The following is a 57671-nucleotide window of genomic DNA, read 5'->3' on the forward strand; positions in this document are numbered from 1 at the left end:
GCAATGCGTTGAGGCTGAAGCGGGTGAAGATTGAGTAATATAGTCGCGTAATATAAAGCAAAGGTCGTCTGAAACCCCTTCCCTCTTTCAGACGACCTTTCTTTTCTAATATGCGGTTTCCAAACACTTTTTGCGGTACAATACCGCCCTTAAATTTTTCCTTATTTCAAAGCACAGACCGCCATGTCCAAAAAAACCAAGCAAGAATTAGAGAACAACAAACTCAACAAACGCCTGCGCCACGCCGTCGGCGACGCGATTAACGATTTCAACATGATTGAACCGGGCGACAAAATCATGGTCTGCCTCTCCGGTGGCAAAGACAGCTACGCCCTATTAGACATCCTGCGCCAGCTCCAAGCCAGCGCGCCGATTGATTTCGAACTGGTTGCCGTCAATCTTGACCAAAAACAGCCGGGCTTCCCCGAAGAAGTGCTGCCGACCTATCTCGAAAGCATAGGCGTACCGTACAAAATCGTCGAAGAGGACACCTACTCCACCGTTAAACGCGTATTGGACGAAGGCAAAACGACTTGTTCGCTGTGCAGCCGCCTGCGCCGCGGCATCCTCTACCGCACCGCAAAAGAATTGGGCTGCACCAAAATCGCCTTGGGACACCACCGCGACGACATCCTCGCCACCATGTTTTTAAATATGTTTTACGGCGGCAAACTCAAAGCCATGCCGCCCAAATTGGTGAGCGACAACGGCGAACACATCGTCATCCGCCCGCTGGCGTATGTGAAAGAAAAAGATTTGATCAAATATGCCGAACTGAAGCAATTCCCAATCATCCCTTGCAACCTCTGCGGCTCGCAGCCCAACCTGCAACGCCAAGTCATCGGCGATATGCTGCGCGATTGGGACAAACGCTTCCCCGGCCGTATTGAATCCATGTTCTCCGCCCTGCAAAACGTCGTACCCTCCCATCTTGCCGACCCCGAGCTTTTCGACTTCGTCGGTTTGGAACGCGGTCAAACCTTGAAACACGGCGGCGATTTGGCGTTTGACAGCGAAAAAATGCCCGAACGCTACTCCGATGGCAGCGAAGAAGACGAAAGCGAAATCAAAATCACCCCGTCCAAACCCGAACGCAAAATCATCAACATTCTGGCAAACAAGCCGAAAACTTGCGGCGCATAAAACAAAAATCCGGATGCCTTGTCCGGATTTTTTATTTCTTTGCACAAACCTGCCTTGAATCATCAGGACGTGCAACCATAATACGGTAAGTCGCATAATACGGTAAGTCGTCTGAAAACTGGGATTTTACGGGAAAGACGATACAAACCGTTCTATTTTAATCCGCCGCAAAACAAGCTCAGCGTGCTTCGCATACCCTTTTCCCTTCCATCAAAAAAGGACTGTTATGACTGCCATTTTCATCCTGCTCGGTTTAATCGCCATCTGTGTCGGACTGCTCGGCACGGTTTATCCCGCTATTCCCGGATTGGGATTGATGTTCGGCGGCGCATGGCTGCTTGCCTATGCCGGCGATTACCAGATTTACGGTACAAACACCTTAATTTTTCTTGCCGTTGTCGCTGCCATCGGCACGGCGATGGATTATGTCGCAGGCGCATTAGGGGCAAAATATACAGGAGCCACTAAAACAGCAGTTTGGGGGGCACTGATTGGCGGTATTGTCGGCGCGTTTTTCTCCATTCCCGGGCTGTTGTTCGGTCCGCTCATCGGCGCGGGTACCGGGGAATTCTTGGCGCGCCGCGATATGTGGCAGGCGGGCAAAGTCGGGCTGGGGACGTTTATCGGCTTCATCATCGGTACGGTCGCCAAAATCGGTTGCGCCTTGACGATTGTAATGACCCTGCTTGTTATATGGGCGGCAAGCTGGTTTTAACCTGATCATTGTAAAGGTCGTCTGAAAACCTTTTTTCAGACGACCTTTTGATTTTTTACCTGATCGGAAAGTTATCCCTTACCGCAACAAGCTTTGTATTTTTTACCGCTCCCGCAGGGACAAGAATCGTTTCGCCCGATTTTTTCGCCTTCGCGACGTACGGTTTGCGGTTTGTTGATAATTGCCTGCCAATACCAGTAAATATCGAGCAGGACGTGCGGCAGGTCGGATTCGAGCTGTGAGAGTTCTTTTTCAGTCAGGTGCAAAATGATTTCACCGTTTTGCTCTTCATCATAAATGCCGCCCAAAGCCATGATCGGATAGAACAGGTCTTCAAACTCCTCCTGATCGACCGCTTCAAACCAATCGGTCGGCACGACATCCAAGGCATACAGATAGGCGTTACACCAAGTGTACACGTCGGGATTGCCCGCTGCATCTTCGTAAAGCCACAAATCGGGCAACATTTTACTGCCGAGCTTGATACGCAAATCAGCCGCCAGCGCCATCACCAAACGCTCGATTTCGGTACGCTCTTTCGCGTCAAACAATGATTCTTCACCCAACACTTCAGGCAGCCAATCGTTCGGATTCAAGGCATCGGGACCACTCAACAAAGCCATCATAAATGCCTGTACCTCATCGCAGCGCATGGTGTTGTGTTGTTCCGATTTGGCATCGAGCAGCTGCATCAGGCGCACGCGGGATGCTTCGTCAAATGCTTGTAATTGCATGGTTTTTCCTTATTTTTAATGATATATCCGTTATCCGAAAGGTCCTTGGATTCGGATTTCAAGTGCAACACTAGGGTACCAGTGGTTGGAACAGATTTAAGAATAAAACACTTGGCGTTTCGTAGCCAAGTGTTTTTCTCGGCCGGTGGTTCAACTCATCTTGAACCCTGCGTATCTCCCGATCGCTGATGTTTCGGAAATCGGTTTGTTTGGGGAAATATTGCCGGATGAGTCCATTGGTGTTCTCATTCAGCCCTTTCTCCCAAGAATGGTAAGGGCGGCAAAAATAGGTTTCCGCCTTCAATGCTTTGGCTATTTTGGTGTGTTGGTAGAACTCTTTGCCGTTATCCATGGTAATGGTGTGGACTCTGGCTTTATATGCCTTTAATACCCTAATGGCCGCCCGGGCAGTGTCTTCGGCTTTTAAGTTCTTCAATTTGCAGATGATGGTGTAGCGGGTAGTGCGTTCGACCAAGGTCAATAACGCGCTTTTCTGATTTTTGCCGACGATGGTGTCGGCCTCCCAATCGCCGATGCGGGTTTTCTGGTCGACGATAGCAGGTCGGTTCTCTATGCCGACGCGGTCGGGCACTTTGCCTCTGGTCCATGTGCTGCCGTAGCGTTTGCGGTAGGGTTTGCTGCATATTCTGAGGTGTTGCCACAAAGTGCCGCCGTTGCTTTTGTCTTGGCGAAGGTAGCGGTAAATGGTGCTGTGATGGAGTGTGATCCCGTGGTGTTTATGCAGGTAGGCACATACTTGTTCGGGACTGAGTTTGCGGCGGATAAGGGTGTCGATGTGTTGAACCAGCTGCGAATCGAGCTTATAGGGTTTTCGCCGGTGCTGTTTGGTCAGCCGGCTTTGCTTCTGTGCTTTTTCGGCGCTGTATTGCTGTCCTTGGATGCAGTGCCGCTTGATTTCTCGGCTGATGGTGCTTTTGTGGCGGTTGAGCTGTTTGGCGATTTCGGCGATGGTGCAGTGGCGGGACAGGTATTGGATATGGTATCGTTCGTCTTGGGTCAGTTGTGTGTAGCTCATGGCAATCTTTCTTGCAGGAAAGGCCGTATGCTACCGCATACTGGCCTTTTTCTGTTATGGAAAGTTGCACTTCAAATGCGAATCCGCCGTCGTCTGAAAACCATTTTCAGACGACCTTTTCATCAATCCTGCCTATTTCGAACTGCTGCCGAACAAGCCTTTGAACCACAATACGATATCATCCCACATCCGTCTGAACCAGCTGCCTTCTTCAACGGAATGGAGGGCGACGACGTTTTTCTCGGTAATGACTTTGCCGTCTTTGACGATTTTGAGTTTGCCCAAGGTTTGACCTTTGCGTATCGGGGCGATAACGGGCTGGACGGTTTCTAAAATCGGTTTGATGTTTTGTCCGGCATCGTGGGGAATCGTGATGTACACGTCTTCGAGGAAGCCGACGTTCACCGATTTGCTGCTGCCTTTATAAACTTTGACCTTGGAAATGATTTCGCCGCCGTTGTAGAGCTTGGGCGTGTCGAATGCCTGCAATGCCCAGTTGAGCAATTTGCCGCTTTCGGACGCGCGGGCTTCGGTGGAATCGGTACCGACAACGATGGAAACGATGCGTCTGCCGTTGCGTTTGCTGGAAGCGGCAAGGTTGTAGCCTGCGCTTTCGGTGTGTCCCGTCTTCAGACCGTCCACATTGGAATCGCGGTAGAGCAGGAGGTTGCGGTTTGGCTGTTCGACATTGTTGTATTTGAAGGATTTAATCGAAAATACGGGATAGTATTTCGGATAATCGTGTATCAGCGCGGCGGAGAGGATGGCTAAATCGCCGACAGTGGAAACGTGGCCTTCGGCAGCCAATCCGGTCGGATTTTTAAAGTGGGTTTTGGTCATGCCCAAACGCTTGGCTTCGTCGTTCATTTGTTGGACGAACGCATCCACCGAGCCGCCTCCCATGGCTTCGGCAAGCGTGGTGGCAGCATCGTTGCCGGATTGGACAATCATGCCTTTAATCAAATCGCTGACGCTGGCGGGGACTTTGGGACTGAGGAACATCCGCGAGCCTTCGATTTTCCAGCCTGCATCGGACACGGTCAGCATTTGGTCGGCGCGCAATGTGCCGTTTTCCAAAGCCTTGAACGCGAGGTAGGCGGTCATCATTTTGGTCAGCGAAGCGGGTTCGATTTGGGTGTCGATATTGCCGGAGGCAAGCACTTGATGGCTTTGCAAATCGGTAACGATGTAGGCGGCAGCGGCAATGGCAGGCGGCGCATCGGGGCTGTTGATGCTGGGCATCATGGCTTCGGGTTGGGATGCGGCGGCGGGTGCAGGCTCGGAAGCGGCAACAGCAGGGGCTGCGTTGTTTTTAGCCGCTTGCGGCGCGGCTTGCGCGGCGGCAATCATCATTGCCGCGATCAATACGGATAATGTTTTTTTCATCGGGATGTGGTGCGGAAACAGAAATAAAAACAACCGCGTCGTGCGGTTTGGCACAAAAGGCAGTCATTATACCGCCGCAACTTCGCTTTGCTAAGATTTTTCTTGATTTCAGACGACCTCGAGGGTATGGTTTTACCTTTCCGCCGTTTTGTTGGCAAAGTTTGACGCGGGCGGCGGACACTCCTTTTGAAAATAATCCTCCGGCACACAAAACCATGAACAACCGCCCCTCTTATTCCGATTACCTCATCCGCATCCTGACCGCCTCCGTTTACGACGTTGCCGTCGAAACGCCGCTCGAACCTGCAATCGGGCTGTCACGTCGTCTGAACAACAACGTCCTGCTCAAACGCGAAGACCTGCAACCCGTGTTTTCCTTCAAAATCCGCGGAGCGTACAACAAAATGGCGAAGCTGCCCAAAGAAGCGCTCGCCTGTGGCGTCATCGCCGCCAGCGCGGGTAACCACGCACAAGGCGTCGCACTTTCGGCACAACGTTTAGGCTGCCGCGCCGTCATCGTCATGCCCGAAACCACGCCCAAAATCAAAATCGACGCCGTCAAAAGCCGCGGCGGCGAAGTCGTCCTCAAAGGCGTTTCCTACAACGATGCCTATGATTACGCGATGGAGTTGGCAGAAAAAGAAAAACTGACCTACATCGCCCCGTTTGACGACCCCGACGTGATTGCCGGACAAGGCACGGTCGGCATGGAAATCGTGCGCCAGCGTCCCGACGACATCCACGCCATCTTCGTCCCCATCGGCGGCGGCGGACTGGCAGCGGGCGTTGCCGCATTCGTCAAACAAGTCCGCCCCAGCATCAAAGTCATCGGCGTGCAAACAAACGACTCCTGCTGCATGAAGCAATCCGTCGAAGCCGGAAAAGTCGTCAGCCTCAAAGACGTCGGCCTCTTCTCCGACGGTACCGCCGTCAAAGTCGTCGGCGAAGAAACCTTCCGCCTCTGCCGCGACCTCTTGGACGACATCATCACCGTCGATACCGACGCCATCTGCGGCGCCATCAAAGACATCTTCGACGACACCCGCAGCATCACCGAACCCGCAGGCGCGCTCGCCCTTGCCGGCTTGAAAACCTATGCCGCACGCAACCGCATCCAAAACCAAACCCTCATCGCCGTAACCAGCGGCGCCAACATGAATTTCCACCGCCTGCGCCACGTTTCCGAACGCAGCGAATTGGGTGAAGGCAACGAAGGCATTTTCGCCGTTACCATCCCCGAAGAACGCGGCAGCTTCCTCAAATTCGTCAACCTGCTCGGCAGCCGCAACATCACCGAGTTCAACTACCGCTACGGCGATGACCAAAAAGCCCACATCTTCGTCGGCCTGCAAACCGCAGGTTCCCAAGACCTCGCCGTCATCAGCCGCCAGCTGACCGAAGCCGGGCTGCCCAATGTCGACCTGACCGACGACGAAATCTCCAAAATCCACATCCGCTACATGGTCGGCGGACGCACAACAAAAGTCGCCCACGAACGCTTAATCAGCTTCGAGTTCCCCGAACGCCCCGGCGCACTCGCCCGCTTCCTCAACCACATGCAGGGCGGCTGGAACATTACCCTCTTCCACTACCGCAACCACGGCGCCGACTACGGCCGCATCCTCGTCGGCATCGACGTCCCGCCCGGCGACAATCAAGCCTTCGAAAACTTCCTCGAAAGCCTCGGTTACAGCTATCAGGACGAAACCCAAAACGCCGCATACCGCCTGTTCCTTGCTTGATTGGAAGATAGAATAAAGGTCGTCTGAAACCCTGTTTGATGGTTTCAGACGACCTTTCATCTTTCGGACAACCGATACCAATCCGTATCAACTGTCCTGAATTTGATGTGCTTAACGCCAGTAGCGCCACCAAGGCATATCGTTCGGTTGCCATTGGTGTTGCAGGAACGGGCTTTGCGGGAAGTTGGTTTCCAAGACGCGGCGGGTGTCGGCGGCGAGTTGGGGTTTGTCCAGTTTTTTGTAAGCCAGCTCCATCATAGCGAGCGATTCTTCGACGTAGCGGGTATTTTGGTAACGCTCGACGATTTTTTGGGCGCGGTTGACTGCGGCGAGGTAGGCGCCGCGTTTCATGTAGTAGCGGGCAACGGAGATTTCGTTACCGCCCAAAGCGTCCACCAGTTTTGCCATGCGCTCGGTGGCGTCGGCGGCGTATTTGCTCTCCGGATAGCGTTGTACCAATTCGGCAAACGCTTGGTATGCGCTGCGGTTGGCTTTAGGGTCGCGGTCGGACCAGTCTTGGGAGGCGAGTTTGTTGAGGAAGGATTGGTCTTCGTTGAACAAAACCAAGCCTTTGAGGTAAAGCGCGTAATCCATATTCGGATGTTGCGGGTGATGGCGCTGGAAGCGGTCGATGGCGGCGAGGGCTTTTTCAGGCTCGTCGTCTTTGTAATAGGCGTATGCGGTGTCCAGTTGCGCCTGTTGCGCGTAGCGGCCGTTGGGGAAGCGGGATTCTAAAATTTCGTATAACTTGATGGCTCGCGTATAATTGCTGCTGTTCAACTCGTCATGCGCTTCGGCATAGAGTTTTTCCACGTTCCAATCTTGTGTGATTTGCGCGTCTTTATCGACCGTACCTTTATTGCTTGCACAGGCACCCAGTGCCAGACTTAACGAAACTACTAAAAGAATTTTTTTCATGCAGAATACTTCCTTTGATAATGAAGCCGATTATAGCGACGATTTAGACTTTACGTCAGCCCCCGAAGCAGAAAGTTGTGTTAATTTGACTGTTCCGCTGGAGCTTGCGGGCGGGCGGCTGGATGCAGTGTTGGCAAAGCTCATGCCTGATTATTCGCGCAGCCGCCTGACATCGTGGATTAAAGAAGGCGCGGTTATTGTAAACGATAAGCCTGCCCAACCCAAAGACAAAATGATAGGCGGGGAATCCGTCAGCGTAACGGTACGTCCGAGCGAAGAGAATCTCGCGTTCAAACCCGAAGCAATGGATTTGGATATTGTGTACGAAGACGATACCGTCATCGTCGTCAACAAACCCGCCGGACTGGTTGTCCACCCCGCCGCAGGCAACTGGACGGGGACGCTGCTTAACGGCCTGCTGGCGCATTGTCCCGAATTGAGCCAAATTCCGCGCGCGGGCATCGTCCACAGGCTCGACAAAGAAACCAGCGGCCTGATGGTGGTCGCCAAAACCCTGCCCGCACAAAATTCCCTCGTGCAACAGCTTCAAGAGCGCACGGTCAAACGTATCTACCGCGCCGTCGCCAACGGTATTGTTCCCTTTGACGGCAAAATCGAAACCCAAATCGGACGCGATCCGCACAACCGCCTGAAAATGGCAGTCGTCAAATTCGGCGGCAAACCTGCCGTGACACACGTCAAAGTGTTGGAACGCTATCTTGCCCACAGCTACATCGAATGCTCGCTCGAAACAGGCAGGACGCACCAAATCCGCGTCCATATGCGCGAAGCCAACCACCCGCTTGCCGCCGACCCCGTTTACGGCAACCTGCGCCATCCGTGCAGCGAACCGGTAAAAGAAGCCGTTAAAAGTCTGGGCGCGCGTCAGGCTTTGCACGCCTACCGCTTAAGTTTCGTCCATCCGAAAACCGGCGAAACCGTCTCTTTTGAAGCCCCGATTCCCGACGATATCTACCACTTGCTCTCCGTCCTGCGCCTCGAAGCAGGCTTGGATTCGTCTTTGAGCAACGAAGAAGAATGGCAGGACAAACTCGGCACGGATGACGATGATGATTGGAACGAAGACGATTACGATGTCGAAGTGGTCTATGTGAGGGATTAAGGTGTCTTCTTTGGATTTGGTAAATCTTGCACAAATGGACGGCAAAATGCAGTGGCTGGCGGGTTACGGCAATTTGTCGTCTGAAAAAACATACCGACTTGCCACTAAAGCTGCCATCGTTTCCATGATTGCGCTACCCGTATGGGTGGGTATGTTGATTATGGAGGATATGGAGATTCTGAACATAGGCTCCGGTTTCTTCTTCCTGTCATTTCTTTTGATAATGATTTTGCCCTTCCTGTATTTGTCTCTATCATCCAAAAAAAGAGCATTGGAAAAATTACAGGATGAGTCTTGGCGATACGACCCTGTCAAACGTGTACTGACGCATTGGGAAGGCAGCGAAATCGTTATGGAATATCCTCTTTCTGAGAATGACCACTTATCAATAATCAGATGGAGAAGCAAAGGCTACAGAGAATCTTTTACGTTGGAATATCGCCGTCCATATCCCGCACCATACGTTCAAATTTTGACTTTTATTTATAGCAAGCCGTCAGACAAAAAAGATTTCGCGGCTGCCGCACAAAATATTGCCAAGCAGATGAATCTGCCTTTAGATGAAAACGGTTTGTACAACTAGTCTGATCAGACTTTTCATACCAATATCGCATTCAATATATCGAGAAGTCGATTTAAAACGAGTAGCTTAGGAGATGATGATGAGTCATAAGGAGCAAGTTTGGCGAGATGCTTTTAGATTAGACGATTTATCTGAAATTGACGGGAATTTTTTATTGGCAATTACTGCTGCAAAAAAAGAATTTGATGGTTATTCGCAAGGTAAATGGAATCTGAAAAACTATATTATTTGGTTAAGAATTTCCGAAAATAGAGAATTTGTTAGTATCAGTTTTATTCCAAAAACAGATGAAATGGTAGGCGGGATATTTTTTGAAATTCCTTATAGAGGAGAATATAAATACGGTCGGGGTTATAAATTTTATTACCGACTGGAAGATACGGAATTATTGGAAGTAGTGGGGATGCGTTAGTACGCAACTTTATTATTTTTGATGACCTTGATTACTTTCTAAGGTAGATGGGAATATTTGGCGATACGGTTGATAAAGCTTACTTGCCATACTGAATGGTCAATTTAAGGTAGAGGATTTAGGTGCCGGCATGAGTTATCAGGAAAAAGTTTGGAGAGATGCTTTTAAATCTGATTATTTATTTGAATTAGATGGAAGCTTGTTATTGGTAATGGCTGCGGCTAAAAAAGAATTTGATCGTTATTTGCAGAATCAATCGGATTTGAGGAACTATACTATTTGGTTCAATATTTCCGAGAATAAAGAATTTGCCTGTATCAGTTTCCTGCCTAATCAAGGAGAAGATAAGCATGGTCGGGGTTATGACCTTTATTACCGATTGGAAAACACAGAATTATTGGAAGTCGTAGAGATGCGTTAATACGAAGCCGATAGACACATTCTTTCAAACCTTTCCTTACTCAGATAAAAACATGAAAACCATCACAGAAACCTTAAACCTCGCCCCGCAAGGCAAAAATTTCCTGACAGCCGATTGGCCTGCGCCCGCCAACGTAAAAACCCTGATTACCACCCGCAACGGCGGCGTGAGCCAAGGCGTGTATCAAAGTTTGAACCTCGGTTCGCACGTCGGAGATGATCCCGATGCCGTGCGCCGCAATCGTGAAATCGTGCAGGAACAGGTCGGGCTGCCCGTTGCCTACCTCAATCAAATCCATAGCACCATCGTCGTCAACGCTGCCGACGCATTGGGCAACACACCCGACGCAGACGCTTCGGTGGACAACTCGGGCAAAGCCGCCTGCGCCGCGATGACTGCCGACTGCCTGCCTGTCTTGTTCTGCGATAAAGCCGGTACGGTCGTTGCTGCCGCACACGCGGGCTGGCGCGGTTTGGCGGGCGGCGTATTGCAAAACACCATAGCCGCAATGAATGTCGCGCCCGTCGAAATCATGGCATATCTCGGCCCTGCCATCGGCGCGGACGCGTTTGAAGTCGGACAAGACGTGTTCGACGCATTTTGTGCCCCCATGCCCGAAGCGGCGGACGCATTCGAAGACATCGGCGGCGGTAAATATCTTGCCGATATCTACGCGCTGGCGCGTTTGGTTCTGCGCCGCGAAGGTGTGGACATGATTTACGGCGGCACACACTGCACCGTCCTGGAACGTGACACTTTCTTCTCTTACCGCCGCGACGGACAAACCGGCCGCATGGTCAGCCTGATTTGGTTGGAACAGGCATAAAAAAATCGTCTAAAACGCCCCATCCTCTTTCAGATGACCTTCGCAAGACTTAATCCGCCAACATTCAAACCCACCCAATCCGCACCGCTCAAAAGGATATTCTCATGACTCAAAAAAACGAACACCGCTCCCACCCTCAAGGCGAGCTTCTGCTGCGCACCGTCGCCATGCCGCAAGACACCAATCCCAACCAAGATATTTTCGGCGGCTGGATTATGTCGCAAATGGATTTGGGCGGCGGCATTTTGGCGGCGGAAATCGCGCAAGGCCGCATCGTTACCGTCGCCGTTCAGGAAATGAACTTCATCCGCCCCGTTAAAGTGGGCAACGTGGTTTGCTGCTACGGACGCTGCGTGCGCGTGGGCAATACTTCGCTGCAACTGAAAATCGAAGTTTGGGTGAAAACGCTGATGAACGACCACCTGACCGAAGACCGCCAACTCGTTACCGAAGCCGTCTTCACCTACGTCGCCATCGACAGCGAAGGCAACACGCGCCCTATTCCCAAAGAAGGCAATCCGAAACTGCAAGGTCTGATTTAAACCCTGATTTAAGCAAAGGTCGTCTGAAAACCCATATTGGAGATTTTCAGACAACCTTTTGACTTAAGGCGATACAGGGCTTGCGATTGAATGGGGAATGAAGCAGAAACACTCATTCCGGATCGTCCGTAAACGCATTCGCCCGAAAGATTGGTACGAACGTCAACAGATAAAGCACGAACACGGCGGCGGTCAGAATCGCGGGGACGATGATGAAGAATATCGGATTCACGTTCATTAAAACAGCGCGCGAGACGGCGGCGGCGAAGAGGATGGGGACGGCGATGCGGCAGAGTTTGGGGTAGTCGAGTTTGGTAAAACCGCTGTGCCACAGTCCGGCGGTCAGCCACACCATCATCACGCCGCCCATCATGCCGCCGAGGGTAATCAGGTGCAGGGGCGCGGAGGCGGGCAGGTTTTGCAGTTTCGCCGCGCCTGCCCACAAATAACCTGCGGCGGCAAAGAGTTGGAGCAGGTAATAGGTGCGGACGTAGTGTTTACGCAGGAGTTCGTGATGGTGAAGCTCACGCAGTTTGGCGAGCAGGATGAAGCCGACGGCAAGCGCGGTAAAGCCGGCGGTTTGCGCAGGCAGCCAAAGTTCGGCGGCGGCGTGCAGCAGCAGGAAGGTGATGGCGATGTTTTTATAGACGACGTTGGGGATGAATACGGGGTCTTTCAGACGGCATTCTTTGAGGGCTTCCGCGCCCAAAAGGACGCTGACGCGGACGGATACGAACATGACCGCCGCCATGTTCAGATGCACTTGCGCGCGCAACAGGTTCAAATCGCCGCTAACGGCATAGGCTGTCTGAAAAACGGTGAACGCGGCAAGCAACATCAACAAGGCGAAGTTGTCAGTATTGCGGTCGAGCCAAATCAGCCAAGCGCAGAACAGCAGCAACACCAGCCAATAGGCGGCAACGAAAAACGAAGCGGTTTGCGGCGCAAACGGCAGCAGGACGGATGCAGCGAGCAACAGCGCCGCCAAGACGGTGGCAACGGGTTTCAGACGACCTTTATAGCCCGTCCATTCGAGCATGGCGGCAGTCAGAAAACCGCCGTATGCCGCAGGCAGCATGAGTTCCAAGAAGATTTGGCGGTGCAGGACGATGGCGCCGGGGCTGATGAAAAACACCAACGCGCCGAGTATGGCAAGCACCGCCGCGCCGACAAAAAACGGCCGCATGGGGTGGGTGAAAAATTTATTCATGGCTTGGCTTAATTCTGCATGAAGATGCTTTCGGATACGGATTTATTGGGCGGACAGGACCGTATCTTTTGCCAAAGAGGCAAGCCTGCGGCTTGCTTGCCCTCTCCCTAGCCTTCTCCCACGGGGAGAGGGAATTGGGCTGTCGAGCCTGAACATTTTCAGGTTTACCTGCCATCTAATTCCCAATCCTGCACTCTTTGATTTTCAGCAACTTGATTCCCTCTCCCCGTGGGAGAGGGTTAGGGAGAGGGTAACGAACCGCAAGGTTTGTTAGATACTCAAATGCCCGTATCATTCATATTATTGATATTATTGATATTATTGTTTGAATTGTATGATTTTCAATAATAATAAATAACCCTAAACCAATATAAATAACAGCCATTATCCAACGACTAAACTTCTCTACAATTTCACCAACACCTGAAATATTAGCCAATCTTTGTGCTGTATATACTAAAACAAAAATCAATATTAAAAATACAAGAAGAGTAACTAATAAGTCGACAAGATCTAAAGTCACAAAGTAAGGAACAAAAAGTCCAATATTATCTGCACCACAACTAGCAACTGTAACCAAAGCAACAATACCGACTAATTTTGACAACCCTTTTTCATCCAATTCTTTTTTAGCTCTTTTTTCGCCCTCACAATCGTCGTAAATAGCAACTTTAATACCTAAGTAAATCGGTATTAAACCTAATAAACCCAACACCCATTTTTCCGGAACATAATGCAAAACAAAAGCTAGAAATAAACTAACTAATATTAAAATTACAGAACCTAAATATTGTCCGATATAAATATCTCGATATTCTTTTCTAGTATTTGCTCTAGCAAAAAATATTAATAGTATTACCAACAAATCTACTGCTGTAGCAATATATAAAACAGCAGCAGTAATCACAGTCGAAAACATAAAGCACCTCATAATGAATCCCCTGCCTCCTTGGCACCACGGCTTTTTCAAAAACCGAATCGCGTTCGGATAACAGATTCGTATCTTTCGCTAAAGAGGCAAGCCTGCGGCTTGCTTACCCTCTCCCTAGCCATCTCCCACGGGGAGAGGGAATTGGGCTGTCGAGCCTGAACATTTTCAGGTTTACCTGACATCTGATTCCCAATTCTACGGCTCTCTGATTTTGAGAAACCTGATCCCCTTTCCCCGTGGGAGAGGGTTAGGGAGAGGGCAACGAACCGCAAGGTTTGTCAGAAATTTAAATTCCTATCACTCATAATAATGAATCCCCTGAAACTCTCTTGCCACCACGGCTTCTTCAAAAGCCGAATCGCGTTCGGACAGCGGCGTAGGCAGGGTAATCACGTTTTGCACGTTCATGCCCTTAGTGGAAAGCAGCATGATTTCATGGCTCAGGCGTGCGGCTTCGAAGCGGTCGTGCGTTACCAGCATACACGCCATGCCCTGCCGCTCGATTTTTTCCACCAGCATGGCAACCAAAATATCGCGCAAATCGCGGTCCAACCCGACAAACGGCTCGTCCAGCAAGGCAAGGTCGCAGCCGCACAACAGCAGGCGCAAAAACGCCACCCGTTTCGCCATGCCGCCGGACAATTCGGTCGGATATTTGTTCAAATCGCCCGCAGTCAGCCCGACTTTCGCCGCCAGCGCGACGATTTCGCCTTCATCGGGTTTGTCCATAAAAATCGCGATATTCTGCATCGCGGTCAGGTTTTCCGGCAGGCGGTTTTCCTGAAACAGAAAACCCGTTTTACGGAAAGTATTGCGTATCGTGCCCGATTTCGGCGTTTCCAAGCCCGCAATCAGCCGCAAAACCGTCGTCTTGCCGCAGCCGCTCGGCCCGAACAAGGCTTTCACTTCGCCATGTTGCAGGTTCAAACTGAAATCGCGCACGATGGGGTCGCGGAGAATTTCAAAACGCACGTTTTCAAGACAGAGCATCATCTCCTCCACGGCATAAACAAAATTTCCAAAGGCTTGGTAATCAGGTATTCAAACAGCGACACAAACACGATAACCAGCACCACATAAGCCATCACCGTCGAAGTCTCCAGCATCGCCCTCGCGTCCGCAATCCGCGCGCCCACGCCTTCGCTCGCGCCCAAGAGTTCCGCCATAATCACCACCTTCACCCCCATCGCCACCGCCACGCCGATGCTGGAAATCACATAGCCCGTCAGATGCGGGATATACAGATAGCGGATTTTTTTCAGACGGCCTAATTTATAAGCGTCAAACAATTCCTCATGCTGCTTGTTCACACTCGCCATCCCGACCGCCGCACTCGCAAACGTCAGCGGCACAACCAACACAATGATGGTAAACAACACGCTCGGATTGCCGAAACCGAACCAAAACAGAGCCATCACCACCCAAATAATCGGCGGCATCGCCAACAAAACCGTAATCACAGGCTTGAGCAACGCCATCGCCGTCTTAAAACTGCCCGCCACCAGCCCCGCCGCCAATCCCGCCGCCAGCGCAACCGAAATACCCACCACCGACCGCCACAGCGAAATCCCGATTTCGTTTTCCTGAAAATGTTTCAATAAATCCAAAGACTTTTGAAACACCTCCACCGGCGCAGGCAGCATAAACTCACCGAACACGGCACTGCCCCACGCCCACAACGCTACCACCACCATCGCCACACTCAGACCGGCAAAGCCGCTCCAAAGGTAGTCGATGATGTAAAACACCGCAGGCTGCGGTTTGCGGATTTTGTCGGTTTTAATCATGGTTTGAGTGTTGGTTGGTGGGGATGGTCTGGGAACGGTAGGTCGTCTGAAAAAATGCTTACCTACTTCTCAGGCGACCTATCCGATATTTTTAAGACAAACTGATTCCTCGGGAGCGTTCCTGCTGCACCATTTCCTGCTGTTGTACTGAAGCCAGTTCCGCCTGACGGACTTCTTCTCTGTATGCAGCCACTCCTTTCTCATATATTTCACTGCTGCCTGGATTCTCTGCCAACAACTGTTTGGCAAACGAACCGTCTGTATCGTTCAGCAATCCGTTAACGATATACTTGAACCTTTCTTCCGCAGATTGGGGGCAGTTTGATTCCGCAACTTCGATACTGTTTTTCCCCGTATCCTGACTGTCCATTCCTGCGTAAATTCCTTGCTCTAAAGAGGTGCTCATTGCCAACCACTCCTTTTGTTCGACAGCGTCTTGGGCATCTGCAAACGTTTTGGAAAGCGAACGCCATTGTGCCGCATGTTTCAGCCAGCCCAATGCCCGCTTTTGATCTTCTGCATCAACACGTCGGGCGCCTGCCGCATACCCGTGAACAGGCACATTATATGGAGTAATGGATTTAGGTTGTGGCTGATATTTGCCATTTTTATCAACTTCGATCGAACCGTCAGCAAAATCGGCAACGGTCAGGTATAGCGAGGCACTCGCCGCCACTGCATCCGGCCCGTCTCCCTGAGTCTTGGCAAGATCCTGCCATACTCTTTCCTGTGTCTCTTTACCGTGCCCGTATTTGGCCAGCAGGCGCATAGGTTCTTCAAGCGTCCAATTTTCAATGCTCAAATCGTGTTTGATAAATACTTTCCTATGAAATTCTCGGATTCCCTCAAATTTAACATCGGTATCGGTTTGCCCCGTTTGCTCCATTTGAACGGCTAATGCGTCGAGATAGCCTCGGGCCATATCGATACGGATTTCATTCAGCTTGCCTTCACTGAATTTTCGCCCCGAGGTTTCCGTCATAAACAGAATAGCAGCTTCGCCAGTTACGGTATCGCCTTTGGCGACACCTTTTGCCCAACCTGCATAGTCGTAACCTTTGGATAAAAGTTCTTCATAAACACGGATGGCTCCCTGTACATGGTTTCTGTCTATCATATCCTGATAGCGTTTTATATCCTGCAAATTAATCGATTGCGGCATTTTTATTTCCTTTCTGTGGCAAAGTTAATCAAATTTTTCTTTCAGGATGCTTGGCATTATCTTCAAACTCTTCCAATATTTTTTTTGACTGCTTTTCCATTTCCCGCCAGTCTTTCAAATAAAATTTGCTGTATGAGGCACGGAAGTTAATATATAGACTGTCTTTCCAGAAAAAGTCATGTGTACATGGCGGGTTAATTGATTCATTTTTATTATTGTTAAAACAGGAAATGTAGGTAATTACATTTCCATTCTTATCTCTACCGATAAACAGGTTATCAGAACCTCCCAATGAATGTTCTGCCAACGGTTCGTATTCTTCCAAGCCATACACTGTCTTGCCTGTGCTGCGGTATGTATATGGAGGAATATTATCTTTATCCAAATTCCTTTCCAGCCGCTTGGTCAAAAAATTCGACGGCCAAGGTGTTTTATCCGCATGATAGCTGAACTCCACCCAAGGGTTTTCCGGCTTTTTCGCACTGTCGTAGTAATCGTACGCCGTCTGGTTGCGTACATCATAAATCTCATCCGTTTTCAGGTTCCATATAACTAAAAATCCGGTCAGGGGGGATTCTAAGGTTCGAGGCGGCGGATCATAGGTTTCCCATTCCTTCGACAAACCACTCGGCGTGTCTTCGTAACTGACAACGGGGCCGGGGGTAATGTATGACGAAAAACGGATAGGGATTCCCCCAAAATTGCCGACCGTATCATGATGCGGATAGGGATAACGACTCTCTTTTTGATCAAATACAGCCTGTGCATCGTTTTTTTGTGGCGGACTGCAAGCGATTAAAAACGGCAACAGGCAGAAGGCGGCATATACTTTTCTTACGGTAAAATATTTCATCAACTATTCCTTATTATCTGCTGTAAAAGTTAAAGTTTTATAGGTTAGATCATAATCAGAAAATCCGAGGGTTATTTACAAAAATTGTAGCAAACGTAAGTTGGGTCATGACCCAACATTTTAGACAGTCCGACGGTTTTGCTAGTTTTGGCAACACAACTCACGGCACCACCCGCCGTCATTCCCACGCAAGCTGGAATCCAGAAGTTTGACGTTGCTGCAATTTTAAAACATTCCTGCAATATCAGAGACTGGATTCCCGCCTGCGCGGGAATGACGGCTATTTATATACTGTTCTGACTGTTATCTGAATAGGCCGTCTGAAAAAAGTAGGTCGGATACTCGTATCCGACAGCCCCCATTTAGCCGAAATGTCGGATTCAAGAATCCAACCTACGCTACTAATAGGTCGTCTGAAAAGGGTATATTGGATTCCCCAATACAACCTCCCCCTTTTCAGACAACCTCTCCTCCCTTTAAGCCAAGAAAAACCCGTTATCCGGCAGCTTGCCGCCCAAAAGTTTCGGGTTGAACTGCATCAGGATTTCGTAAAACTTCAAAATCTCGTTCTTCACTTCGCTGCCTTTGGTTACCGTCAGCCGCGCGCCGTCCAAGCCCATGACTAGGGCGGGTTCGGGGGCGGGGAGGTAGTTTTTGCCGATTTTCGCGGCGCTTTGGCGGTTGGCAAGTATCCAGTTGAGCGCGTTTTTCAAATCCTGATGGAAGATGTCGAACTGCGCCTTGTGCGCGTGGAAATATTCTTCGTTGGCGATGATGCCTGCCATCGGAATCAGCGGTTTGGTGTCAAACGCCTGCCCCCATGCTTTCACTAAGTCAAAGCCGCGCACGACGTTCACGCCCATGGTTTTGCCTTTGAGCATACCCGCGCTCGCCATCGGTTCGGGCAGGATGGCGGCGTGGTAGTCCTTGCTCAAAAACAGTCCCACCGCTTCCGGCGGCGTGGTGGTGTAAGTGATGCCGACTTTGTGCGCGTCGATTTTCAGTTTTTTCAACAAGGCTTGCAGCACGATGTCGGGCATGTCGTTTTTAAACGGCACGAGGATTTTTTTGCCGACCAAATCCTGCGGCGAGGCAATCGCGCTGCCTTTGCAGATCAACTGCGTGATGCCGTTGGTCAAAATATTCACCATACCGACTTTCTGCCCTTGGTTGCGCAGGTTTACGCCGACATTGCTCGGACTCATCATCACTTTAAATTGCCCGCTCGCCACGCCCGCGCGAAGCTGGTCGGGCGAACGCCAAACCTTGAGCGACACATCCGCCTGCTTCGCCAGCTTGCCTTGCAACGCCGCTACGGCAATGGTGACGCTGGGCAACGCCGGCGCGCCGTAAATGGTAAATTGCTCTTTCCCCGCCGCCAACAGCGAGGGTGAAACGCCTGCCGCTGCCAGCGCGGCGGTCATTTTTAAGAAATCACGTCTTTTCAGTTCCATTTTCCAATCTCCTGGTTAGGTAGCGCGGACTTCAGCCCGGCTGTTTAACAGAATCCTTCTAAGATGGGTTTGAGCTACGCCAAACATAGGAATGGACACACCACAGCCTATCTAGATCCGCAACTCTGTTTTACCATCTATATTCTGATAATAATTTTTATTCATTATGCTATTAAAGAAAATGGAAGTAAAGGCACGATTGTTCTGACATCCGTTTATATATAGAAACGCAAATCTTTTTCGGCATCACACCTATCAATAATATTGAAATAAAAGGTCGTCTGGAAACGGTTTTCAGACGACCTTTTATTTCCCAATACGGCTTAATTTGTGTTTTTTTGTTTTAAAGAACCAAGATAAATCGCCGACAAAGTCAGAGCAACACCAAACCACTGTAAAGTGTTAATCGGCTTGTCCAACCAAAAATAATCAATCAGTAAAGCGGCAACAGGTTCAGAAAGCAGCAGCAAACCGGTTAAAGACAGGGAAAGCAGCGGAATTGCATAGGCAATCATCCCCCACGCCAAACATTGCATGACCACGCCGTATATCAAGACCAAGCCTATATCGCGCCATTGCGTCGGATATAGGGCGTTACTGTCGAAAATCAGCGCGGGAACAATCAGGGACAACGCGCCGCCGAAACTCAAAACCATCATCATTGGGAAAAGCGCTACCCTTTCAACTTCATGCGTTTTGCGGACGAACACCATAGACAATGCCAAAAGCCCGCCCGACGCGATTCCGCTGACAAAGCCCCATAAGGCGTGGGCATTGTGGTTGAACTCGGGACTGCCGATTAGGACAATCCCGCCAACTGCCAATATCAGGCTCAAAACTTGCAGGCTGTTCAAGCGTTCTTGAAAAAAGAAAAATCCGATGGCGGACAGAAAAAATATCTGCAAGCTGTTGAGCAATGTGGAAATCCCGGGTCCAACCGCATATACGCTTTCATGCCACAATGACAAATCAAACGCCAGAAATATGCCGGACAACATGGCATATTTGACCGCCCTTCTGCTTTTAGGCAGCTTTTGCCCGAAAAAACGGCAGAGCAGCCAAAACACGCCCGCCGCAATCAGCAACCGCCAAAATGCAACTGCATACGGGCCTACGGGGACGAATCTGACGATCAGGCTTCCCAGCCCGAATAAGACGCAGCCGAAGATGAGAAATGGTGCTGCATAAGAGTCGGAACGGATATTCATGAACTTACTCCGCAACGGATTGGCATGAGGATTTAAAGTGATGAAAAGGATTGTGCATGGTAACGCGAATCCGAAAGAATAATAAGTAGGTGCAATATCTTATTTCTCCTCCAGTTTCTCCTGAGGAAAATCAGTACGCTTCAGAAATTTAACATACCGGCTGGGTTTCAAAATAAAGCCGCTTCCCGCATAGATAACTATAAATTGGCAATGATGGAAATCTGCTTTCAGAGACCTTTGCAAAATTCCCCAAAATCCCCTAAATTCCCATCAAGACATTTAGGGGATTTCCCATGAGCACCTTCTTCCAGCAAACCGCACAAGCCATGATTGCCAAACACATCGACCGCTTCCCATTATTGAAGTTGGATCAGGTGATTGATTGGCAACCGATCGAACAATACCTGAACCGTCAAAGAACCCGTTACCTTAGAGACCACCGCGGCCGTCCCGCCTATCCCCTGTTGTCCATGTTCAAAGCCGTCCTGCTCGGACAATGGCACAGCCTCTCCGATCCCGAACTCGAACACAGCCTCATCACCCGCATCGATTTCAACCTGTTTTGCCGTTTTGACGAACTGAGCATCCCCGATTACAGCACCTTATGCCGCTACCGTAACTGGCTGGCGCAAGACGACACCCTGTCCGAATTGCTGGAACTGATTAACTGCCAACTGGCCGAAAAAAACCTAAAAGTAGAGAAAGCATCCGCCGCCGTCATTGACGCCACCATTATTCAGACTGCCGGCAGCAAACAGCGTCAGGCCATAGAAGTCGACGAGGAAGGACAAGTCAGCGGCCAAACCACACCGAGTAAGGACAAAGATGCCCGTTGGACAAAGAAAAACGGCCTCTACAAACTCGGTTACAAACAACATACCCGTACCGATGAGGAAGGCTATATCGAGAAACTGCACATCACTCCTGCCAATACCCATGAGTGCAACCATCTGTCCCCTTTGTTGGAAGGCATTGCCGAAGGTACGACCGTCTATGCCGACAAAGGCTACGACAGCAAGGAAAACCGGCAACATCTGAAAGAGCATCAGTTGTTAGACGGCATTATGCGCAAAGCCTGCCGCAACCGTCCGCTGACGGAAGCGCAAACCAAACGCAACCGATATTTGTCGAAGACCCGTTATGTGGTCGAACAAAGCTTCGGTACGCTGCACCGTAAATTCCGCTACGCCCGGGCAGCCTATTTTGGTCTGCTCAAAGTGAGTGCGCAAAGCCATCTGAAGGCGATGTGTTTGAACCTGTTGAAAGCGGCCAACAGGCTAAGTGTGCCTGTTGCAGCCTAAAAGGCGGCCCGGATGCCTGATTATCGGGTATCCGGGGAGGATTAAGGGGGTATTTGGGTAGAATTAAGGAGTGATTGGGGGCGGAAACAGCCGAAAACAGCCGAAAACCTGTGTTTGGGGTTTCGGTTGTCGGGGGAAAAGGAATTTTGCAAAGGTCTCTTTCAATTTATTCCGCCGAAAAGCCAAAGGTCGTCTGAAAACTGATTTTCAGACGACCTTTGGCTTTATCGAAATGAAACGGGCAACTTAGTGGATACTGCTGCCGATACGGCTGTAATCGCCGAAGTTCATCCACACGAAGAAGGCTTTTCCGACGATAAGTTTGTCGTCCACAAAGCCCCAGTAGCGGGAGTCGGCGCTGTTGTCGCGGTTGTCTCCCATAGCGAAGTAACGGCCTTCGGGCACTTTGCAGGTAAAGCCGCTGCCGTCTTCGGCGTATTGACAGTGTTCCAAACCGCTTTGCTCTACGGAATAACCGTTTTCAGGCATGATTTCCATACGGTATTTGTCGAGCGCGGGGATCGAGATGGTGGGCTGTCCCGGCTCTTTCAGGATGTTGAAGGTTTTGCCGTTGAGGGTCGTCTGAAAAAGTTCGGGGTTGTGAATCGCGGACGGCTCGGTATCATCAGGGTAGGAGTAGGTGCCGTTCGGTTGGTCGGGGGCTACTTGTCCGTTGACGGTCAGGACTTTGTCGCGGTATTCGACGGTATCGCCTGGCAGTCCGACGATGCGCTTGATGTAGTTCATTTCAGGCTGGACGGGGTAATTGAACACGACGACGTCGCCGCGCTCGATTTGTCCGGTCGGAATCAGGACGTTGTTGATAATCGGGGTTCTGATGCCGTAGGCAAATTTGTTCACGAGGATGAAGTCGCCTTTAACCAAGCCGGGACGCATGGAGCTTGACGGGATTTGGAAAGGCTCGGCAATAAAGGTGCGTAGGATGAAGACGACGAGAATGATCGGAAAAAAGCCGCTCATGTAGTCGGTAAAGTGGGCTTTGTCCTGATGCGACTGGTCTTTTTTCAGACGACCTTTGTGGATTACCCAAACGATGCCGGTGAATACGACAAATATCAGCAATACGGCGGTAAAGCTCATGTAAAAAGACAGGATGCCGAAAACGCCGATCATGCACAAAAGATACGCCCATTGCAGGCCGGAGCTCCATTCTCCGTTTTCCTGACGTTCTTTGCTGCTTATGAAATAAAGGAAAATGCCGATAACGATGGCGGCAATCGCGCCGTAGATTAAATTTGTGCTCATTATTTGTCGCTCACTTGCAGAATCGCCAAGAACGCGCTTTGCGGGATTTCCACGTTGCCCACTTGTTTCATGCGGCGTTTGCCTGCTTTTTGTTTTTCGAGAAGTTTTTTCTTACGGGTAATATCGCCGCCGTAACATTTCGCCAAGACGTTTTTACGCAGGGCTTTGACGTTTTCGCGGGCGATAATCTGGCTGCCGATGGCGGCTTGGACGGCGATGTCGAACATTTGGCGCGGAATCAGCTCGCGCATTTTTGTTGCCAGCTCGCGGCCTCGGTGAACCGCGCTTTGACGGTGCACAATCAGGCTCAGGGCATCGACTTTTTCGCCGTTGACCATGATGTCGAGCTTAATCAAATCAGACGGTTGGAATTCTTTGAAATGGTAGTCCAGCGAGGCATAGCCGCGCGAAGTGGATTTGAGTTTGTCGAAAAAGTCCATCACGACTTCGTTCATGGGCAAATCGTAAGTCAGCATGACTTGACGGCCCATGTACTGCATATTGACTTGCACGCCGCGCTTTTGGTTACACAAAGTCATGACGTTGCCGACGTATTCCTGCGGCACGAGGATGGTCGCGGTAATAATCGGCTCGAGAATGGTTTCGATACTACCGATTTCGGGCAGTTTGGACGGATTTTCGACTTCGATTTTCTCGCCGCTTTTCAACACGACTTCGTAAACCACCGTCGGCGCGGTGGTAATCAAATCCATATCGAACTCGCGCTCCAAGCGTTCCTGCACGATTTCCAAGTGCAGCAGACCCAAGAAGCCGCAACGGAAGCCGAAGCCCAATGCTTGAGAAACTTCAGGTTCGAATTTCAGCGAAGCATCGTTAAGCTGCAATTTTTCCAAAGCGTCGCGTAAGGCTTCGTAATCGTGGCTTTCTACGGGGTAGAGGCCTGCGAATACTTGGCTTTGTACCTCTTGGAAACCGGGCAGCGGCTCAGAAGCGGGGTTGGCAACCAAAGTAACCGTATCGCCGACTTTTGCCTGTCCCAATTCTTTCACGCCGGTAATTAAAAAGCCCACTTCGCCGGCTTTGAGTTCTTGTTTTTGAACCGATTTCGGTGTGAATACGCCCAGTTGCTCGACCTGCGTTTCCGCTTTGGTGCTCATAAAGCGCACTTTGTCTTTCAGCTTGATGGTGCCGTTTTTCACACGGATCAACATGACCACGCCGACGTAGTTGTCAAACCACGAATCAACGATAACGGCTTGCAGCGGCGCGTTTTCGTCGCCGGTTGGCGCGGGGATTTTGGCAACGATTTCTTCCAAAACGTCTTCCACGCCGATGCCGCTTTTGGCGGAACATTGCACCGCACCGACGGCATCGATGCCGATGATGTCTTCGATTTCCTGTTCCACGCGCTCGGGGTCGGCGGCGGGCAGGTCGATTTTGTTCAAGACAGGCACGACTTCCACGCCCAAATCAATCGCGGTATAGCAGTTCGCCACGGTTTGCGCTTCCACGCCTTGCGATGCGTCAACGACCAAAAGTGCGCCTTCGCAGGCGGACAAGGAGCGGGAGACTTCGTAAGAGAAGTCGACGTGTCCCGGCGTGTCAATCAGGTTGAGTTGATACACCTGCCCGTCGCGTGCTTTGTAGTTGAGCGCGGCGGTTTGCGCTTTGATGGTGATGCCGCGCTCTTTTTCGATGTCCATGGAATCGAGTACCTGCGTACTCATTTCGCGCAAATCCAAGCCGCCGCAGTATTGGATGAAGCGGTCGGCAAGCGTCGATTTGCCGTGGTCGATGTGGGCAATGATGGAGAAATTTCGGATATTTTTCATATTGTTATTTTGAAAGATAAACAGTGATTCTGAAAAGGTCGTCTGAAAATCAAATAGACCGTTCAGACGACCTTCAGGTAAAGTGAAATAGCCTGACATTCTAGCGGAAATTTACTGTTTCCGCATGATTTTATGCGTGTTTTACAGCGACGCGACAATCTTTTCCACCATTTTCGCCGAGCTTGCCGCCGCCGTTTTCAAAAACTCTTCAAAGCTGATGTCCGCTTTTTCGTCCGCCGAGTCGGACATGGCGCGGATCACGACGAAAGGCGTGTTCAACTGGTGGCAGGCTTGTGCAATCGCCGCAGCTTCCATTTCCACTGCTTTGACTTCGGGGAAATGGCTGCGGATTTCCGCCACGCCTTCGCTGCTGTGAACAAAGCGGTCGCCGCTGACAATCAAGCCTTGCTCTACCGCCGCACCTTCAAACACTTCCGCTGCCTGTTTCGCCTTGCCGACTAAGAGGTCGTCTGAAACGAATACGGCGGGCAGTTGCGGCACTTGTCCCCAAACATAACCGAATGCCGTTACATCGACATCGTGGTGCGCGATTTCCGTGCCGACCACTACGTCGCCGACTTTCAAACCTTTGCCCAAGCCACCCGCGCTGCCGGTATTGATGACGCAGTCAGGCGCGAATTGATGGATAACCCAAGCCGTTGAAACCGCGGCGTTGACCTTGCCGATGCCGCTCAATACCAACACCATGCGCTTGCCCGCCATTTCGCCTTCGTAAGCGGTAAACTTACCGAAAGACACGCTTTTGGCATTATCCATTGCTTCGCGCAAAAGCTCGATTTCCTGCTCCATCGCGCCGATGACCGCTACTGTTTGTACAGACATTTTTTACCTTTCCATAAAATTGTGGGCGGTATTATAACAGCAGCGGCGGCATTCCATACCCGTATTGAATCCGCCATATTGCCCGCCTGTCCTATTATTCGATACGGTAATCTTGCCATTTTTATGTATCATGATTTATTTGATATAATCCATTTTAATAAAATAACCACCGAAATTATCCAATATCATGATGACCAATCCCCCCAGCGCAAAAGACGAATTGTTCACTTGGCTGCGCCATATGAACAAATACAAAGGCTCCGACCTCTTTATCACGACCAATTTCCCGCCCGCTATGAAAGTGGACGGCAAAATCACACCGATTACCGACGAGCCGCTGACCTCCGAAAAATGTATGGAAATCGCTTTTTCGATTATGTCCACCAAACAAATCGAAGAGTTTTCCTCCACCAACGAATGCAACTTCGCCATCAGCCTGCCCGATACCAGCCGCTTCCGTGTCAATGCGATGGTGCAGCGCGGCGCGACGGCGTTGGTGTTCCGCTCCATTACCAGCAAAATCCCGAATTTTGATAGCCTCAATCTGCCGCCCGTCTTGAAAGACGTGGTGATGAAAAAACGCGGCCTCGTGATTTTCGTCGGCGGTACCGGCTCGGGCAAATCGACCTCGCTCGCTGCGATGGTTGACCACCGCAATGAAAATTGCCAAGACCACATCATCACCATCGAAGACCCGATTGAGTTCGTCCATCAACACAAAAAAAGCATCATTACCCAGCGCGAAGTCGGCGTGGATACCGAAAACTGGTTTGCCGCGCTGAAAAACACCCTGCGTCAGGCGCCGGATGTCATCCTCATCGGCGAGATTCGCGACCGCGAAACCATGGACTACGCCTTGGCGTTCGCCGAAACAGGCCACCTCTGTCTCGCCACACTGCACGCCAACAACTCCAACCAAGCGCTCGACCGCATCATCAACTTCTTCCCCGAAGAGCGCCGCACCCAGCTTTTGACCGACTTGTCGCTCAACCTGCAAGCCTTCATCTCGCAACGCCTGATTCCCCGTGAAGGCGGCAAGGGGCGCGTAGCCGCAGTGGAAATCCTGCTCAATTCGCCGATTATTTCCGAGATGATTCAAAAAGGCGAAATCCACGGCATTAAAGAAATGATGAAAAAATCTACCGCCATGGGCATGCAAACCTTCGACCAAGCGCTCTACGAGCTGTACGAACGCGGCGACATCAGTTTCCAAGACGCTATTAAAAACGCTGATTCCGCCCACGACCTGCGTTTGGACATCCAACTGCGCAGCCGCCGCGCCCAAAACGCCGGCCCGGATTTGGAACTGATTTAAAAGTTGTCGGGAAATGAACAAAGGTCGTCTGAAAACCACTTTTCAGACGACCTCTTAAACAACTAATTAAATTACATAGTTCACAGCATAACGGCTTTCATAGGACATTAGGTTCCTAACCATATCAAACAGCTTTAACTAATCCAGCCAACAGAATTATAGGGGTATTTTCTACACAGCCTTATCAGTATTGCATCATCAAAAATGCCTTAATACATCGCAGCATTCGCCAAGCTGTTCTAAGCAGGGCTTTGAATCTCCATAACTTCTTTTTATGAACCAACTTTAATTCTGCCGATAGAAATTTCCCTGGCATTTGAATGCAAGGTATTTTCGGATACCCCGATTATAGCCTCTGAAAGTATTGATTCAATCAGACGATAGCATATGGAATTAAACAAATCATATATACTTAAAACAACTAAAAACCTTTTCTACCTTAGCTTTGGTTTTGGGCATTACATTAAAATAGATAAAAAAATAACCGCTCTAAAAGCGGTTTTGGTGCCCGGAGCCGGAATCGAACCGGCACGGCCGGTTTAGGGCCGACGGATTTTAAGTCCGTTGTGTCTACCTATTTCACCACCCGGGCGCAGACTGTTTTATATTAAAATTTGGAGGCGGGGGCGCGGATTTGAACCGGCCTATATAAGGGTTGCACCCCTTATAGCATAAACACTCTGCCACCCCGCCATGAAATGAGTGGAGGCGAGAGTCGGAATCGAACCGGCGTAGACGGATTTGCAATCCGCTGCATAACCACTTTGCTATCTCGCCAAACAAACTACCAGGTAGTATTTAAACTGGAGCGGGAAACGAGTCTCGAACTCGCGACCTCAACCTTGGCAAGGTTGCGCTCTACCAACTGAGCTATTCCCGCATATCTAAATGTGCCTGAAGGATGGAGCGGGAAACGAGTCTCGAACTCGCGACCTCAACCTTGGCAAGGTTGCGCTCTACCAACTGAGCTATTCCCGCATGGGACACATCTGAAAATTAAACTGTGGAGCGGGAAACGAGTCTCGAACTCGCGACCTCAACCTTGGCAAGGTTGCGCTCTACCAACTGAGCTATTCCCGCATCGGAGAAACTTTATAGCAAATAAGACAGGATTCGTTTGGAGCGGGAAACGAGTCTCGAACTCGCGACCTCAACCTTGGCAAGGTTGCGCTCTACCAACTGAGCTATTCCCGCCGAATGTCTGTTTTTGCTGCTGTTTCTGAAGAAGACGCAATTATTATGGATTTGAAACTTGTCGTCAAGGGGTTTGTTTTATTTTTTATTTGATTTCCTGCCACGCTATTTTCAGATAATAGAACATTGACCAGAGGGTTAATACAGATGCGATAAACATCAATATGTTACCTGTCAGGTAAAAAATATTGTCAAATTGATTGGAGGCTAAGAGCAATAAAAATATGGCAACCATTTGTGCGGCGGTTTTAAATTTGCCGATGGTGGCAACGGCAACGCTGCTGCGTCTGCCCATTTGCGCCATCCATTCCCTCAAAGCGGAAATGGTGATTTCCCTGCCGATGATGATAATGGCGAAGATAACATAAGTACGACCAAGGCTGATCAGCAGCAATAATGCGGTCGCTACCATCAATTTATCCGCAACGGGATCGAGGAATGCGCCGAAATCGGAGGTTTGCTTCCAAAGCCTTGCTAAAAATCCGTCAAACCAATCGGTTACGGCTGCGAGTGCGAAAATGATAGCGGCAGTCCAATTGACGGTTTCCGGTGCAACCCACCCTTTTGGCAGGAAAAACAGCAAAGTAAAGACCGGAATCAGCAAAACGCGCATCCAAGTCAGAAAAATCGGTATGTTCCAAGGCATGATTTACCTTTGATGTGGTTATGATAGTTAATTTGCCTATTATAACGGACTTGTCTGTCTGAAAGCATATGTTTTCACCATCTTTCAGACAGCAAAAGCCTTCAAGTCCGTTTGTTTTTTCGATAAAACCTGCATTGAGGCAGCCATTCTTTTTGGCACGGGTCGTCGATAAACGACTTTAAAATCTTTTGAAAGGTTTGATTTTGGGCGTTGTATATGTTGCCTTTTAGATAACACGACGCGTAATAATGCGCCAATAAATCCGCCTGCTGCTCCATATTCAGCATACCGAAATGATAAATATCAGACAGATTGGGATAGAGATAGGCACGGCGGCGGCGGTAGCCTCCGCTGACGAACAAAAACAATCCGCCCAACCAGGTTTTAAATCCTTGCTGGTACTGCCAAACATGGGTCAATTCATGAATCATCCATATTTGATGGGACTTGGAAGCGAGGGCGAAGTCGTCAGGACAGTTATTGCGCGGGAAATAGATGTTCCCGTTGGGCGAAACGGCAACCTGCATGGTCGGCAGGCAAGGAATGCCTTGATAGATTTTGACGCGGGCGTAATCAATGCTGTCGGCAAAAATCAGCTTTGCCATTTTGATTTCGTTGTCCGTCAGCCTGCGCCAGCGTTTGCTCATACCTTGTCCTTGTTACTTTCATGACGACCGGGGTCGTCTGAAAACGGTTATCCTGCCTTAGCAGTCATTCAGCTACGTTTACAACCGATACTGCCCTACCCGCTTTATTTGCGCCAACATCATCACAAACCTTACAGCATGAAGGTCGTCTGAAATTTTTCAGACGACCTTTTGAGCCTGTCAAACTATTGTCCTGAATCTTTCGGCTTCTGATTGGCGTTCTCAAACAACTTGTTCATAGGGGTCAGATTGATTGCATTGCCTTGACTGACTATCCATTTATCCTCCACCCGCCAAACGCCTGAAGTGTCTTCCACGCGCAGATACCAGTGGTTGGTCGGCGGCAGGGGTTTGAAAGTCGCTTCATACTCCATACGACCGTTTTGGATTTCCGCACTGACGGGGTGCAGTTTGACGGTTTGGTCTTCCGATTTTTTAGTCGGGTGCATCAAAAGGAGATTCAAAGGCTGTTTGGGATCGAATTCCCCGCTGACAAACACTTTGGCCGCATCCTTATCTGGACTGATCAGCACTTGCACCTGCATATGCCGCTTCACTGCCTCTTCATCGCGGTGAAGCTGGATGTCGATATGTTTGCCGTCTTTGTAATAGTCGTCCGTTACCAAATCGGTTGCATGTTCTTTGGCGACGAAGAACATGGCGACACTGGCAATCACGACGAAAATAGGCCCCGCCATCAACACCCACGGCCAAATGTGTTTGTACCAAGGTTTGACTTGTTTTTGCTCGGACACGTTTTATTCTCCGATAAAGGTTGCTTCTTCTTCCAAGATAGTGGGTTTGCCATCTGCTTTGCCGGTTTCGCGATAAGTGAAGGTAAACTCAATCGGATGGCTGCCCTTGTCGGCGTATTCGGGAATGGTGGAAACTTGGACGGGGATGGTCAACGTTTGGCGCGGTGCGATTTTCACGCCGCCTTCCGGCAGTCCGGTCAGGGCAATTTCTTCAAAGCCTTTGACTGTCGCAGTCATCACTTGTTCGTTTTCACTATTGTTGATAATGCGCAGGTTATATGCGTTTTCCAGCCAACCTTTGCTGTTTTCGCGCACCATCACGCCGCGGTCTTTCAGAATATCGACTTCGACCATTTTACGGGTGGAAAGTCCGACCAAGAAAGCGATGATGACCACCAGCAAAACAGCGCCGTATCCCGCCACACGCGGACGTTTCAAGCGTTTTTTGATGTCGCTTTCAGGATATTCATGTTCCAACGCGCCTTCGGTCGTATAGCGTATCAAACCGCGCGGGTAGCCCATTTTGTCCATAATTTCGTCGCAGGCATCAATACACGCCGCACAGCCGATACATTGGTATTGCAAACCGTCGCGGATATCGATACCGACGGGACAGACCTGTACGCACATAGTGCAGTTGATGCAGTCGCCCAATCCGCTGTCTTCTTTGTTGGCGGTTTTCTTGCGTGCGCCGCGCGGTTCGCCGCGTTCGGTATCGTAAGAAATAATCAGCGTGTCTTTGTCGAACATCGCGCTTTGGAAGCGTGCATACGGACACATATGCAGGCACACTTTCTCGCGCATAACGTGGGCAAAGAAGAAGGTCATGAAGCCGTAAAACGCTGCAGCAAACATCGCGCCGCCGCCTGCTGCTCCGGCAAACAAGTCTGGAACGAACTGGCGGATCGGGACAAACCAGCCCGCAAAGGTAATGCCTGTCCACGCGCAGACAAGGAAAATCAGCAGGGCTTTAGTTGCTTTAATGCGGATTTTAGTGAAATTCCACGGCGATTTTTCCAGCTTCAGGCGTTTGTTGCGGTCGCCTTCGACCAAGTTGTCGATCCACAGCATGATTTCGGTGTAAACCGTCTGCGGACAGGAATAGCCGCACCACAAGCGTCCGGCAATCGTCGTCCACCAAAAAAGTCCGAAAGCGCAAATCATCAGCAGCAGGGCAAGGTAAATCAAGTCGCCCATACCCAGTGACAGCCCGAAAATGAAGAAATGCCGGTCCGGAATATTGAAGAGTACCGCCTGGCGGTCGCTCCAGTTAAACCACGGAATCACATAAAACACAAACTGCGTCGCCAATACGGCGGCTATACGCAACTTGGCGAACCGCCCTTCCGCTTTTTTCGGATGGATGCGTTCGCCTTCGGGATGGATTTGGATGACGCTGGATTTGGGTTTTGAGGGTTTGGGCGGAGCGGTTTTTGCCGGTTTCTCGGACTGCTCTTTCGGGACAGCGTTTTTTTCTTCTGACACAGCGTTTTCGGCTTGGTTTTCTGTTGACATTTTTCAGTGTTCCTTCGTGTGTTTGCGCGCAGGTCTTTTATTCTGATTACTGGTTTGATTGGTTTTTCAGACGACCTTTTATATGCGTCGGAATCATATCATTTGAGCTTGACCAAAGCAAAAAGCCCTACTTGGCTTTTATATGCCACCCGTTTTGATTTTTCCGTTGCCCAAGTCTGAAATCGGCGATATTCAAGCAGTTGCATATAACCGATGACGCTATGTTTATAGCGAATCGCTATATCTCCGATAAAAATTTATAAACTACTGTTTCAAAACGGAATAACAGTTAATCTCATCTGCTTTGCCTGTTTCAGACGACCCCTTATGCGGACAATTTTTAAAACAGGACAACGCGAAACCGATGCCGTACCGGTTTGAAGTTGCCCTCCCGATAGGCGGAAAGGTCGTCTGAAAGACGCCCGCATCCTTGAAAGCCTGCCCGAATCGGGCGATAATCAACGGGATTTTCTTTACCGTTATTACCGTTTCAAACCAATACAGCAAGGAAGGTACAAAATGTCTCAACTGGCAAACGCAATCCGTTTCCTCTCGGCCGATGCCGTTCAAAAAGCAAATTCCGGCCACCCCGGCGCACCCATGGGTATGGCGGAAATGGCGGAAGTATTGTGGACGAAATTCCTGCGCCACAACCCTGCCAACCCCAAATTCTACAACCGCGACCGCTTCGTCCTCTCCAACGGCCACGCGTCCATGCTGTTGTACAGCCTGTTGCACCTGACCGGCTACAACCTGAGCATTGAAGACCTGAAAAACTTCCGCCAACTGCACAGCAAGACCCCTGGTCACCCCGAATACGGCTACACCGACGGCGTGGAAACCACGACCGGCCCGTTGGGACAAGGCATTGCCAACGCGGTGGGCATGGCATTGGCGGAAAAAATCCTTGCCGCCGAATTTAATAAAGACGGTTTGAACATCGTCGATCACTACACTTACGTCTTCATGGGCGACGGCTGCCTGATGGAAGGCGTATCGCACGAAGCCTGTTCGCTCGCCGGCACCTTGGGCTTGGGCAAACTGATTGTTTTGTATGATGACAACAATATTTCCATCGACGGCAAAGTGGACGGCTGGTTTACCGAAAACATCCCGCAACGCTTTGAAAGCTACGGCTGGCATGTCGTTCCCAACGTAAACGGCCACGACACCGCCGCCATTCAGACAGCCATTGAAGCCGCCCGTGCCGAAACCGGCAAACCGTCCATCATCTGCTGCAAAACCTTAATCGGCAAAGGCAGTGCCAACAAAGAAGGCAGCCACAAAACCCACGGTGCACCTTTGGGCGCGGACGAAATCGAAGCCACACGCAAACATTTGGGCTGGACTTACCCCGCCTTTGAAATCCCGCAAAAAATTTACGACGCATGGAGCGCGAAAGAACAAGGCGCGAAACTGGAAGCCGACTGGAACGAACTGTTCGCGCAATACCAAGCCAAATATCCTGCCGAAGCCGCAGAATTCGTGCGCCGCATGGATAAAAAACTGCCGGACAATTTCGATGCATACGTTCAAGCCGCATTGAAAGAAGTGTGCGCCAAAGCCGAAACCATCGCCACCCGCAAAGCCAGCCAAAACAGCATCGAAATCCTCGCCAAAGCGCTGCCCGAACTGGTAGGCGGTTCTGCCGACCTGACCCCGTCCAACCTGACCGACTGGTCAAACAGCGTCTCCGTTACCCGCGAAAAAGGCGGCAACTACATCCACTACGGCGTGCGCGAGTTCGGCATGGGCGCCATCATGAACGGCCTTGCCCTGCACGGCGGCGTTAAACCGTTCGGCGCGACCTTCCTGATGTTCAGCGAATACGAACGCAACGCCTTGCGCATGGCGGCACTGATGAAAATCAACCCCGTCTTCGTCTTCACCCACGATTCCATCGGCCTCGGCGAAGACGGCCCGACCCACCAACCCATCGAGCAAACCGCCACCCTGCGCCTGATTCCGAATATGGACGTATGGCGTCCGTGCGATACCGCCGAATCCTTGGTCGCATGGGCGGAAGCCACAAAAGCCGAAGACCACCCGTCCTGCCTGATTTTCAGCCGTCAAAACCTGAAATTCCAAGCGCGCAACGAACAACAATTGAACGACATCAAACGCGGCGGCTACGTCATCAGCGAAGCCCAAGGCAACGCTCAAGCCGTCATCATTGCGACCGGTTCCGAAGTCGAGCTGGCTTTGGAAGCGCAAAAAGCACTCGCCGCGCAAAACATCACCGTCCGCGTCGTTTCCATGCCGTCCACCAACGTGTTCGACCGCCAAGACGCCGCCTATAAAGCCGCCGTCCTGCCCGAAGGCCTGCCGCACATCGCCGTAGAAGCCGGACACGCCGACGGCTGGTACAAATACGTCGGACTGAACGGCGCAGTCGTCGGCATCAACCGCTTCGGAGAATCCGCCCCTGCCGAACTGCTGTTCAAAGAATTCGGCTTTACCGTGGAAAATGTGGTGGATACTGTGAAATCAGTGCTGTAAACGACTGCCATCGCATCAAAGGTCGTCTGAAAACGGAAGATAAGGTTTTCAGACGACCTTTTTCCTTTAAAGCCGCCCAAACCGGTTTAACAGAAATCCAACCCATACAGTGGCGCAACTCTTCCTACGCCAACGAAGTTGCATAGAAACGCCGAATAAAGCAGCATCTGAAGCCCCTCCTATTCCTGATAATCTTTTGCCATATCTTGAAAGCCGCACCGCTAAACCGTAAAATTACACCTTACTAAATTTGATATAAATTTACATCTAACCCATCTTACCCGCCAATTATGATGACTCGCCTTGCTACCTATCGGAAAACCCTCCTCATCTGCCTGATTTTATGGGCATCCATCGTCGCCGTTTTCTCTGCCGAACGTTTCTTCATGCTGCACCATTTCGTTTCAGACGACATCCGCAGCCGTTACGCGGGCGATTTGGCGGCTTTGTTTGTCAAAGGGCTGTTGTTCGACATCAAAATCGCCTCCGTTGCCGCCGCCTTCCCCTTCCTGATCGGGCTGTTCGGACTGGCTACGCAGAAAACCGCCGCCTTTACCCTACGCCTCCTGCCTACCGTCGCAACCGTCCTTTCCCTGACCGCCTTTGCCGCCGCGCTGGGCAACTGGTTCTATTACAGCGTTTATGACCGTCAATTTGACGTCTTTGTCTTCGGACTGGCGGACGAAGATACCCGCGCTGTCCTGAAAACCGTCTGGTCGGACTATCCCGTCATCCCCTGTCTTGCCGCCTTGATTGCCGCAGCTTTCGTTTTCGGCAAAATCTTCAGCCTCATCCGCCACCGTACCCGCTTTCAGACGACCTCATGGGGGAAAACCGCTTGGATTGCCGCCGTCCTCTTACCCGTCCTCGCGCTTGCCGCAGGCATACGCGGCTCGTTCGGCAAATTCCCCCTGCGTCAGACCGCCATGCAGATTTCCGCCGCACCGCAAATCAACAAACTCGTTCCCAATGCCCTGACTTCCCTAAGCTGGGCAGTCAACGAATACCGCAACAGCAATAATTTCCATCCCGTCTCCGACGAAGACGGCAGCCGGCTCATCAGTACTCTGCTCGATAAAAAAACCGACGCCGACTTGACGCAGCTCTTTGCCCAAACCGCTGCAAACGCCGCCGTCGAAAAACACCGTCCCAACGTCGTTCTCACCGTCATGGAAAGCATGAGCGCTCATCTCTTGAACATGGACAATCCCGAACGGGACCTCTTGGGCGAACTGGGCAAACACTGGCAGCAAGACTGGGTGTACCGCAAATTCGTTTCCGAGGGAGACGGCACCAGTGACACCTTGCACCGCTTCTTCGTCCGCAGCCCGCGTCTCAACCTCAGCCAATCCCTTGCTAAAAACAAAATCTTCCCCGGCAATATGTTCAAACCCTATCTCGATGCCGGCTACCGCGTCGTCTATATTACGGCGGGTAACGGCGGCTGGCGCGATTTCGACACCTTCCTGCGGCACTTGGGCGTCAACGAAATCATCGATGAAAACACCCTCAAAACCCACTATCCCGAAGCCAAATCCGAAACATGGGGCGTACCCGACGAATTCATGTTCCGTTATGCCGAAGAAGAACTCGCGCGCGCCGAAAAAAGCGGCACGCCCGTATTCATCATGATGATGTCCGTGACCAACCATCCGCCCTACCGCCTGCCCGCGCCGCATCAGGCGAAAAACTTCCGTTTGGACGAACAAGAGCAAAAACGCCTTGCCAACCTCGCCTCAGGCAAAGAGCTGAATGAAATCTTCAACACTTTCCGATACAGCAACGACCAACTTGGCCGCTTTATCGGCAAAGTGAAAACCATCGCGCCCGACACCATTATCGCCGCCACCGGCGACCACAATATGCGCGCCATCGGCTATCCCGAATCCGCCGATGCCGCACTCGGCCACAGCGTCCCCTTCTACCTTTACGTCCCGCAAGCCTACCGCGGCAGCGCCGAATACCATCCCGAACGCGCAGGTTCGCACAAAGACATCCTGCCGACCCTCTACAACTTAAGCCTGTCCAAATCGCGCTACTACCAAACCGGCTGCAACCTCACCGCCCCGCAACCTGATTCCGCGTGGTGCGGCTACGGCTACAACCCCGAAGTCATCATCACGGAACGCGGTTTCTATCATCAACACAGCAAAGCATTCCACAAATGGGACAACAAAAACATCCAAACCGCCGAAAGCCGCCCAAGCACGCCGGATAACGAAGACCAAGCCATTATCCGTCGCGCCTCGGCATATACGCCGTTTCTTGAATGGCAGATCAACCGGATTATCAGCACCCAATAAATCCGTTTATCGCCAAAGGTCGTCTGAAAAGTTTCAGACGACCTTTTTATATCCATATAAACCGCCTTTGCTATAACGGTATTTACTTCACTTATCAAACTTGCCCACAAAACATTTTAAACCTACAATGCCGCTGTTTATCACATCTCCGAGTCCATCATGTTCTTCGTCCTTTCCCCCGCCAAAAACCTCAATGAAAAAGACCCTGCGCCCGTCAAAGAATTCACCCAACCCGACCTCTTGGCGGAAGCCGAAATCCTGATGCGCCAACTGCGTGAACTTGCCCCGCAGCAAATCGCCGAGCTGATGCATGTCTCTGACAAAATCGCCCTCTTAAACGCCGAGCGCAACACCGAATGGCATACACCGTTTACCCCCGACAACGCAAAACAGGCAGTCTTTATGTTCAACGGCGACGTTTACGAAGGCATCGCCGCAGACACCCTCGAACCCGAACAAATCCAATATCTGCAACAACACGTCCGCCTGCTTTCCGGCCTCTACGGCGTCCTGCGTCCGCTGGATTTGATGCAGCCCTACCGCTTGGAAATGGGAACGGCGTTTGCCAACACACGCGGTAAGAACCTGTATGAATTTTGGGGCGACATCATCACCGACCTGCTGAATGACACCCTTGCCCAAGCAGGCAGCGACATATTAATCAACCTCGCTTCGCAAGAATATTTCAAATCCGTCAACACTAAAAAACTCAAAGCCCGCCTGATTACCCCCGTTTTCAAGGATGAAAAAAACGGCAAATACAAAATCATCAGCTTCTACGCCAAACGCGCGCGCGGACTGATGGTACGCTACGCGGCGGAACATAATATTACCGACCCGGAAATGCTGAAAAATTTCGATTACGAAGGCTACTCATTTAACGCAGCCGCGTCTAACGAGTCCGAATGGGTGTTCATGCGCAAAGAACAAACCAAGTAAAAACAAAAAACTAAATATTCCCCTAAAAATTTCGCTTGGCAAACCCGACAAATTTCATTACTATTTCGGCTTCAAGAAACGGAAGCGTGGCAGAGCGGTTTAATGCAACGGTCTTGAAAACCGTCGAGGGTTGATAGCCCTCCGTGAGTTCGAATCTCACCGCTTCCGCCATTTCTTGAAAATAGAAAAACCAAATAAAAATGAAGTGAAGCCCAGCCAACAGCATTTTTATTTGGTTTTACTTTATTCTACGGAAACGTGGCAGAGAGGCTGAATGCAGCGGACTCGAAATCCGCTGAGGGTGCAAATCCTCCGTGGGTTCGAATCCCACCGTTTCCGCCAAACCGGACAAGAAGCCGCTGCAAAAACAGCGGCTTTTTGTTTTTCTCCTGAAGTCTCCCTCAATAAAACCCCTCCTCGGATTGTTAAAACAAACTCAAACAAGAAGTAGCCAAGCCTTATCGTTTACTTCTGTTTATCCATCCGAAAAATGAAAAAGCTTCATTGAAAAAGGTCGTCTGAAACCGTTTGACCCAACGTTTTCAGACGACCTTTTCAGTTTGTCCAAAGCTATATCACGAAGTCCAGCAGATAAAAGTCTTCTTTGCCCACGCCGCATTCGGGGCATTTCCAATCGTCGGGGATGTCATCGAATTTGGTGCCGGGGGCGATGCCGTGTTCGGGGTCGCCGAGGTCTTCGTCGTAAATCCAGCCGCAGGGGCCGCACATGTATTGTGCCATGGTGTGTTCCTTCTAATGGTTGAGGTCGTCTGAAAACGGTCGGCAAAAGGTTTTCAGACGACCCCTTGTTGGTCTGTTTCAGCCCTTATGCCGCTTCCAGCGCCGCGATTTCTTTGCGCAAGTGTTTCAACGCGGGGGTAACGATGGCGACAAACATGGCTTCGCGGACGCGGCGTTGGGCGGGGCTGCGCATGAGGTAGCCTTTGGCGCCGGCGTGTAAGGCGGCAGATTGGGCGGCGGCAAGCGTCAGCTCGGCGGCGGCGGCGCGCAGTTTCAGCGTGGCGAGGTTGTCGGGCGTGTTGTTCCAAGCCAAGTCTGCCAGCCGTTCGGTGGTTTGCCATGCCTCGTCCAAGGTGGCTTTGAGGCTGTCGTAGCTGTCGTCGAGATAGCTGTTGACCTCGGCGTTGACGACGTTGGCGATGCGGATGATGCCGAGGCTGCCGTCGATCACGCCTGCGCCGATGCCGATTTGCAGCAGGATGAAGCCGGACTTGATGGAGGCGATGTAGTCGGAGAACTGTTCGGGCGCGGCGATCACGTCTTCGTCAGGGATGAATACGTCTTTGAAGTTCAGGCTGAACGTGCGCGTGCCTTCGAGGGCGCAGAATTCGGGGCAGGCTTGCAGGGTCACGCCTTCCCATTGTCCGCCGGTGATGAACATGACGTAGCCGTCGCCGATTTGGGCGGTATTCGCCCAGATGTGGTCTTCGCCGATGTTGGATACCCACGGCAGCGCGCCGTTAACTTTGTAGCCGCCGTCCACGCGCTCGGCTTGAAGGTTGTGTTTTTCAATGCCGGCGAGGTGTTTGACGGTATTGGACATGCCCGTACCCGCCAATACTTTGCCTTGCAGGATGTCGGCGAGGTATTTGTCTTTGACGGCTTGGTTGGGCGTCTGGTGCAGATACCAAGCGCAAGCCGCCTGACACCATGCGCTGAACGAAGTCGCGCCGCATTCTTTGCCGACTTCGCGCAAGACGGCGATTTGCGTCGCCAAACCCAAGCCGTTGCCGCCTTCCGCTTCCGTACCGACTGCGCCGAATCCGCCGATGGCGCCGAGTTCGCGCATAAAATCTTCGGGATACAAGCCATTGCGGTCGATTTCGTCCACTAAGGGTTTGAGTTTGGTTTTGACGAGTTCGGCAACTTGAGACAATAAGGTTTCACGGTTCATGGTCTTATCCTTGAAAATGTGTGCGGACGGCGTGGGGAGGGCGTTCCGTTGGAAAGGGGAAGCGGTCCGTTACAGGGACGGCATTTTTGAAAAAGGTCGTCTGAAAACGGGCAAATGGTTTTGCCGCCACTTTTCAGACGACCTTGGATCAGAATCAGGCGAACGCCTGCAATTCAGGGTTGATTTCTGTTTGCGCGACGTTGTTGACGTAGTTGCACAAAGTCGCCAAGGCAACGCCCATCACGACTTCGACAGCCTGCTGCTGGTTGTAGCCGGCGTCGAAGAAGGCTTTGAGTTCGGCATCGGATACCGCGCCTTTTTTCGCCATCACGGCTTGGGTAAACGCAGCGAGCGCGCCCAGTTTGGCATCGTCAAATTCGCCCGCCGCCAACGCGCGCGCGGCTTTGATGGATTGCTCGGACAGGAGTTTTTTCAGGGTTGCCAGTTTGGTGTGGCCTGCCACGCAGAAACCGCATTCGTTGGTTCGGGCGGCGATGATTTGGATGACTTCGACTTCACCGGGAGTCAGACTGTTGGCGGCGTTCAATTTGCCGACTTCTTGATAGAACGCCAACGCTTCGGGCGCGTTTGCCAATACGCCGATGAGGTTGGGGATGAAGCCGTTGTTTTTCAGCGCGGCTTCGATGCGGGGTTTTGCTGCTTCGGGAGCGGTTTCGACGGTGTGTACGGTTAAGCGTGCCATATTGGTTTCCTTTTTATTTGCGATTTGTCAAAAGATGGAGGGCATAGTAGGGAAACAAATCCCAAAGTTGAAAGACCTGATAATTATTTTGATAAAACCAATAGTTATAAACAGCCAAGAAATTGATTAGATTTATATAATTATTTAATTACATCGATAGTTTTAAAAAATAGGTATAAATGGAAAAAAAATCAAAAAAGGTCGTCTGAAAACCGAATACAGTTTTCAGACGACCTTTCATTCACTTATCCAATCCTAACCTTATCATTCAGCCCAGTTTTTCTTCTTACTGGTCTTACCTATGCCCGGATTGAAACTGTTGGTCGGGTCGAGTTTGCGGTAGAACTGCTTGAGCGCGGGTTTCGCTTCGTATAAATGACCGACATTGTGTTCGGCGGGATATTGCGCGCCGCGTTGGTCTAAAAGATGCAGCATTTCGTGTTCCAATGCCATGCAGTCGTTGCCTTTTTTGATGATGTAATCCTGATGGAAAACGTGGCACATGAAATGTCCGTAGTAGAGCTTGTGGATGATTTTATTGTCGATTTCCGACGGCAGTTTTTCAAACCAGTCGCGGTCGTCGCGGCGCAGGGCGATGTCCAGCGCGACCAAATCTTCCACTTCATCATCATGCACGGCGCGGTAGCGGATGGCGGCTGAGGCAACGGCAAAACGGTGCAGCATGGCGGCTTGGGTTTCTTCGGCGTTGCATTCGAAAAACGTGCCGCCGTGGTGTGCAAAATACTCTTTCAAAAACGCGCGCGCTTCATCGACGCCTTTTCCGCCCATTTTCAGAATCAGGTGGTGTTCGTATTTGTCGCGGTAATCGCGCATGGATTTGGGCAGGTGGTCGGGCAGGTATTTGCTGACGAACTGCATGACTTTGTCGGAAAAATGTTTGGGCAGAAAGCTGACTTTTTTGCCGAATCGGTCAACTTTGGCTTTGAAATCAAATAATTTTGGCAGTTGGTGCGTACCGAATTTTTTGATGACGTAGAACGTATCTTTGCCGTACACGTCGGCAATATCGAAAGCGTCACGATGGATGTATTCGCCGGAAACGGGCAGGCTTTCAAATTCGCCCAAGGCAGCGCGGCGGATGTCGGTCAGTTCGTTGATGTCGTTGGTGCCGATGTAAAACACGGCAGTTTGCTTCTCTTGCGGGAAGGTATCCAAGCGGACGGCGAATACCATCAGTTTGCCCGCGCAGCCAGACGCTTCGTAATGGCGCGCCGGGTCGGCATTGAAACGCGCGGCGGTCGGCTCGTCCACTTGGCGCACATGGTCGCAATAGGCGTGGTCGTGTCCTTTGCCCGCATCTTGCGTGATGTCTTTTCTTTGATAGTGATGGCCTTGAAGATTAGTCAGGATTTCTTCGGGCGTGTCGCCCAAATCTATGCCCAAATGGTTGACCAGCTCCAGTTTGCCCTCTTCGTTGATTTGGGCAAACAGCGCCATTTCTGTGTAAGCCGGGCCGCGCTGCACCAATGCGCCGCCGGAGTTGTTGCACACGCCGCCCAAGACGGACGCGCCGATGCAGGATGAACCGATGACCGAATGCGGTTCGCGCCCCAAAGGTTTCAGCAGCAATTCGAGTTGATTCAGGGTTGAACCGGGCAGGCAGACGACTTGTTCGTTGTTGTTGATGGTTTGGATGATGTTCATCCGCATGGTGTTTACAATCACAATGTCGCGGTCATAATCGTTGCCGTCGGGGGTCGAGCCGCCTGTCAAACCGGTATTCGCCGCCTGTGTAATCACAATCACGTCCGCTTCGACGCAGGCCTGCAAAATTTTCCACATTTCCAGAATGGTTCCGGGGCGCACCACTGCCAACGCCCTACCCTCGCCGAAACGGTAGCCTTGGCGGTATTGTTCGGTTTTCGCGGGGTCGGTGATGATGTATTTTTCGCCGACGGTTTGAGTCAGGCTGCTGATTAATTGCGAGGCGTTCATGATGCGCTCCTGATGGGTTTGTTTATGGTTCTCCCGGGGAGATATATATCTGCGGGAAACGCAGGCAATCGACCCGATATATCGAAATGAAAATATTGTAGTAACGCAACAAAGTAAAGTAAAGGTCCTTGGATTCGGATTTCAAGTGCAACACTAGGGTACCAGTGGTTGGAACAGATTTAAGAATAAAACACTTGGCGTTTCGTAGCCAAGTGTTTTTCTCGGCCGGTGGTTCAACTCATCTTGAACCCTGCGTATCTCCCGATCGCTGATGTTTCGGAAATCGGTTTGTTTGGGGAAATATTGCCGGATGAGTCCATTGGTGTTCTCATTCAGCCCTTTCTCCCAAGAATGGTAAGGGCGGCAAAAATAGGTTTTCGCCTTCAATGCTTTGGCTATTTTGGTGTGTTGGTAGAACTCTTTGCCGTTATCCATGGTGATGGTGTGGACTCTGGCTTTATATGCCTTTAATACCCTAATGGCCGCCCGGGCAGTGTCTTCGGCTTTTAAGTTCTTTAATTTGCAGATGATGGTGTAGCGGGTAGTGCGTTCGACCAAGGTCAATAACGCGCTTTTCTGATTTTTGCCGACGATGGTGTCGGCCTCCCAATCGCCGATGCGGGTTTTCTGGTCGACGATAGCAGGTCGGTTCTCTATGCCGACGCGGTTGGGCACTTTGCCTCTGGTCCATGTGCTGCCGTAGCGTTTGCGGTAGGGTTTGCTGCATATTCTGAGATGTTGCCACAAAGTGCCGCCGTTGCTTTTGTCTTGGCGAAGGTAGCGGTAAACGGTGCTGTGATGGAGTGTGATCCCGTGGTGTTTATGCAGGTAGGCACATACTTGTTCGGGACTGAGTTTGCGGCGGATAAGGGTGTCGATGTGTTGAACCAGCTGCGAATCGAGCTTATAGGGTTTTCGCCGGTGCTGTTTGGTCAGCCGGCTTTGCTTCTGTGCTTTTTCGGCGCTGTATTGCTGTCCTTGGATGCAGTGCCGCTTGATTTCGCGGCTGATGGTGCTTTTGTGGCGGTTGAGCTGTTTGGCGATTTCGGCGATGGTGCAGTGGCGGGACAGGTATTGGATATGGTATCGTTCGTCTTGGGTCAGTTGTGTGTAGCTCATGGCAATCTTTCTTGCAGGAAAGGCCGTATGCTACCGCATACTGGCCTTTTTCTGTTATGGAAAGTTGCACTTCAAATGCGAATCCGCCATCGTCTGAAGGCAAATTTTTCGAATCACCCCGATATTTTGACCGAATGCCGTACCATCATCTGAAACACCCCTCAACAAAAAACCTTATTCAATCCAAGCTTTGGCTTTCAGACGATCCTATCCCTTTCCGGTGCAAACTTTGTGAATAATCAATTTTGACACTGATAGCGTCTTGCCAGCCTATGAGTTTTAAAACATAATGACCCGGCCTTTTATCAATAAAAAATGCTTCTCAACAATAACATCATTCTTCAGAAAGTCGCGCCTTTCTATTCTTCCAACTAAAATCTCCCGCGCGTCTTGCCTGATGGCACGTTACTAAAACCGGCTGAAAACAGAAGTTTTACCGCTCCGCTTTCCGTTTATACGGAGCGCGGCGGGTAGGGTTTTCTTAACTGTCAATCAAGTGAGGACGCTTCATGAATCAGTCAAAACTTCTCAGATGGTCCATTACGGTCGCGCTGGCGGGTTTCCTGTTCGGTTTCGATACCGTCGTGATTTCCGGTGCGGATCAGGCATTGCAGGAATTGTGGAAAAGCCCGGATTGGTTTCACGGTTTGGTCGTTATGTCATCCGCGCTTTGGGGGACGGTCATCGGCGCGCTCTTTGGCAGCATACCGACCGATAAATTCGGGCGTAAAAAAACGCTGGTCGTCATCGGCGTGTTGTATGTCGTCGGCGCGCTCGGTTCTGCCTTGGTCAACGACCCTTATTCCTTCGCCTTCTTCCGCTTCATCGGAGGCTTGGGCATCGGCGCATCGACCATTGCCGCGCCTGCCTACGTTACCGAAATCGCGCCTGCCGAAAAACGCGGACGCTTGGTGGCGATGTATCAATTCAACATCGTCTTCGGTATCCTGATTGCCTATCTTTCCAACTATATTTTCTCCGGTCTGAATTTGGGCGAGAACACTTGGCGTTGGATGCTGGGAGTACAAGTCGTCCCTGCCTTGATTTATACCGTCATGGTGTTGAGCATTCCGCTTTCGCCGCGCTGGTTGGTGATGAAAGGGCGTATCGACGAAGCGCGCAAAGTGCTTGCCTTGGTCAATCCTGATGCGGACATTGAAGAATTGGTCGCCTCCACCCGCGAAGACAGCGGTAAAAAAGAAAGCCTGTGGCTGAAAAAATACCGCCTGCCTGTTTTACTGGCATTCCTGATTGCGTTTTTCAACCAAATGTCGGGCATCAACGCCTTCCTCTACTACGCACCGCGTATTTTTGAAATCGCAGGTTTGGAAAAAAGCGCGGCCTTGGGCGGCAGCGTGGGCGTGGGTTTGGTCAACCTGATTTTCACTTTCGTCGGCTTGGCATTAATCGATAAATTCGGCCGCCGCCAACTGATGTATATCGGCTCGTTCGGCTACATCATTTCGCTCGGTTTGGTGTCGCTTGCCTTCTTCCTCGGCTGGAAGGGCATGGCGGTTCCGCTCTTTTTCTTCCTCTTTATCGCCGCACACGCCATCGGTCAGGGTACGGTAATTTGGGTGTTTATCTCCGAAATCTTCCCCAGCCACCTGCGTGCGCAAGGTCAGGCGTTGGGCAGCTCGACCCACTGGGTGCTTGCCGCCGCCATTCCCGCCGCCATTCCGTTCCTGTTCGGCAGCATCGGGGCGGGCTGGGTATTTGTCTGTTTCACGGCGATGATGGTGTTGCAACTTTTCTTCGTGATGACGATGATGCCGGAAACCAAAGGCGTGCCGTTGGAGGAATTGTCCAAATCGCTGATTAAAGAAGATATTTAAATCGATATGAACGAAAAGGTCGTCTGAAAATGTTCAGGCGACCTTTTCCCATCCCGGATTCTATAGTGGATTAAATTTAAATCAGGACAAGGCGAGGCAACGCCGTACTGGTTTAAATTTAATCCACTATACAAAAGCAAAAACACCGAAGACCAATCAATCTTCGGCGTTTTTTAATAGGGTGGCGAGCCAGACCCCCGGCACTGACGCATCGGAGTGGGCTGCTGGCTTCCGCCCCTGACCCGTTGTTCCGAATTACCATGCGGGGAGACCCGCCGTAAGAGAGTGGCATTATAACTGTTTTACGGGAAAACTCAAGCGCGGCGGCGTCGAAGGTCGTCTGAAAAGTCTTTTTACCTTTAAATTGTCAACAATATTTGCCTTTTTGAAAATTATTCCTATTGAAACATTTTTCGCCTTTTCCGTTGAAAAACATCGGAATTTAAACTACATTAACACTTTCTACCAAGTTGTCTGATTGGCTCGAAAATCGTTTTAACTTCGTTGAAGCTGCGCTTTCAGACGACCTTTTTCCTAAAAACACAGCGAAATCATGCCGCAGCTTTCCGCAGTTTCGCCGTACCAATAATCATACGGACACACCGCCACCATGACCACGACTACCGCCCCGCAGCGTATTCGGGAAATTCCCTACAACTATACTTCCTACACCGACCGCGAAATCGTCATCCGCCTGTTGGGCGACGAGGCGTGGCAGATTCTGCAGGACTTGCGCGGACAGCGCAGGACGGGGCGGTCGGCGCGGATGTTGTTTGAAGTGTTGGGCGATATTTGGGTGGTCGTGCGCAATCCGTATCTGGTCGATGATTTGCTGGAGCATCCGAAACGCCGTGCCGCGCTGGTGCGGGAAATGCGCCACCGTTTGAACGAAATCCGCAAACGCCGCGACGACAATCCGCAAGTCGATCTATTGGTTGCGGCGGCAGAAAAGGCGGTCGAGCGTTTTGACGGCAGTTTTGACGAAACGCGCCAAAAGCGGCGGCAGATTTTGGAGCGTTTGAGCAAAATCACCAAGCCGCACAATATTATGTTTGACGGGCTGGCGCGGGTAACGCACGTTACCGACGCGACCGACTGGCGCGTCGAATATCCGTTTGTCGTCGTCAATCCTGACACGGAGGCGGAAATCGCGCCTTTGGTGCGCGCCTTAATCGAGCTGGATTTGGTCATTATCCCGCGCGGCGGCGGCACGGGTTATACCGGCGGCGCCGTGCCTTTGGATGCAAACAGCGCGGTCATCAATACGGAAAAACTGGACAAGCATCGCGGCGTCGAATTTGTCGAACTGGCGGGCTTGGACGGCAAACATCCGATTATCCATTGCGGCGCGGGCGTGGTAACGCGGCGGGTGGAAGAAACCGCGCATCAGGCGGGCTTGGTGTTCGCCGTCGATCCGACTTCTGCCGACGCTTCCTGCGTGGGCGGTAATGTGGCGATGAATGCGGGCGGCAAAAAAGCCGTGCTGTGGGGGACGGCGTTGGACAACCTCGCCTACTGGCAGATGGTCAACCCGCAGGGCGAATGGCTGCGCATCGAGCGCGTGCGCCACAATTTCGGCAAAATCCACGACGAAGAAACCGCAGTCTTTGACGTGCACACGTTGGATTCAGACGGCCTCAATATCGTTAAGACCGAACGCTTGGAAATCCCCGGCCACAAATTCCGCAAAGTCGGTTTGGGCAAAGACGTTACCGACAAATTCTTGAGCGGCCTTCCCGGCGTGCAAAAAGAAGGTACGGACGGCATCATCACCAGCGTCGCCTTCGTGTTACACAAAATGCCGAAATACACGCGCACCGTGTGTATGGAGTTTTTCGGCACGGTCGCCACCGCCACGCCTTCTATCGTCGAAATCCGCGATTTCCTGCTCGCCCACGACAGCGTGCGGCTGGCCGGCTTGGAACATTTGGACTGGCGTTATGTCCGCGCCGTCGGTTACGCCACCAAAGCGGCGGGTAAAGGACGGCCGAAAATGGTTTTGCTGGCGGACGTGGTTTCAGACGACGAAGCCGCCGTAGAGGCAGCCGCCGAACACATCTGCGAACTTGCCCGCGCCCGCGACGGCGAAGGCTTTATCGCCGTGTCGCCTGAAGCGCGCAAAACCTTCTGGCTCGACCGCAGCCGCACCGCCGCCATCGCCAAACACACCAACGCCTTTAAAATCAACGAAGACGTAGTGATTCCGCTGGAACGGTTGGGCGAGTATTCGGACGGTATCGAACGCATCAACATCGAGCTTTCCATCCAAAACAAACTCACCCTGTGCGCCGCATTGGAGCAATATCTTTCGGGCAAACTCCCCATCGACAAAATGGGCACGGACCTGCCAACCGCCGAACTTTTGGGCGAACGCGGCAAACATGCCCTTGCCCACGTTTCCGCCGTCAAAGAACGTTGGGACTGGTTGCTCGCCAATCTCGATACGCCGCTTGCCGACTACAAAGCCCGCTACGGCGCAGCCGTCCATGCCGCGCCCGAAGCCAAAGACAACGAGAGCTGTTTCACCGCCTTCCGCGACTTCCGCCTGCGCGTGTCCGTCAAAGAAGACGTAATGAAACCGCTCGCCGAAATCTTCAGCGGCAAAACCGACACCAAAATCATTGAAGGCTTGGGCAAAATCCACGCCAAAACCGTGCGCGGGCGTGTCTTCGTCGCCCTGCACATGCACGCCGGCGACGGCAACGTCCATACCAACATCCCCGTCAATTCAGACGACGCCCAAATGCTTCAGACGGCCTACCGTTCGGTCGAACGCATCATGAAACTCGCCCGCTCGCTCGGCGGCGTGATTTCCGGCGAACACGGCATCGGCATCACCAAGCTCGAATTTCTGACCGATGAAGACTTGCAGCCGTTTTGGGACTACAAAAACCAAGTCGATCCCAAACACACCTTCAACCGTCACAAACTGATGAAAGGTTCGGACCTACGCAACGCCTACACGCCGTCCTTCGAGCTGTTGGGCGCGGAATCGCTGATTATGGAGAAATCAGACCTCGGCACCATCGCCGATTCCATCAAAGACTGCCTGCGTTGCGGCAAATGCAAACCTGTCTGCTCCACCCACGTTCCGCGTGCCAACCTGCTGTACAGCCCGCGCAACAAAATCCTCGGCGTGGGGCTCTTGACCGAAGCCTTCTTATACGAAGAGCAAACCCGCCGCGGCGTTTCCATCAAACACTTCGAAGAACTCATGGACATCGGCGACCACTGCACCGTGTGCCACCGCTGCGTCAAACCCTGCCCCGTCAACATCGACTTCGGCGACGTTACCGTAGCCATCCGCAACTACCTTGCCGACTCCGGCCACAAACGCTTCGCACCCGCCGCATCGATGGGCATGGCATTTTTGAACGCCACCGGCCCGAAAACCATCAAAGCCCTGCGCGCCGCCATGATACAGACCGGCTTCCCCGCACAGAACTTCGCTTATAAAATCGGCAAACTCCTGCCCGTCGGTACCAAAAAACAAAAAGCCGAACCCAAAGCCACCGTCGGCACCGCTCCGGTCAAAGAACAAATCATCCACTTCATCAACCGTCCTTTGCCCAAAAGCGTGCCCGCCAAAACACCGCGCTCCATGCTCGGCATCGAAGACGACAAAAGCATCCCCATCATCCGCAACCCCGCCGCGCCCGAAGATGCCGAAGCCGTGTTCTACTTCCCCGGCTGCGGTTCCGAGCGTTTGTTCAGCCAAATCGGACTCGCCGTCCAAGCCATGCTCTGGCACGTCGGCGTACAAACCGTCCTGCCGCCCGGCTATATGTGTTGCGGCTATCCGCAGGACGCAGGCGGCAACAAGGCAAAAGCCGAGCAAATGAGCACCAACAACCGCGTCGCCTTCCACCGCATGGCAAACACCCTCAACTACCTCGACATCAAAACCGTCGTCGTCAGTTGCGGCACCTGCTACGACCAGCTCGAAAAATACCGCTTCGAAGAAATCTTCCCCGGCTGCCGCATCATCGACATCCACGAATACCTGCTCGAAAAAGGCGTGAAACTGAACGGCGTGAAAGGTCAGCAATACCTCTACCACGACCCCTGCCACACGCCCATCAAAACCATGAACGCCACCCAAATGGCCAGCAGCCTCATGGGGCAGAAAGTCGTCTTAAGCGACCGCTGCTGCGGCGAATCCGGCATGTTCGCCGTCAAACGCCCCGACATCGCCACCCAGGTCAAATTCCGCAAACAGGAAGAAATCGAGAAAAACCTCAAAGAACTGCCACAGGGCGAACCCGTCAAAATGCTCACCTCCTGCCCCGCCTGCCTGCAAGGCCTGAGCCGCTACGCCGACGACAATGACATGCCCGCCGACTATATCGTTATCGAAATGGCGAAACATATCCTCGGAGAAAACTGGCTGGACGAGTTTGTGAAAAAAGCCAACAACGGCGGCGTGGAGAAAGTGTTGCTGTAAGGTTTGTATGGTTTTCAGACGACCCCGAAGGTTCTTGGATTCGGATTTCAAGTGCAACACTAGGGTACCAGTGGTTGGAACAGATTTAAGAATAAAACACTTGGCGTTTCGTAGCCAAGTGTTTTTCTCGGCCGGTGGTTCAACTCATCTTGAACCCTGCGTATCTCCCGATCGCTGATGTTTCGGAAATCGGTTTGTTTGGGGAAATATTGCCGGATGAGTCCATTGGTGTTCTCATTCAGCCCTTTCTCCCAAGAATGGTAAGGGCGGCAAAAATAGGTTTTCGCCTTCAAGGCTTTGGCTATTTTGGTGTGTTGGTAGAACTCTTTGCCGTTATCCATGGTGATGGTGTGGACTCTGGCTTTATATGCCTTTAATACCCTAATGGCCGCCCGGGCAGTGTCTTCGGCTTTTAAGTTCTTTAATTTGCAGATGATGGTGTAGCGGGTAACGCGTTCGACCAAGGTCAATAACGCGCTTTTCTGATTTTTGCCGACGATGGTGTCGGCCTCCCAATCGCCGATGCGGGTTTTCTGGTCGACGATAGCAGGTCGGTTCTCTATGCCGACGCGGTTGGGCACTTTGCCTCTGGTCCATGTGCTGCCGTAGCGTTTGCGGTAGGGTTTGCTGCATATTCTGAGATGTTGCCACAAAGTGCCGCCGTTGCTTTTGTCTTGGCGAAGGTAGCGGTAAACGGTGCTGTGATGGAGTGTGATCCCGTGGTGTTTATGCAGGTAGGCACATACTTGTTCGGGACTGAGTTTGCGGCGGATAAGGGTGTCGATGTGTTGAACCAGCTGCGAATCGAGCTTATAGGGTTTTCGCCGGTGCTGTTTGGTCAGCCGGCTTTGCTTCTGTGCTTTTTCGGCGCTGTATTGCTGTCCTTGGATGCAGTGCCGCTTGATTTCGCGGCTGATGGTGCTTTTGTGGCGGTTGAGCTGTTTGGCGATTTCGGCGATGGTGCAGTGGCGGGACAGGTATTGGATATGGTATCGTTCGTCTTGGGTCAGTTGTGTGTAGCTCATGGCAATCTTTCTTGCAGGACAGGCCGTATGCTACCGCATACTGGCCTTTTTCTGTTATGGAAAGTTGCACTTCAAATGCGAATCCGCCGTTGTCTGAAACCGTCATTCATTAAATCGGTGAAGAGACTTTGGAAAGATAGGGAAAAGACAATTTTGACGCGCCAATTTGCCAACAGAAGTTTGACGAACGTCCTATATCTTTCAAAGCTGAAAAGACAATGGCTCAGAAATTGGCTTTGCCTGTGAGCTGTGTTCCCAAACAATCCCCCTCCGATTTTCAGACGACCTCTACGTTTTAAGCAGATAAAATCCTATCCCTTCTTCAACTCTTTCCGACTATGAAAAAAGGTCGTCTGAAAACCTTAAACCAGGATTTTCAGACGACCTTTCTTTATCCGGCGCGGCAAATGTTTGCCCAACTTAGCCAAAGTCGCCGCCGAAACCTACATCCCGCCGTAATTCGGTCCGCTTGCGCCTTCGGGGCAAATCCAAGTGATGTTTTGCGTCGGGTCTTTGATGTCGCACGTTTTGCAGTGCACGCAGTTGGCGGCGTTGATTTGCAGGCGCGGGCTGCCGTTTTCTTCGACGATTTCGTACACACCAGCCGGACAATAACGCGTTTCGGGCGAGGCGTATTCTTTGTAGTTCACGTCTATCATCGTTTGCGGATTTTTCAGCACCAAATGGTCAGGCTGATTTTCTTCGTGCGCGAGGTTGGCGAGGAAGACGCTGCTTAAACGGTCGAAGGTCAACACGCCGTCAGGTTTCGGATAATCAATCGGCTTGCACGCGGCGGCTTTTTTGAGCTGCTCGTTGTCTTTGCCATGATGTTTCAAGGTCCACGGGGCCTTGCCTCTGAAAATCATCTGGTCGATACCGGTATAGATTGAACCAAGGTAAACGCCCCATTTGAATGACGGACGGACGTTACGCGCGGCGTAAAGCTCTTGATACAGCCAGCTTTGTTCAAAACGTTGCTGATAATCCGCTGCCTCTTTGCCGCTGTCGAAGCCCTCCGCTTCTTCAAGGTTTTCCAACAAGGGAAACACAGCCTCTGCGGCGAGCATGGCGGATTTCATGGCGGTATGAATGCCTTTGATGCGCGGCATATTGAGGAAACCCGCCGCATCGCCGATTAAAACGCCGCCCTTGAACGAGAGCTTCGGCAGGCTTTGCAGACCGCCTTCAATCAGAGAACGCGCGCCGTAAGCAATGCGGCGGCCGCCTTCGAAGGTTTTGCGGATTTCGGGATGGGTTTTGAAACGTTGAAACTCTTCAAACGGCGACAGATAAGGGTTTTGATAGTCCAAACCGACTACAAAACCGACGGCGACTTTGTTGTCGTCGAAATGGTAAACAAACGCGCCGCCGTAGGTTTGACTGTCGAGCGGCCAGCCCGCGCTATGTATCACCAAGCCGGGCTGATGTTTTTCAGACGACACTTCCCAAATTTCTTTGATGCCCAAGCCGTAAGTTTGCGGCTGGCTGTTTTGGTCGAGTTGGAAACGTTCGATAATTTGCTTGGAAAGTGAACCGCGGCAGCCTTCGGCAAACAGAGTTTGCTGCGCCCAAAGCTCCATGCCGGGCTGGAAACTGTCGGTCGGCTCGCCGTCTTTGCCGATGCCCATATTGCCGGTCGCAATACCTTTGACCGAACCGTCTTCGTGATACAGCACTTCGGCGGCGGCAAAGCCCGGATAGATTTCCACGCCCATATTTTCCGCCTGCTCCGCCAACCAGCGCACAACTTCGCCCAAGCTGACGATGTAGTTGCCATGATTGTCAAAATTGGGGGTAACCGGCAGATTGAACGCTTTTTTCTCCGTCAGGAACAACACTTTGTCCTGCGTTACCGCACGCGTCAGCGGCGCGCCTTTTTCTTTCCAATCGGGAATCAGCTCATTCAGCGCAATCGGATCAATGACCGCACCCGCCAGCGAATGCGCACCCGCCTCCGAACCCTTCTCCACCACGCAAACGCTGATTTCGCGTCCGTTTTTTTCGGCAAGCTGCTTGAGTTTGATGGCGGCGGACAAACCCGACGGGCCTGCGCCGACAATCACGACATCGTATTGCATACTGTCGCGGGTGATGGATTCTGTCATGGCGGTTCCTGTATGTTTATTATTGAATTGAAAACCCGCGATTATACAACGGGAACATATAGTTACCAAATACAACAAAGGTCGTCTGAAAACCATATTTTCGGTTTTCAGACGACCTTTTCTTCAAGTCCAACTAATTTTCCACATATTATTCTACATATTGACGCAATACACTTTCCGAATACCACTCTTCTTCATTTTTTGCCAATATGATAGAGCACACCTTCCTCAAAAAGGGTTTTATCCGATATTTCATCGATAAAAACAAAGCGTCCATATAAAGATAGCATTTTATCTATCTTAGTAATATCTGTAAGACACAGAAAAAAATTGCAAGGAATACCGTTCAAATCCTCCAATAAATCGCATTGAAGCCTAAAGTAATCCAATTTCAACTGTTTTTTGTTTTTCTTGATAAATTCTAAATAAGTACGCTTATTGGCAAAATTTTCGGGATACACTCCTTTTTCTTCAGAAAAAGTATAAATCCAATCATATAAAGAAAAATTTTTATCTCCGATATGAAATAAAGTGTTTTCATTATATTTTGAAAAACCTCGAATTTCTTTATTGTCCGGGATACTGAGAGTAATAATGAGCGCAGCAGACATAACAAATAAATGCAGCAAATAGAAAAAAGCCTAACCAAACGATAAATTGAGGTAAAACATCGCCCACATGACATCTATTCTTGTCTTTTCCCAAGAATAGACAAGAATGACCAGTATGACTGTCTAATGGATTGGAAATTCAAACTCATCACTAACAAAGGTCGTCATGATCTGTCTGTCTGCAAACCGCTTACATTTCCATGCGGTAAAAACACCGCAAATCCAGCCTCAACCCCGCGCTGATTTGTGCAACGGATACCTTATTTTCCTTTATATGTTTCAAAACAAGCTTGGCAAAGTCTTCTTCGCCTTCCCGATGCCTCAAGAGCACATCAGAAAAAACGAAACTCCCACCGCAAAGCCTGTAAATCCATCTGAGCCACTCCGCCCCTTTTTCCGTCATATACGATGCAGTTTCGCTTCTTTCCGTATAAACACCGCCTTCGCAAAACCTGAAATAGACCCATAAATCAGTATCTTGTGCCACTAGGGCAAACGCTTCGCCGCGCATTTTCGCCAGCATGGGGCAAGGGCGGGAAGCAGCAATCAAATAGGCAAAAGATATACAGATACCGTTTTGTTTATTTGTTCAAAATATATTTTTGTCCGAAGCCGACGCAAAAAAAACGGCGCATCCGACAAAACCCCGCGCCCGATGCCGACTTCAGGCAAGTCCCCGAAATCCTCGGAACAGGCAAACTCCACATAGCGCAGGTTTTCCGACATAGAAACGATGACATCCCGCATGTCTTCCGATAAACAGAAAACCGACTCGCAAGGACATTTGTTTCTCAATTCCAATTTCAAATATTGCTTAAACAGCTTGGGGTTGCCCTTTTCCGTAATCCATCCTTCGGAAGACATATAGGCTTTTGACAGGAAATCGTCATCACTATTCCATACCTTGCGGAAAAACGTATAAGCCGTATCCTCTTTTTCAACATAAAACCGCCTCTGCTTCAGCAAGTGGATGTACGGATTGTCGGATTCGCAGACTATTTGAAAAACATCTTAATTCCTAATTCTCAGCAGTCCCAGATTTCTTAAGATAGCAGGTCATCCTGACGACCACGGTCAAATCGTCGGATACGGCAGCCGCCTCCATGGCACGTATAACGCGCCACGCCTAGTCGAAATCGGCTTCTGTTATTTTAGAGTTTGTTATTTCTTCCAAAGATGAAAATGTCCATATTGCACAAAAGGCCATCTGAAAACTGAACTGGCCCCCAAATCTTGGACACTCATAAAAGCCTATTCAGGTGCTCTGTGCAAGCTGGGTTCTGTATGCGACAGGACTCAGCTTTTTCAATTTCAAACTGCAACGCTCCCGGTTGTAGTAATCCATATAGTCATCTATCTGCTTCATCAATTCATCTACTGTCAATTCACCTGCGTTATAGAAACACTCCGTCTTCAACACCGCAAAGAAGCTCTCCATCGGCGCATTGTCCCAGCAGTTCGCCTTTCGCGACATGCTTTGAACCATGGAATGCTCCGCAAGCAATTCCCTATACCCCGCCGTACGGTACAGCACACCTTGGTCCGAATGAAGCATCGTTCCTTTAGCAGTCAGACGGGGGGCGGCTTTTTCGAGCATTTCCTTCACCATTTCGCTGTCGGCTCTGCGGCTCATGGCGTAGGCGACGATCTCGCGGTTGAACAAGTCCAAGATTGGCGAGAGGTACAGTTTGCCGTCCTTCCCTTTGAGTTCGTTAACGTCGGTCAGCCATTTTTCGTTGGGCTTTCGGGCTTTGAACCGGCGTTTGAGGAGGTGTTCCGATATCTCGCCCATAGCGGGATGGCGGTAGGCTTTTTTCGCCCGTATGAGGGCTTTCAGTTCCAACTGCCTCATCAACCGCGCCGCTTTTTTGCGGTTCCAACCCAATGCTGCGGCAATGCGCCTTTGTCCGTAGCGTCCTTTATGCCGCCGGTAGGTTTCGACAAGGAGGGCTTTGTCGGCTGCGTCGGGGTCGGGTCGGTCTTGGTGATGGTAGTAAAAGCTGCTTTTGGGCAGGTTTGCGATGTGCAGCAGGTATTTGAGCGGATGTTGCGCCCTCAGTGTTTGGACGGTTTGGCTTTGTCCTTTTCGGTCCGCTTTGGGCTGAGGGCTTTTAACTCCTTTAGGTAGGCAACCTCTGCGCGCATATAGCACAACTCTTCGATAAGCTCTGCCTGTGTTTTTTCTTGGTCGAGTTTATCTGCGATGAAGGGGTTTTTGCGGTGTTGGTGCATGGTTTTGGATTGGGGATGTTCGAGTGCGCCGATACCGCCTTCTTGATAGGCGCGTATCCATCGTCTCAGGTGGGTTCGTGAGATGCCGTAGTGGTCTGCGGTACGTTGTTGGCTGCGTATATGCAGGTAGTGGAGTACGGCTTGGTATTTGAAGTGTAATGTATATTTGCTCATAAAAAAACTGCACCTTGTGAGTTGGAGGGGATGTCCAACTTTTGGGGTGCAGTTCAAACCTCGTATTTAATTTTCAGACGGCCTTTTGACTTTTTTCAATTCAAACCAATCAAACGGTTTTATTTCTTCATCGCGTCGGTCAAGGCTTTGACGTTGTAGCGGTACATGCCGATATAGCTGTTGGCGGGTGCACCGCCGAGTGCGTCGGAGTAGAGTTTGCCGCTGACGTTGACGCCGGTTTCTTTGGCGATGCGGTCAACCATGCGCGTGTCTTTGATGTTTTCGGTGAACACGGCTTTGATGCCTTCGCGTTTGATTTGGCGGATGATGGAAGCGACTTGTTTGGCGGACGGCTCGGCTTCGCTGCTCACGCCTTGCGGGGCGATGAACTCGATATTGTAGCGTTTGCCCATGTAGGAGAAAGCGTCATGTCCGGTCAGGACTTTGCGCTTGGCGGCGGGAACGGCGTTAAAGGCGGTTTGAGCGTCGCTGTGCAGTTTTTTCAGTTGCACTTGGTAGTTGCCCAAACGTTGTTGGTAATAGGTTTTGCCTTCGGGGTCTGCCTGAATCAGGGCGTTGGCGACGTTTTGGGCGTAGGTCGTCATCAAGACGGGGTCGTTCCAGACGTGCGGGTCGAATTCGCCGTGGTCGTGGTGGTGGCCTTCGTGGCCGTGGTCATGATGATGGTGGCCGCCTTCTTCGGCTTTAAGCGCCTGTATGCCTTTGGTTGCTTCGGCGAAAGGGACTTTGCTTTGTTTGACGGCGCGCTGAACATCAGCCGCTTCCAAACCCAAGCCGTTGAGCAGGATTAATTTTGCACCACGGATTTTTTTGATGTCGCCGCTGGTCATGTGGTAGGCGTGGGAGTCTTGGTTGGCACCGACCAAATTTTGTACGGCAACACGGTCACCGCCGATTTGTTTGGCAACATCGCCCAAAATGCTGAAGCTGGTAACGACGTTCATCGGTGCTGCGTAAACTGCGCCGGACATTAATGCAGCGATGACGCTGAGTTTCCAATGTTTCATGTTTTTCTCTCTGTAATTGATATAACGTAACAATCCTTCATTTTAAAACAGCAAAACGGAATCTTCAAGCAGCTCCACTTATAGATAGTTCCCTAGCCTAAAAGTTTTTAGATACTGCAATTTTAAATTTTCAGACGACCTTTGAGCCTATTGTTTTCGTGGACGGAGTCCACGCTACGGCACTTGTGTTGCCAACAGACCGCGTGGCGTGGGCTTTGCCCACGAGCCACTCAAAAGATTTCAGACGACCTGTCCGACAATTATTTTCGTGGGTAAAACCCACGCTACGGCTTTTACGTTATAAACAACTCTTGTAGCGCGGGCTACTCCCGCGAACCATTAAAGATTTCAACAAACAACCCACCAAAAATCTCAGAAACAAAAAAGCAGACCCATCAGGTCTGCTTTCAATCTTTCCGATTAATCCAGATTCAAAACCGCGGAGGTGTAAACGTCCTGTACGTCGTCCAAATCTTCCAGCGCGTCAATCAGTTTCTGCATTTTGACGGCGTCTTCGCCGGAGAGTTCGGTTTCGTTTTGGGCGCGCATGGTGACGTCGCCGTCAACGGATTTGTAGCCTGCGGCTTCCAATGCCGCTTTCACGCCCGCCCAATCGTTCGGGGCAGTGATGACTTCGATGGAGCCGTCGTCGTTGGCAATCACGTCTTCCGCACCGGCTTCCAGAGCGGCTTCCATCAGCGCGTCTTCGTCAACGCCGGGTTCGAACACCAAATAACCTTGATGCACGAAGTTGAACGCGACGCAGCCGTCGGTGCCCAAGTTGCCGCCGTTTTTGGTGAACGCATGGCGCACGTCGGCGACGGTGCGGGTTTTGTTGTCGGTCAGGCAGTCCACCATCAGTGCTGCGCCGCCGATGCCGTAGCCTTCGTAGCGCAACTCGATGTATTCCACGCCTTCCAAGTTGCCCGTACCTTTGTCGATGGCGCGTTGCACGTTGTCTTTGGGCATATTGTTTTCGGCGGCTTTTTCCAAAGCCAGGCGCAGGCGCGGGTTGGCGCCGGGATCGCCGCCACCCATGCGGGCTGCGACGGTGATTTCTTTAATCAGACGGGTGAAGATTTTGCCGCGTTTGGCATCTTGACGGGCTTTTTTATGCTGGATATTCGCCCACTTGCTATGACCTGCCATATATGGATTCCTTTCGATTTTCCGCCTTATCCGGCGGGCTCTTGCTCATTTTCAAAGGGCGCATTTTAACATAGGTTGAATATACCTAAAATATTCAGACGACCCTGCATCCTGCCCAAAGGGTCGTCTGAAAACGCCGATAGCGCCCGACAAACGCAAAAATCTTGTCTTTG

At 51.1% G+C, this 57671-nt stretch carries 50 protein-coding genes, 9 tRNA genes and 1 other RNA gene (1 of these 60 only partly in view); 19 read left to right on the forward strand and 41 right to left on the reverse strand.

All coding sequences use genetic code 11. The annotated features are described in order from the left end of the window. From MON37_RS06705 to MON37_RS06715, 3 genes are all read left to right on the forward strand, one after another. Positions 1 to 38, forward strand: partial view of a heavy metal translocating P-type ATPase gene (locus MON37_RS06705; RefSeq protein ID WP_039410020.1) — the end only. It extends 2128 nt beyond the left edge of the window; only the last 38 of its 2166 coding nucleotides appear in the window; its start codon lies beyond the left edge, outside the window; the stop codon is at positions 36 to 38. A gap of 145 nt (positions 39 to 183) precedes the next feature. Further along, positions 184 to 1143 (forward strand): tRNA 2-thiocytidine(32) synthetase TtcA, encoded by a 960-nt coding sequence (ttcA, locus tag MON37_RS06710; protein WP_039410023.1) that lies wholly within the window; start codon positions 184 to 186, stop codon positions 1141 to 1143. 226 nt (positions 1144 to 1369) lie between these two features. Continuing rightward, positions 1370 to 1858, forward strand: coding sequence for a DUF456 domain-containing protein (locus MON37_RS06715; RefSeq protein WP_039410026.1), 489 nt, complete (start codon positions 1370 to 1372; stop codon positions 1856 to 1858). Between the two features lie 71 nt (positions 1859 to 1929). On the opposite strand, the gene MON37_RS06720 is transcribed toward MON37_RS06715, so the two are convergent. From MON37_RS06720 to MON37_RS06730, 3 genes are all read right to left on the reverse strand, one after another. After that, positions 1930 to 2592 (reverse strand): YecA family protein, encoded by a 663-nt coding sequence (locus tag MON37_RS06720; RefSeq protein ID WP_039410029.1) that lies wholly within the window; start codon positions 2590 to 2592, stop codon positions 1930 to 1932. 70 nt (positions 2593 to 2662) lie between these two features. Continuing rightward, positions 2663 to 3628: an IS30 family transposase gene (locus tag MON37_RS06725; protein WP_242883558.1), complete on the reverse strand. Its 966-nt coding sequence runs from the start codon at positions 3626 to 3628 to the stop codon at positions 2663 to 2665. Between the two features lie 132 nt (positions 3629 to 3760). Beyond that, complete coding sequence (locus MON37_RS06730) at positions 3761 to 5014, reverse strand: D-alanyl-D-alanine carboxypeptidase family protein (protein ID WP_036492615.1); 1254 nt, start codon at positions 5012 to 5014, stop codon at positions 3761 to 3763. A gap of 215 nt (positions 5015 to 5229) precedes the next feature. Here MON37_RS06730 and ilvA point away from each other — a divergent pair, with 215 nt between their 5' ends. After that, positions 5230 to 6756, forward strand: coding sequence for a threonine ammonia-lyase, biosynthetic (gene ilvA / locus MON37_RS06735; protein WP_039409512.1), 1527 nt, complete (start codon positions 5230 to 5232; stop codon positions 6754 to 6756). 111 nt (positions 6757 to 6867) lie between these two features. Here the strand turns inward: ilvA and MON37_RS06740 are convergent, their stop codons facing one another. Further along, a complete protein-coding gene (locus MON37_RS06740) occupies positions 6868 to 7674 on the reverse strand; it encodes an outer membrane protein assembly factor BamD (RefSeq protein WP_003755523.1) in 807 nt (268 codons plus the stop codon). On the opposite strand from MON37_RS06740, the gene rluD reads away from it, so the two are divergent. The 6 genes from rluD to yciA all read left to right on the forward strand — a co-directional run bounded on the left by rluD (position 7673) and on the right by yciA (position 11581). After that, complete coding sequence (gene rluD, locus MON37_RS06745) at positions 7673 to 8797, forward strand: 23S rRNA pseudouridine(1911/1915/1917) synthase RluD (RefSeq protein WP_039409510.1); 1125 nt, start codon at positions 7673 to 7675, stop codon at positions 8795 to 8797. The genes MON37_RS06740 and rluD overlap by 2 nt on opposite strands. Before the next feature lies 1 nt (position 8798). Then, a complete protein-coding gene (locus tag MON37_RS06750) occupies positions 8799 to 9380 on the forward strand; it encodes a hypothetical protein (protein WP_242883560.1) in 582 nt (193 codons plus the stop codon). 73 nt (positions 9381 to 9453) lie between these two features. Further along, positions 9454 to 9792: a hypothetical protein gene (locus MON37_RS06755; protein WP_242883561.1), complete on the forward strand. Its 339-nt coding sequence runs from the start codon at positions 9454 to 9456 to the stop codon at positions 9790 to 9792. A gap of 130 nt (positions 9793 to 9922) precedes the next feature. Beyond that, positions 9923 to 10213, forward strand: coding sequence for a hypothetical protein (locus tag MON37_RS06760; protein ID WP_039409506.1), 291 nt, complete (start codon positions 9923 to 9925; stop codon positions 10211 to 10213). Between the two features lie 52 nt (positions 10214 to 10265). Further along, positions 10266 to 11039: a peptidoglycan editing factor PgeF gene (pgeF, locus tag MON37_RS06765; protein ID WP_039409503.1), complete on the forward strand. Its 774-nt coding sequence runs from the start codon at positions 10266 to 10268 to the stop codon at positions 11037 to 11039. Between the two features lie 104 nt (positions 11040 to 11143). Then, a complete protein-coding gene (gene yciA / locus MON37_RS06770) occupies positions 11144 to 11581 on the forward strand; it encodes an acyl-CoA thioester hydrolase YciA (RefSeq protein WP_003742967.1) in 438 nt (145 codons plus the stop codon). Between the two features lie 112 nt (positions 11582 to 11693). Here yciA and MON37_RS06775 read toward each other — a convergent pair whose 3' ends face one another. The 8 genes from MON37_RS06775 to MON37_RS06810 all read right to left on the reverse strand — a co-directional run bounded on the left by MON37_RS06775 (position 11694) and on the right by MON37_RS06810 (position 20186). Then, complete coding sequence (locus tag MON37_RS06775; RefSeq protein WP_039409499.1) at positions 11694 to 12791, reverse strand: NnrS family protein; 1098 nt, start codon at positions 12789 to 12791, stop codon at positions 11694 to 11696. A gap of 295 nt (positions 12792 to 13086) precedes the next feature. Beyond that, the gene (locus MON37_RS06780) at positions 13087 to 13710 is read right to left on the reverse strand and encodes a CadD family cadmium resistance transporter (protein ID WP_039409496.1); all 624 of its coding nucleotides are present in this window, start codon (positions 13708 to 13710) and stop codon (positions 13087 to 13089) included. Positions 13711 to 14019: 309 nt separating this feature from the next. Further along, a complete protein-coding gene (locus tag MON37_RS06785; RefSeq protein ID WP_209283357.1) occupies positions 14020 to 14712 on the reverse strand; it encodes an ATP-binding cassette domain-containing protein in 693 nt (230 codons plus the stop codon). Beyond that, positions 14712 to 15509: an ABC transporter permease gene (locus MON37_RS06790; protein WP_039409492.1), complete on the reverse strand. Its 798-nt coding sequence runs from the start codon at positions 15507 to 15509 to the stop codon at positions 14712 to 14714. Before MON37_RS06790 ends, MON37_RS06785 begins: the two co-directional genes overlap by 1 nt. A gap of 91 nt (positions 15510 to 15600) precedes the next feature. Beyond that, on the reverse strand, positions 15601 to 16671 hold the full coding sequence (locus MON37_RS06795; RefSeq protein WP_039409490.1) for a hypothetical protein: 1071 nt from the start codon (positions 16669 to 16671) through the stop codon (positions 15601 to 15603). A 28-nt stretch (positions 16672 to 16699) separates the two neighbouring features. Next, positions 16700 to 17524, reverse strand: a complete 825-nt coding sequence (locus tag MON37_RS06800; protein WP_039409488.1) for a hypothetical protein — start codon at positions 17522 to 17524, stop codon at positions 16700 to 16702. 476 nt (positions 17525 to 18000) lie between these two features. Then, positions 18001 to 18978, reverse strand: coding sequence for an ABC transporter substrate-binding protein (locus MON37_RS06805; RefSeq protein WP_039409486.1), 978 nt, complete (start codon positions 18976 to 18978; stop codon positions 18001 to 18003). Between the two features lie 323 nt (positions 18979 to 19301). After that, positions 19302 to 20186 (reverse strand): DMT family transporter, encoded by an 885-nt coding sequence (locus MON37_RS06810; protein WP_039409484.1) that lies wholly within the window; start codon positions 20184 to 20186, stop codon positions 19302 to 19304. A gap of 293 nt (positions 20187 to 20479) precedes the next feature. Here MON37_RS06810 and MON37_RS06815 point away from each other — a divergent pair, with 293 nt between their 5' ends. Beyond that, entirely contained in the window at positions 20480 to 21487 is a 1008-nt protein-coding gene (locus MON37_RS06815) for an IS5 family transposase (RefSeq protein WP_242883562.1), read from the forward strand. A gap of 246 nt (positions 21488 to 21733) precedes the next feature. Here MON37_RS06815 and lepB read toward each other — a convergent pair whose 3' ends face one another. The 3 genes from lepB to MON37_RS06830 all read right to left on the reverse strand — a co-directional run bounded on the left by lepB (position 21734) and on the right by MON37_RS06830 (position 25389). Continuing rightward, positions 21734 to 22753: a signal peptidase I gene (lepB, locus tag MON37_RS06820; protein WP_039408505.1), complete on the reverse strand. Its 1020-nt coding sequence runs from the start codon at positions 22751 to 22753 to the stop codon at positions 21734 to 21736. Further along, positions 22753 to 24546 carry a translation elongation factor 4 gene (gene lepA / locus MON37_RS06825; protein WP_039408507.1) on the reverse strand — a complete coding sequence of 598 codons (1794 nt, stop codon included), beginning with the start codon at positions 24544 to 24546 and terminating at the stop codon, positions 22753 to 22755. Before lepA ends, lepB begins: the two co-directional genes overlap by 1 nt. 141 nt (positions 24547 to 24687) lie before the next feature. Further along, positions 24688 to 25389, reverse strand: a complete 702-nt coding sequence (locus MON37_RS06830) for a 5'-methylthioadenosine/adenosylhomocysteine nucleosidase (protein ID WP_039408510.1) — start codon at positions 25387 to 25389, stop codon at positions 24688 to 24690. A 187-nt stretch (positions 25390 to 25576) separates the two neighbouring features. Here MON37_RS06830 and MON37_RS06835 point away from each other — a divergent pair, with 187 nt between their 5' ends. Beyond that, on the forward strand, positions 25577 to 26704 hold the full coding sequence (locus MON37_RS06835; protein WP_003742946.1) for a PilT/PilU family type 4a pilus ATPase: 1128 nt from the start codon (positions 25577 to 25579) through the stop codon (positions 26702 to 26704). Positions 26705 to 27206: 502 nt separating this feature from the next. Here the strand turns inward: MON37_RS06835 and MON37_RS06840 are convergent. From MON37_RS06840 to ccoG, 11 genes are all read right to left on the reverse strand, one after another. Next, positions 27207 to 27296 (reverse strand) — tRNA-Leu (locus tag MON37_RS06840). Positions 27297 to 27319: 23 nt separating this feature from the next. Further along, positions 27320 to 27397: transfer RNA gene (locus MON37_RS06845), tRNA-Cys, on the reverse strand. A 10-nt stretch (positions 27398 to 27407) separates the two neighbouring features. Beyond that, positions 27408 to 27481: transfer RNA gene (locus MON37_RS06850), tRNA-Cys, on the reverse strand. Positions 27482 to 27508: 27 nt separating this feature from the next. Then, positions 27509 to 27584: transfer RNA gene (locus tag MON37_RS06855), tRNA-Gly, on the reverse strand. A 22-nt stretch (positions 27585 to 27606) separates the two neighbouring features. After that, a tRNA-Gly gene (locus MON37_RS06860) sits at positions 27607 to 27682 on the reverse strand. Between the two features lie 26 nt (positions 27683 to 27708). Continuing rightward, a tRNA-Gly gene (locus tag MON37_RS06865) sits at positions 27709 to 27784 on the reverse strand. 38 nt (positions 27785 to 27822) lie between these two features. Continuing rightward, positions 27823 to 27898 (reverse strand) — tRNA-Gly (locus MON37_RS06870). Between the two features lie 85 nt (positions 27899 to 27983). Next, on the reverse strand, positions 27984 to 28544 hold the full coding sequence (pgsA, locus tag MON37_RS06875; RefSeq protein WP_039408513.1) for a CDP-diacylglycerol--glycerol-3-phosphate 3-phosphatidyltransferase: 561 nt from the start codon (positions 28542 to 28544) through the stop codon (positions 27984 to 27986). 101 nt (positions 28545 to 28645) lie between these two features. Continuing rightward, positions 28646 to 29191, reverse strand: coding sequence for a hypothetical protein (locus tag MON37_RS06880; protein WP_039408517.1), 546 nt, complete (start codon positions 29189 to 29191; stop codon positions 28646 to 28648). 185 nt (positions 29192 to 29376) lie between these two features. Next, positions 29377 to 29889 (reverse strand): FixH family protein, encoded by a 513-nt coding sequence (locus MON37_RS06885; protein WP_049222620.1) that lies wholly within the window; start codon positions 29887 to 29889, stop codon positions 29377 to 29379. A 60-nt stretch (positions 29890 to 29949) separates the two neighbouring features. Beyond that, on the reverse strand, positions 29950 to 31461 hold the full coding sequence (gene ccoG / locus MON37_RS06890) for a cytochrome c oxidase accessory protein CcoG (protein WP_039408519.1): 1512 nt from the start codon (positions 31459 to 31461) through the stop codon (positions 29950 to 29952). Between the two features lie 519 nt (positions 31462 to 31980). Between ccoG and tkt the strand changes: the two genes are divergently transcribed. The 5 genes from tkt to MON37_RS06915 all read left to right on the forward strand — a co-directional run bounded on the left by tkt (position 31981) and on the right by MON37_RS06915 (position 37544). Beyond that, positions 31981 to 33960 carry a transketolase gene (gene tkt, locus MON37_RS06895; RefSeq protein ID WP_039408526.1) on the forward strand — a complete coding sequence of 660 codons (1980 nt, stop codon included), beginning with the start codon at positions 31981 to 31983 and terminating at the stop codon, positions 33958 to 33960. Positions 33961 to 34250: 290 nt separating this feature from the next. Next, positions 34251 to 36263: an LTA synthase family protein gene (locus MON37_RS06900; protein ID WP_039408530.1), complete on the forward strand. Its 2013-nt coding sequence runs from the start codon at positions 34251 to 34253 to the stop codon at positions 36261 to 36263. Positions 36264 to 36422: 159 nt separating this feature from the next. Next, a complete protein-coding gene (gene yaaA, locus MON37_RS06905; RefSeq protein ID WP_039408534.1) occupies positions 36423 to 37202 on the forward strand; it encodes a peroxide stress protein YaaA in 780 nt (259 codons plus the stop codon). An 80-nt stretch (positions 37203 to 37282) separates the two neighbouring features. Beyond that, positions 37283 to 37373: transfer RNA gene (locus MON37_RS06910), tRNA-Ser, on the forward strand. 81 nt (positions 37374 to 37454) lie between these two features. Then, positions 37455 to 37544, forward strand: a tRNA-Ser gene (locus MON37_RS06915). Between the two features lie 228 nt (positions 37545 to 37772). Here MON37_RS06915 and MON37_RS06920 read toward each other — a convergent pair. The 5 genes from MON37_RS06920 to MON37_RS06940 form a co-directional block, all read right to left on the reverse strand. After that, positions 37773 to 37943, reverse strand: coding sequence for a rubredoxin (locus MON37_RS06920; RefSeq protein WP_003757556.1), 171 nt, complete (start codon positions 37941 to 37943; stop codon positions 37773 to 37775). A gap of 85 nt (positions 37944 to 38028) precedes the next feature. Next, entirely contained in the window at positions 38029 to 39117 is a 1089-nt protein-coding gene (locus MON37_RS06925) for an acyl-CoA dehydrogenase family protein (RefSeq protein WP_039408536.1), read from the reverse strand. 154 nt (positions 39118 to 39271) lie between these two features. Continuing rightward, positions 39272 to 39820, reverse strand: coding sequence for a carboxymuconolactone decarboxylase family protein (locus MON37_RS06930; RefSeq protein WP_039408538.1), 549 nt, complete (start codon positions 39818 to 39820; stop codon positions 39272 to 39274). A gap of 264 nt (positions 39821 to 40084) precedes the next feature. After that, positions 40085 to 41776, reverse strand: a complete 1692-nt coding sequence (gene dld, locus MON37_RS06935; protein WP_039408540.1) for a D-lactate dehydrogenase — start codon at positions 41774 to 41776, stop codon at positions 40085 to 40087. Between the two features lie 153 nt (positions 41777 to 41929). Further along, positions 41930 to 42895: an IS30 family transposase gene (locus MON37_RS06940; RefSeq protein ID WP_242883540.1), complete on the reverse strand. Its 966-nt coding sequence runs from the start codon at positions 42893 to 42895 to the stop codon at positions 41930 to 41932. A gap of 509 nt (positions 42896 to 43404) precedes the next feature. On the opposite strand from MON37_RS06940, the gene MON37_RS06945 reads away from it, so the two are divergent. Continuing rightward, positions 43405 to 44730, forward strand: a complete 1326-nt coding sequence (locus MON37_RS06945) for a sugar porter family MFS transporter (RefSeq protein WP_039408783.1) — start codon at positions 43405 to 43407, stop codon at positions 44728 to 44730. A 180-nt stretch (positions 44731 to 44910) separates the two neighbouring features. Here MON37_RS06945 and ffs read toward each other — a convergent pair. Then, positions 44911 to 45007: signal recognition particle sRNA small type (ffs, locus tag MON37_RS06950), an RNA gene on the reverse strand. A 333-nt stretch (positions 45008 to 45340) separates the two neighbouring features. Between ffs and MON37_RS06955 the strand changes: the two genes are divergently transcribed. Then, positions 45341 to 49174, forward strand: a complete 3834-nt coding sequence (locus MON37_RS06955) for a DUF3683 domain-containing protein (RefSeq protein ID WP_039408780.1) — start codon at positions 45341 to 45343, stop codon at positions 49172 to 49174. A gap of 59 nt (positions 49175 to 49233) precedes the next feature. Here MON37_RS06955 and MON37_RS06960 read toward each other — a convergent pair whose 3' ends face one another. From MON37_RS06960 to MON37_RS07000, 9 genes are all read right to left on the reverse strand, one after another. After that, entirely contained in the window at positions 49234 to 50199 is a 966-nt protein-coding gene (locus MON37_RS06960; RefSeq protein WP_242883531.1) for an IS30 family transposase, read from the reverse strand. 443 nt (positions 50200 to 50642) lie between these two features. Beyond that, positions 50643 to 52304: an electron transfer flavoprotein-ubiquinone oxidoreductase gene (locus MON37_RS06965; RefSeq protein WP_039406593.1), complete on the reverse strand. Its 1662-nt coding sequence runs from the start codon at positions 52302 to 52304 to the stop codon at positions 50643 to 50645. Positions 52305 to 52498: 194 nt separating this feature from the next. After that, a complete protein-coding gene (locus tag MON37_RS06970; protein ID WP_039406596.1) occupies positions 52499 to 52915 on the reverse strand; it encodes a hypothetical protein in 417 nt (138 codons plus the stop codon). A 190-nt stretch (positions 52916 to 53105) separates the two neighbouring features. Further along, the gene (locus MON37_RS06975; RefSeq protein ID WP_242883565.1) at positions 53106 to 53438 is read right to left on the reverse strand and encodes a hypothetical protein; all 333 of its coding nucleotides are present in this window, start codon (positions 53436 to 53438) and stop codon (positions 53106 to 53108) included. 23 nt (positions 53439 to 53461) lie between these two features. Then, positions 53462 to 53881: a hypothetical protein gene (locus MON37_RS06980; RefSeq protein ID WP_242883567.1), complete on the reverse strand. Its 420-nt coding sequence runs from the start codon at positions 53879 to 53881 to the stop codon at positions 53462 to 53464. Positions 53882 to 54170: 289 nt separating this feature from the next. Continuing rightward, on the reverse strand, positions 54171 to 55067 hold the full coding sequence (locus MON37_RS06985; RefSeq protein WP_242883570.1) for an IS3 family transposase: 897 nt from the start codon (positions 55065 to 55067) through the stop codon (positions 54171 to 54173). After that, positions 54971 to 55321, reverse strand: coding sequence for a helix-turn-helix domain-containing protein (locus tag MON37_RS06990; protein ID WP_240593961.1), 351 nt, complete (start codon positions 55319 to 55321; stop codon positions 54971 to 54973). Before MON37_RS06990 ends, MON37_RS06985 begins: the two co-directional genes overlap by 97 nt. 119 nt (positions 55322 to 55440) lie before the next feature. Then, a complete protein-coding gene (locus MON37_RS06995; protein ID WP_039406618.1) occupies positions 55441 to 56349 on the reverse strand; it encodes a metal ABC transporter solute-binding protein, Zn/Mn family in 909 nt (302 codons plus the stop codon). Positions 56350 to 56769: 420 nt separating this feature from the next. Next, a complete protein-coding gene (locus MON37_RS07000; protein ID WP_003776493.1) occupies positions 56770 to 57498 on the reverse strand; it encodes a YebC/PmpR family DNA-binding transcriptional regulator in 729 nt (242 codons plus the stop codon). Positions 57499 to 57671: the final 173 nt, after the last annotated feature.

It is taken from the genome of Morococcus cerebrosus (assembly GCF_022749515.1).
In the GTDB taxonomy this organism is placed as follows: Bacteria; Pseudomonadota; Gammaproteobacteria; order Burkholderiales; family Neisseriaceae; genus Neisseria; species Neisseria cerebrosa.

What these genes read in the sequence shown, in the direction of transcription:
- ttcA (WP_039410023.1), top strand. Translation starts at nt 184, where the DNA reads ATGTCCAAAAAAACCAAGCAAGAATTAGAGAACAACAAACTCAACAAA.
- MON37_RS06715 (WP_039410026.1), top strand. Translation starts at nt 1,370, where the DNA reads ATGACTGCCATTTTCATCCTGCTCGGTTTAATCGCCATCTGTGTCGGA.
- MON37_RS06720 (WP_039410029.1), bottom strand. Translation starts at nt 2,592, where the DNA reads ATGCAATTACAAGCATTTGACGAAGCATCCCGCGTGCGCCTGATGCAG.
- MON37_RS06725 (WP_242883558.1), bottom strand. Translation starts at nt 3,628, where the DNA reads ATGAGCTACACACAACTGACCCAAGACGAACGATACCATATCCAATAC.
- MON37_RS06730 (WP_036492615.1), bottom strand. Translation starts at nt 5,014, where the DNA reads ATGAAAAAAACATTATCCGTATTGATCGCGGCAATGATGATTGCCGCC.
- ilvA (WP_039409512.1), top strand. Translation starts at nt 5,230, where the DNA reads ATGAACAACCGCCCCTCTTATTCCGATTACCTCATCCGCATCCTGACC.
- rluD (WP_039409510.1), top strand. Translation starts at nt 7,673, where the DNA reads ATGCAGAATACTTCCTTTGATAATGAAGCCGATTATAGCGACGATTTA.
- MON37_RS06740 (WP_003755523.1), bottom strand. Translation starts at nt 7,674, where the DNA reads ATGAAAAAAATTCTTTTAGTAGTTTCGTTAAGTCTGGCACTGGGTGCC.
- MON37_RS06755 (WP_242883561.1), top strand. Translation starts at nt 9,454, where the DNA reads ATGATGATGAGTCATAAGGAGCAAGTTTGGCGAGATGCTTTTAGATTA.
- MON37_RS06760 (WP_039409506.1), top strand. Translation starts at nt 9,923, where the DNA reads ATGAGTTATCAGGAAAAAGTTTGGAGAGATGCTTTTAAATCTGATTAT.
- pgeF (WP_039409503.1), top strand. Translation starts at nt 10,266, where the DNA reads ATGAAAACCATCACAGAAACCTTAAACCTCGCCCCGCAAGGCAAAAAT.
- yciA (WP_003742967.1), top strand. Translation starts at nt 11,144, where the DNA reads ATGACTCAAAAAAACGAACACCGCTCCCACCCTCAAGGCGAGCTTCTG.
- MON37_RS06775 (WP_039409499.1), bottom strand. Translation starts at nt 12,791, where the DNA reads ATGAATAAATTTTTCACCCACCCCATGCGGCCGTTTTTTGTCGGCGCG.
- MON37_RS06780 (WP_039409496.1), bottom strand. Translation starts at nt 13,710, where the DNA reads ATGTTTTCGACTGTGATTACTGCTGCTGTTTTATATATTGCTACAGCA.
- MON37_RS06785 (WP_209283357.1), bottom strand. Translation starts at nt 14,712, where the DNA reads ATGCTCTGTCTTGAAAACGTGCGTTTTGAAATTCTCCGCGACCCCATC.
- MON37_RS06790 (WP_039409492.1), bottom strand. Translation starts at nt 15,509, where the DNA reads ATGATTAAAACCGACAAAATCCGCAAACCGCAGCCTGCGGTGTTTTAC.
- MON37_RS06795 (WP_039409490.1), bottom strand. Translation starts at nt 16,671, where the DNA reads ATGCCGCAATCGATTAATTTGCAGGATATAAAACGCTATCAGGATATG.
- MON37_RS06800 (WP_039409488.1), bottom strand. Translation starts at nt 17,524, where the DNA reads ATGAAATATTTTACCGTAAGAAAAGTATATGCCGCCTTCTGCCTGTTG.
- MON37_RS06805 (WP_039409486.1), bottom strand. Translation starts at nt 18,978, where the DNA reads ATGGAACTGAAAAGACGTGATTTCTTAAAAATGACCGCCGCGCTGGCA.
- MON37_RS06810 (WP_039409484.1), bottom strand. Translation starts at nt 20,186, where the DNA reads ATGAATATCCGTTCCGACTCTTATGCAGCACCATTTCTCATCTTCGGC.
- MON37_RS06815 (WP_242883562.1), top strand. Translation starts at nt 20,480, where the DNA reads ATGAGCACCTTCTTCCAGCAAACCGCACAAGCCATGATTGCCAAACAC.
- lepB (WP_039408505.1), bottom strand. Translation starts at nt 22,753, where the DNA reads ATGAGCACAAATTTAATCTACGGCGCGATTGCCGCCATCGTTATCGGC.
- lepA (WP_039408507.1), bottom strand. Translation starts at nt 24,546, where the DNA reads ATGAAAAATATCCGAAATTTCTCCATCATTGCCCACATCGACCACGGC.
- MON37_RS06830 (WP_039408510.1), bottom strand. Translation starts at nt 25,389, where the DNA reads ATGTCTGTACAAACAGTAGCGGTCATCGGCGCGATGGAGCAGGAAATC.
- MON37_RS06835 (WP_003742946.1), top strand. Translation starts at nt 25,577, where the DNA reads ATGATGACCAATCCCCCCAGCGCAAAAGACGAATTGTTCACTTGGCTG.
- pgsA (WP_039408513.1), bottom strand. Translation starts at nt 28,544, where the DNA reads ATGCCTTGGAACATACCGATTTTTCTGACTTGGATGCGCGTTTTGCTG.
- MON37_RS06880 (WP_039408517.1), bottom strand. Translation starts at nt 29,191, where the DNA reads ATGAGCAAACGCTGGCGCAGGCTGACGGACAACGAAATCAAAATGGCA.
- MON37_RS06885 (WP_049222620.1), bottom strand. Translation starts at nt 29,889, where the DNA reads ATGGCGGGGCCTATTTTCGTCGTGATTGCCAGTGTCGCCATGTTCTTC.
- ccoG (WP_039408519.1), bottom strand. Translation starts at nt 31,461, where the DNA reads ATGTCAACAGAAAACCAAGCCGAAAACGCTGTGTCAGAAGAAAAAAAC.
- tkt (WP_039408526.1), top strand. Translation starts at nt 31,981, where the DNA reads ATGTCTCAACTGGCAAACGCAATCCGTTTCCTCTCGGCCGATGCCGTT.
- MON37_RS06900 (WP_039408530.1), top strand. Translation starts at nt 34,251, where the DNA reads ATGATGACTCGCCTTGCTACCTATCGGAAAACCCTCCTCATCTGCCTG.
- yaaA (WP_039408534.1), top strand. Translation starts at nt 36,423, where the DNA reads ATGTTCTTCGTCCTTTCCCCCGCCAAAAACCTCAATGAAAAAGACCCT.
- MON37_RS06920 (WP_003757556.1), bottom strand. Translation starts at nt 37,943, where the DNA reads ATGGCACAATACATGTGCGGCCCCTGCGGCTGGATTTACGACGAAGAC.
- MON37_RS06925 (WP_039408536.1), bottom strand. Translation starts at nt 39,117, where the DNA reads ATGAACCGTGAAACCTTATTGTCTCAAGTTGCCGAACTCGTCAAAACC.
- MON37_RS06930 (WP_039408538.1), bottom strand. Translation starts at nt 39,820, where the DNA reads ATGGCACGCTTAACCGTACACACCGTCGAAACCGCTCCCGAAGCAGCA.
- dld (WP_039408540.1), bottom strand. Translation starts at nt 41,776, where the DNA reads ATGAACGCCTCGCAATTAATCAGCAGCCTGACTCAAACCGTCGGCGAA.
- MON37_RS06940 (WP_242883540.1), bottom strand. Translation starts at nt 42,895, where the DNA reads ATGAGCTACACACAACTGACCCAAGACGAACGATACCATATCCAATAC.
- MON37_RS06945 (WP_039408783.1), top strand. Translation starts at nt 43,405, where the DNA reads ATGAATCAGTCAAAACTTCTCAGATGGTCCATTACGGTCGCGCTGGCG.
- MON37_RS06955 (WP_039408780.1), top strand. Translation starts at nt 45,341, where the DNA reads ATGACCACGACTACCGCCCCGCAGCGTATTCGGGAAATTCCCTACAAC.
- MON37_RS06960 (WP_242883531.1), bottom strand. Translation starts at nt 50,199, where the DNA reads ATGAGCTACACACAACTGACCCAAGACGAACGATACCATATCCAATAC.
- MON37_RS06965 (WP_039406593.1), bottom strand. Translation starts at nt 52,304, where the DNA reads ATGACAGAATCCATCACCCGCGACAGTATGCAATACGATGTCGTGATT.
- MON37_RS06970 (WP_039406596.1), bottom strand. Translation starts at nt 52,915, where the DNA reads ATGTCTGCTGCGCTCATTATTACTCTCAGTATCCCGGACAATAAAGAA.
- MON37_RS06975 (WP_242883565.1), bottom strand. Translation starts at nt 53,438, where the DNA reads ATGCTGGCGAAAATGCGCGGCGAAGCGTTTGCCCTAGTGGCACAAGAT.
- MON37_RS06990 (WP_240593961.1), bottom strand. Translation starts at nt 55,321, where the DNA reads ATGAGCAAATATACATTACACTTCAAATACCAAGCCGTACTCCACTAC.
- MON37_RS06995 (WP_039406618.1), bottom strand. Translation starts at nt 56,349, where the DNA reads ATGAAACATTGGAAACTCAGCGTCATCGCTGCATTAATGTCCGGCGCA.
- MON37_RS07000 (WP_003776493.1), bottom strand. Translation starts at nt 57,498, where the DNA reads ATGGCAGGTCATAGCAAGTGGGCGAATATCCAGCATAAAAAAGCCCGT.